This window comes from Nocardia amikacinitolerans NBRC 108937 (assembly GCF_001612615.1).
GTDB classification, from domain to species: Bacteria; Actinomycetota; Actinomycetes; order Mycobacteriales; family Mycobacteriaceae; genus Nocardia; species Nocardia amikacinitolerans.
On sequence record NZ_BDAU01000022.1, the window covers coordinates 57,672 to 115,342 of the forward strand.

49 protein-coding genes and 2 pseudogenes (2 of these 51 cut by a window edge) are annotated in these 57,671 nt (G+C 68.3%); 23 read left to right on the forward strand and 28 right to left on the reverse strand.

Annotated elements, in window-relative coordinates; all coding sequences use genetic code 11:
- Window positions 1-652, reverse strand: partial view of a DUF475 domain-containing protein gene (locus tag NAM01S_RS18190; RefSeq protein ID WP_067786813.1) — the 5' portion only. It extends 452 nt beyond the left edge of the window; only the first 652 of its 1,104 coding nucleotides appear in the window; the start codon lies at window positions 650-652; its stop codon lies off the left edge, out of view.
- 160 nt (window positions 653-812) lie between these two features.
- Window positions 813-1,388, reverse strand: a complete 576-nt coding sequence (locus tag NAM01S_RS18195) for a TerD family protein (protein WP_067786815.1) — start codon at window positions 1,386-1,388, stop codon at window positions 813-815.
- A 144-nt stretch (window positions 1,389-1,532) separates the two neighbouring features.
- On the opposite strand from NAM01S_RS18195, the gene NAM01S_RS18200 reads away from it, so the two are divergent.
- Genes NAM01S_RS18200 through NAM01S_RS18215 form a run of 4 tightly spaced genes read left to right on the forward strand, consistent with a single transcriptional unit; the run spans window position 1,533 to window position 7,670 of the window.
- Complete coding sequence (locus NAM01S_RS18200; RefSeq protein ID WP_253799347.1) at window positions 1,533-2,750, forward strand: hypothetical protein; 1,218 nt, start codon at window positions 1,533-1,535, stop codon at window positions 2,748-2,750.
- A gap of 13 nt (window positions 2,751-2,763) precedes the next feature.
- Window positions 2,764-3,975 (forward strand): HpcH/HpaI aldolase/citrate lyase family protein, encoded by a 1,212-nt coding sequence (locus NAM01S_RS18205; protein ID WP_157107783.1) that lies wholly within the window; start codon window positions 2,764-2,766, stop codon window positions 3,973-3,975.
- Window positions 3,972-6,806 carry a phosphoribosyltransferase domain-containing protein gene (locus NAM01S_RS34115; protein ID WP_084483043.1) on the forward strand — a complete coding sequence of 945 codons (2,835 nt, stop codon included), beginning with the start codon at window positions 3,972-3,974 and terminating at the stop codon, window positions 6,804-6,806. The genes NAM01S_RS18205 and NAM01S_RS34115 overlap by 4 nt, the downstream gene beginning before the upstream one ends.
- A gap of 57 nt (window positions 6,807-6,863) precedes the next feature.
- Window positions 6,864-7,670 carry an HAD family hydrolase gene (locus NAM01S_RS18215; protein WP_253799350.1) on the forward strand — a complete coding sequence of 269 codons (807 nt, stop codon included), beginning with the start codon at window positions 6,864-6,866 and terminating at the stop codon, window positions 7,668-7,670.
- Here NAM01S_RS18215 and NAM01S_RS18220 read toward each other — a convergent pair.
- The 4 genes from NAM01S_RS18220 to NAM01S_RS18235 form a co-directional block, all read right to left on the reverse strand.
- Window positions 7,612-8,922, reverse strand: coding sequence for an RNA-guided endonuclease InsQ/TnpB family protein (locus NAM01S_RS18220; protein WP_253799352.1), 1,311 nt, complete (start codon window positions 8,920-8,922; stop codon window positions 7,612-7,614). The genes NAM01S_RS18215 and NAM01S_RS18220 overlap by 59 nt on opposite strands.
- A gap of 357 nt (window positions 8,923-9,279) precedes the next feature.
- Window positions 9,280-10,044: an AIM24 family protein gene (locus NAM01S_RS18225; protein WP_067786822.1), complete on the reverse strand. Its 765-nt coding sequence runs from the start codon at window positions 10,042-10,044 to the stop codon at window positions 9,280-9,282.
- 2 nt (window positions 10,045-10,046) lie between these two features.
- Entirely contained in the window at window positions 10,047-10,739 is a 693-nt protein-coding gene (locus tag NAM01S_RS18230; protein ID WP_067786824.1) for an AIM24 family protein, read from the reverse strand.
- An 11-nt stretch (window positions 10,740-10,750) separates the two neighbouring features.
- Window positions 10,751-11,374 (reverse strand): AIM24 family protein, encoded by a 624-nt coding sequence (locus tag NAM01S_RS18235; protein ID WP_067786826.1) that lies wholly within the window; start codon window positions 11,372-11,374, stop codon window positions 10,751-10,753.
- A 180-nt stretch (window positions 11,375-11,554) separates the two neighbouring features.
- Here NAM01S_RS18235 and NAM01S_RS18240 point away from each other — a divergent pair, with 180 nt between their 5' ends.
- Entirely contained in the window at window positions 11,555-12,850 is a 1,296-nt protein-coding gene (locus NAM01S_RS18240) for a TerD family protein (protein WP_067786829.1), read from the forward strand.
- A gap of 43 nt (window positions 12,851-12,893) precedes the next feature.
- Entirely contained in the window at window positions 12,894-14,468 is a 1,575-nt protein-coding gene (locus tag NAM01S_RS18245) for a TerD family protein (protein WP_084483059.1), read from the forward strand.
- 187 nt (window positions 14,469-14,655) lie between these two features.
- Here the strand turns inward: NAM01S_RS18245 and NAM01S_RS18250 are convergent, their stop codons facing one another.
- The 3 genes from NAM01S_RS18250 to NAM01S_RS18260 form a co-directional block, all read right to left on the reverse strand.
- Complete coding sequence (locus NAM01S_RS18250) at window positions 14,656-16,365, reverse strand: glycosyltransferase family 87 protein (protein WP_253799357.1); 1,710 nt, start codon at window positions 16,363-16,365, stop codon at window positions 14,656-14,658.
- Window positions 16,366-16,471: 106 nt separating this feature from the next.
- Window positions 16,472-18,811: a transglycosylase domain-containing protein gene (locus NAM01S_RS18255; protein ID WP_372511729.1), complete on the reverse strand. Its 2,340-nt coding sequence runs from the start codon at window positions 18,809-18,811 to the stop codon at window positions 16,472-16,474.
- 637 nt (window positions 18,812-19,448) lie between these two features.
- A complete protein-coding gene (locus NAM01S_RS18260) occupies window positions 19,449-19,928 on the reverse strand; it encodes a DUF5318 domain-containing protein (RefSeq protein ID WP_253799354.1) in 480 nt (159 codons plus the stop codon).
- Window positions 19,929-20,028: 100 nt separating this feature from the next.
- On the opposite strand from NAM01S_RS18260, the gene NAM01S_RS35765 reads away from it, so the two are divergent.
- The 4 genes from NAM01S_RS35765 (at window position 20,029) to NAM01S_RS18280 (ending at window position 23,660) form a co-directional block, all read left to right on the forward strand.
- A complete protein-coding gene (locus NAM01S_RS35765; RefSeq protein ID WP_169810870.1) occupies window positions 20,029-21,105 on the forward strand; it encodes a DUF1707 SHOCT-like domain-containing protein in 1,077 nt (358 codons plus the stop codon).
- 16 nt (window positions 21,106-21,121) lie between these two features.
- Window positions 21,122-21,895: a DUF1707 SHOCT-like domain-containing protein gene (locus NAM01S_RS18270; RefSeq protein WP_067786835.1), complete on the forward strand. Its 774-nt coding sequence runs from the start codon at window positions 21,122-21,124 to the stop codon at window positions 21,893-21,895.
- Between the two features lie 114 nt (window positions 21,896-22,009).
- Window positions 22,010-22,567, forward strand: coding sequence for a PadR family transcriptional regulator (locus NAM01S_RS18275; protein WP_067786837.1), 558 nt, complete (start codon window positions 22,010-22,012; stop codon window positions 22,565-22,567).
- A complete protein-coding gene (locus tag NAM01S_RS18280; protein ID WP_067786839.1) occupies window positions 22,560-23,660 on the forward strand; it encodes an inositol-3-phosphate synthase in 1,101 nt (366 codons plus the stop codon). The genes NAM01S_RS18275 and NAM01S_RS18280 overlap by 8 nt, the downstream gene beginning before the upstream one ends.
- A 69-nt stretch (window positions 23,661-23,729) precedes the next feature.
- On the opposite strand, the gene NAM01S_RS18285 is transcribed toward NAM01S_RS18280, so the two are convergent.
- The 6 genes from NAM01S_RS18285 to NAM01S_RS18310 all read right to left on the reverse strand — a co-directional run bounded on the left by NAM01S_RS18285 (window position 23,730) and on the right by NAM01S_RS18310 (window position 30,900).
- Complete coding sequence (locus tag NAM01S_RS18285) at window positions 23,730-24,155, reverse strand: GyrI-like domain-containing protein (protein WP_067786841.1); 426 nt, start codon at window positions 24,153-24,155, stop codon at window positions 23,730-23,732.
- Between the two features lie 10 nt (window positions 24,156-24,165).
- Window positions 24,166-24,624, reverse strand: coding sequence for a GyrI-like domain-containing protein (locus NAM01S_RS18290; protein ID WP_067786843.1), 459 nt, complete (start codon window positions 24,622-24,624; stop codon window positions 24,166-24,168).
- Between the two features lie 299 nt (window positions 24,625-24,923).
- Window positions 24,924-27,203 (reverse strand): transglycosylase domain-containing protein, encoded by a 2,280-nt coding sequence (locus NAM01S_RS18295; RefSeq protein ID WP_084483045.1) that lies wholly within the window; start codon window positions 27,201-27,203, stop codon window positions 24,924-24,926.
- Window positions 27,204-27,604: 401 nt separating this feature from the next.
- A complete protein-coding gene (locus tag NAM01S_RS18300; protein WP_067786983.1) occupies window positions 27,605-28,474 on the reverse strand; it encodes a carbohydrate ABC transporter permease in 870 nt (289 codons plus the stop codon).
- A gap of 44 nt (window positions 28,475-28,518) precedes the next feature.
- Complete coding sequence (locus NAM01S_RS18305) at window positions 28,519-29,553, reverse strand: carbohydrate ABC transporter permease (RefSeq protein ID WP_084483046.1); 1,035 nt, start codon at window positions 29,551-29,553, stop codon at window positions 28,519-28,521.
- 45 nt (window positions 29,554-29,598) lie between these two features.
- Complete coding sequence (locus tag NAM01S_RS18310) at window positions 29,599-30,900, reverse strand: ABC transporter substrate-binding protein (protein WP_067786986.1); 1,302 nt, start codon at window positions 30,898-30,900, stop codon at window positions 29,599-29,601.
- A 315-nt stretch (window positions 30,901-31,215) separates the two neighbouring features.
- Here NAM01S_RS18310 and NAM01S_RS18315 point away from each other — a divergent pair, with 315 nt between their 5' ends.
- Together NAM01S_RS18315 and NAM01S_RS18320 are read left to right on the forward strand one after the other, a co-directional pair.
- On the forward strand, window positions 31,216-32,058 hold the full coding sequence (locus tag NAM01S_RS18315; protein ID WP_067786987.1) for a DUF2786 domain-containing protein: 843 nt from the start codon (window positions 31,216-31,218) through the stop codon (window positions 32,056-32,058).
- Between the two features lie 293 nt (window positions 32,059-32,351).
- A complete protein-coding gene (locus NAM01S_RS18320) occupies window positions 32,352-32,864 on the forward strand; it encodes a TIGR04338 family metallohydrolase (RefSeq protein WP_067786988.1) in 513 nt (170 codons plus the stop codon).
- A 581-nt stretch (window positions 32,865-33,445) separates the two neighbouring features.
- On the opposite strand, the gene NAM01S_RS18325 is transcribed toward NAM01S_RS18320, so the two are convergent.
- Window positions 33,446-34,417: an o-succinylbenzoate synthase gene (locus NAM01S_RS18325; RefSeq protein ID WP_067786847.1), complete on the reverse strand. Its 972-nt coding sequence runs from the start codon at window positions 34,415-34,417 to the stop codon at window positions 33,446-33,448.
- A gap of 591 nt (window positions 34,418-35,008) precedes the next feature.
- On the opposite strand from NAM01S_RS18325, the gene NAM01S_RS18330 reads away from it, so the two are divergent.
- A complete protein-coding gene (locus NAM01S_RS18330; protein ID WP_067786849.1) occupies window positions 35,009-35,326 on the forward strand; it encodes a hypothetical protein in 318 nt (105 codons plus the stop codon).
- Between the two features lie 65 nt (window positions 35,327-35,391).
- On the opposite strand, the gene NAM01S_RS18335 is transcribed toward NAM01S_RS18330, so the two are convergent.
- The gene (locus NAM01S_RS18335) at window positions 35,392-36,561 is read right to left on the reverse strand and encodes a thiolase family protein (protein ID WP_067786850.1); all 1,170 of its coding nucleotides are present in this window, start codon (window positions 36,559-36,561) and stop codon (window positions 35,392-35,394) included.
- 98 nt (window positions 36,562-36,659) lie between these two features.
- On the opposite strand from NAM01S_RS18335, the gene NAM01S_RS18340 reads away from it, so the two are divergent.
- Window positions 36,660-37,178: a winged helix-turn-helix transcriptional regulator gene (locus NAM01S_RS18340; RefSeq protein ID WP_174554825.1), complete on the forward strand. Its 519-nt coding sequence runs from the start codon at window positions 36,660-36,662 to the stop codon at window positions 37,176-37,178.
- A gap of 198 nt (window positions 37,179-37,376) precedes the next feature.
- Here the strand turns inward: NAM01S_RS18340 and NAM01S_RS18345 are convergent, their stop codons facing one another.
- The 3 genes from NAM01S_RS18345 to NAM01S_RS35085 form a co-directional block, all read right to left on the reverse strand.
- Complete coding sequence (locus NAM01S_RS18345; RefSeq protein ID WP_067786852.1) at window positions 37,377-38,471, reverse strand: ABC transporter ATP-binding protein; 1,095 nt, start codon at window positions 38,469-38,471, stop codon at window positions 37,377-37,379.
- A gap of 130 nt (window positions 38,472-38,601) precedes the next feature.
- A complete protein-coding gene (locus NAM01S_RS35080) occupies window positions 38,602-38,766 on the reverse strand; it encodes a hypothetical protein (protein WP_157107784.1) in 165 nt (54 codons plus the stop codon).
- A gap of 240 nt (window positions 38,767-39,006) precedes the next feature.
- The gene (locus NAM01S_RS35085) at window positions 39,007-39,144 is read right to left on the reverse strand and encodes a hypothetical protein (protein WP_157107785.1); all 138 of its coding nucleotides are present in this window, start codon (window positions 39,142-39,144) and stop codon (window positions 39,007-39,009) included.
- 458 nt (window positions 39,145-39,602) lie between these two features.
- On the opposite strand from NAM01S_RS35085, the gene NAM01S_RS35090 reads away from it, so the two are divergent.
- From NAM01S_RS35090 to NAM01S_RS18360, 3 genes are all read left to right on the forward strand, one after another.
- Window positions 39,603-40,247 carry a hypothetical protein gene (locus NAM01S_RS35090; RefSeq protein WP_157107786.1) on the forward strand — a complete coding sequence of 215 codons (645 nt, stop codon included), beginning with the start codon at window positions 39,603-39,605 and terminating at the stop codon, window positions 40,245-40,247.
- A 43-nt stretch (window positions 40,248-40,290) separates the two neighbouring features.
- The gene (locus NAM01S_RS18355; RefSeq protein ID WP_067786856.1) at window positions 40,291-40,785 is read left to right on the forward strand and encodes a hypothetical protein; all 495 of its coding nucleotides are present in this window, start codon (window positions 40,291-40,293) and stop codon (window positions 40,783-40,785) included.
- A 263-nt stretch (window positions 40,786-41,048) separates the two neighbouring features.
- Window positions 41,049-41,843, forward strand: a complete 795-nt coding sequence (locus NAM01S_RS18360) for an LLM class F420-dependent oxidoreductase (RefSeq protein WP_067786858.1) — start codon at window positions 41,049-41,051, stop codon at window positions 41,841-41,843.
- Between the two features lie 18 nt (window positions 41,844-41,861).
- Here NAM01S_RS18360 and NAM01S_RS18365 read toward each other — a convergent pair whose 3' ends face one another.
- Window positions 41,862-43,118: a cytochrome P450 family protein gene (locus NAM01S_RS18365; protein ID WP_067786860.1), complete on the reverse strand. Its 1,257-nt coding sequence runs from the start codon at window positions 43,116-43,118 to the stop codon at window positions 41,862-41,864.
- Between the two features lie 383 nt (window positions 43,119-43,501).
- On the opposite strand from NAM01S_RS18365, the gene NAM01S_RS18370 reads away from it, so the two are divergent.
- From NAM01S_RS18370 to NAM01S_RS34120, 3 genes are all read left to right on the forward strand, one after another.
- Entirely contained in the window at window positions 43,502-45,295 is a 1,794-nt protein-coding gene (locus NAM01S_RS18370; RefSeq protein ID WP_067786862.1) for an ABC transporter substrate-binding protein/permease, read from the forward strand.
- Window positions 45,296-45,298: 3 nt separating this feature from the next.
- The gene (locus NAM01S_RS18375; protein ID WP_067786864.1) at window positions 45,299-46,024 is read left to right on the forward strand and encodes an amino acid ABC transporter ATP-binding protein; all 726 of its coding nucleotides are present in this window, start codon (window positions 45,299-45,301) and stop codon (window positions 46,022-46,024) included.
- A gap of 300 nt (window positions 46,025-46,324) precedes the next feature.
- Window positions 46,325-46,624, forward strand: coding sequence for a hypothetical protein (locus tag NAM01S_RS34120; protein ID WP_084483060.1), 300 nt, complete (start codon window positions 46,325-46,327; stop codon window positions 46,622-46,624).
- Between the two features lie 72 nt (window positions 46,625-46,696).
- On the opposite strand, the gene NAM01S_RS18385 is transcribed toward NAM01S_RS34120, so the two are convergent.
- The 5 genes and pseudogenes from NAM01S_RS18385 to NAM01S_RS18400 form a co-directional block, all read right to left on the reverse strand.
- Window positions 46,697-47,959 (reverse strand): CHAT domain-containing protein, encoded by a 1,263-nt coding sequence (locus tag NAM01S_RS18385; RefSeq protein ID WP_067786868.1) that lies wholly within the window; start codon window positions 47,957-47,959, stop codon window positions 46,697-46,699.
- Between the two features lie 46 nt (window positions 47,960-48,005).
- Window positions 48,006-49,520, reverse strand: coding sequence for a tetratricopeptide repeat protein (locus tag NAM01S_RS18390; RefSeq protein ID WP_067786870.1), 1,515 nt, complete (start codon window positions 49,518-49,520; stop codon window positions 48,006-48,008).
- Complete coding sequence (locus NAM01S_RS18395; RefSeq protein WP_067786871.1) at window positions 49,520-50,512, reverse strand: hypothetical protein; 993 nt, start codon at window positions 50,510-50,512, stop codon at window positions 49,520-49,522. The genes NAM01S_RS18390 and NAM01S_RS18395 overlap by 1 nt, the downstream gene beginning before the upstream one ends.
- Window positions 50,512-50,880 (reverse strand): annotated as a pseudogene (locus tag NAM01S_RS37520) (hypothetical protein); the annotation flags it as partial. The pseudogene NAM01S_RS37520 and the gene NAM01S_RS18395, both read right to left, overlap by 1 nt.
- Window positions 50,881-51,507: 627 nt before the next feature.
- A pseudogene (locus NAM01S_RS18400) lies at window positions 51,508-52,446 on the reverse strand (hypothetical protein); the annotation flags it as partial.
- Between the two features lie 152 nt (window positions 52,447-52,598).
- Between NAM01S_RS18400 and NAM01S_RS18405 the strand changes: the two are divergent.
- From NAM01S_RS18405 to NAM01S_RS18415, 3 genes are all read left to right on the forward strand, one after another.
- Entirely contained in the window at window positions 52,599-53,135 is a 537-nt protein-coding gene (locus NAM01S_RS18405) for a lipoprotein LpqH (RefSeq protein ID WP_067786873.1), read from the forward strand.
- Between the two features lie 124 nt (window positions 53,136-53,259).
- Window positions 53,260-54,063 carry a hypothetical protein gene (locus tag NAM01S_RS18410; RefSeq protein WP_067786875.1) on the forward strand — a complete coding sequence of 268 codons (804 nt, stop codon included), beginning with the start codon at window positions 53,260-53,262 and terminating at the stop codon, window positions 54,061-54,063.
- Between the two features lie 86 nt (window positions 54,064-54,149).
- Window positions 54,150-56,216, forward strand: coding sequence for a PhoX family protein (locus tag NAM01S_RS18415; protein WP_067786996.1), 2,067 nt, complete (start codon window positions 54,150-54,152; stop codon window positions 56,214-56,216).
- Between the two features lie 135 nt (window positions 56,217-56,351).
- Here NAM01S_RS18415 and NAM01S_RS18420 read toward each other — a convergent pair whose 3' ends face one another.
- Together NAM01S_RS18420 and ggh are read right to left on the reverse strand one after the other, a co-directional pair.
- Window positions 56,352-57,074, reverse strand: coding sequence for a glycoside hydrolase family 25 protein (locus NAM01S_RS18420; RefSeq protein ID WP_067786877.1), 723 nt, complete (start codon window positions 57,072-57,074; stop codon window positions 56,352-56,354).
- 73 nt (window positions 57,075-57,147) lie between these two features.
- Window positions 57,148-57,671, reverse strand: partial view of a glucosylglycerate hydrolase gene (gene ggh / locus NAM01S_RS18425; RefSeq protein ID WP_067786879.1) — the 3' portion only. It continues 814 nt past the right edge of the window; the window shows 524 of its 1,338 coding nt (coding positions 815-1,338); its start codon lies beyond the right edge, outside the window; the stop codon is at window positions 57,148-57,150.

Consider the following 57,671-nt stretch of genomic DNA (forward strand, 5'->3'; position numbering starts at 1 on the left):
GGAACATCGAGCCGAGCCCGTCGACCGCGATGTAGACGATCATGCCGAGCATGCCCGCGATCATCACGGTGGCGCGCTTGTCGTCGGCGGCGAGGAACTCCGCGGTCAGGACCAGGCCCGCGCCCGCGACGACGACCGAGAGCATGTCCAGCTTGCCCGCCGCCGCCAGCGGCCGCTCCAGCCAGCCGAGCCAGGTGATCTCGCGCTCCTCGAAGATGAAGTTCAGGAACAGCAGCGCGAGGAACATGCCGCCGAACGCCGCGATCTGCGGGTGCGCGTCGGTGAGCAACGTCTCGTAGCTCGGGCTGCCGTCGGGGAAGTAAGGAGCGTCACCCGCCGGCGGGTTGAGTGCCAGGTCGAGGGCTTGCACCGGGTCCAGGCCCGCGGTGATCCACACGATCGCCAGCGGGAACACCAGGCGCATGCCGAAGACGGCGATGAGCACACCGATGGTGAGGAAGATGCGCTGCCAGAAATCGCTCATCCGCTGCAGGATGGTGGCGTTGATGACGGCGTTGTCGAACGAGAGGGAGACCTCGAGGATGCCCAGGATCGCGCACAGCGCCAGGGCGGTGGGGCCACCGTACAGGAACGCCACCACCAGGGACGCCACGGTGACGAGGCCGGACAGGCCGAAGATGCGCAGGACCACGCGTGGACCTTTCGTGAATGGGAACTGAAACGGCGAGATTGCTACCAGCGTGGCCGTTGAACCGCCGGATGTCCAACGAATGCGACCGGCGCGATACTCCCCCCGGTCGCGCGACGAGGGGGCTCGACGGCCGAGCCCCCTCGTGTTGCGCGTGTCTTGGTCAGACGTTCACGCCGTAGTCACGGGCGATGCCCGCGAGGCCGGAGGCGTAGCCCTGGCCGATGGCGCGGAACTTCCACTCGGCGCCGTTGCGGTACAGCTCGCCGAAGACCATGGCGGTCTCGGTCGAGGCGTCCTCGCTCAGGTCGTAGCGGGCCAGCTCGGTGCCGTTGCTGCGGTCCACGACGCGGATGTAGGCGTTGCGCACCTGACCGAACGACTGCTGACGGGTGTCGGCGTCGTAGATCGAGACGGGGAAGAAGATGCTCTCGATGGTCGGCGGGGTGTTGGCCAGGTCGACGTTGATGACCTCGTCGTCGCCCTCGCCCTCACCGGTGCGGTTGTCGCCCGCGTGCTCGATGGCGCCTTCCGGCGAGCGGAGGTTGTTGAAGAACACGAAGTGCTGATCGCTCAGCACCTTCTTGTCGCCACCGGTCGCGATCGCGCTGGCGTCCAGGTCGAAGTCGGTACCCGTAGTGGTCCGAATATCCCACCCCAGGCCGACGGAAACAGCAGTCAGGTTAGGCGCCTCCTTGGTCAGCGAGACGTTGCCGCCCTTGGACAAACTGACACCCATGCGGGAATCCCTTTCATTAGTCCGTCTGTGGTCCCAGCATGTCCGAATCGCCGGGTACGACTTACGACAGTAGTAGGTTTCGGCGAACTTGCGTAGGAACTGGGGGAACCCCCGGCGAACAGGAAGATCTCCTACCATCGGGGCGTGGTAGGGCGCAGGCGGAGCTGGTTCCGGTCGTCCGGGAACAGCGAATGGATCGAGCAGGCACGAGCCCGGCTCGCGGACGCGTTCCTCGACATGGATCGGCGGCAGAGCGCGGCGGAGGCCGCGGTGCACGCCTCGGAGGAAGTCTTCTCCGAGCGGGGGTTCTCGTCGGCGTGGGATCCGGTGCGCGGCCGCTGCTACGACGCGGCGGGGGCGTATCTGGCGCTGACCGAGGAACTCGAGGCGGCCCAGCGCGACGGCACGAGCGTCGCCGACGGCCGGCAGCGCGCCGACGTCGTCACGCGGCAGTTGGCCGACGCGGCACGCGCCGTGGACGAGTTCTATCGAGGTAACCAGGCCCGGCTCGAGGAAGCCGTCGCGATCGTGCGGTCGGTGCCGCAGCTTGCGCAGCAGGTGAAGGTCGCTGCCGCCGCGGTGCGCGGGCAGGCCGCGGAATCCGCGTACGCGGACTACCCTTCGGTGCGGCTGCGCGCGGCCGCCGTCGATGAGGCGCTGGTCACACTGGAATCGGTGGGTGTGAGCGGTGGTTCGGGCGCCGTCCGCGCTGCTGCCAACCGCTTGGACGCGGTCACCAAGGAACTGGCAGAAGCGTTGGCGCAGGCCCCATCTCGACGCGGCGCCGCGAATACCGCGCTCACCTCGGTGGATACCAGGCTGGCCGCCGTACGCAACCGGTCGGAGCGGGTCGGGCCCGCCTACTCGGCGTTGCTGCGCGAGTTCAACGCTGCGAGTTCGGCGGATCTGGCCAACAATGGGCGGGAATGCCAGCAAGCCATCGATGCCGCCGCCGACGCTCTCGCCAGGGCGCGCGCCGCATTGGACGCGAAGAATCCGGAGTCAGCCCTTGAATTGACCGCTACCGCGCGGGGGAGCCTCGGCGCCGCCGAGCAGCTGATCGACGCCGTCACCAAGCGGCTCGAGCTGTTGCGTTCGGTTCGCGAGGACCCGCAAGACAAGGCCAAGGCCGTACGATTCAGGTTGCGGGACGCACAGATGCTCGCGGTGAGTCGGGGGCTCGCGGGCGAATGGGGATCTGTGCTGGACGCGCAGGCCGAACGAATCGAACGAATCACCGAAACACTGTCGGGGCGGCACCCCGATTACTGGGCCTATGTGGCGGAACTGGATGCCGTCACCGAATTCATAGCCGGGGTAGTGGATCGAATGAGAAAACAAGCAGGACCACGACGAGAATGAGGACGGAGCACCGATGACCGCTCCCGTCGCCGTCCAGCAGGAAGTATCCCTGCGGAAGCGACTGCCGCTGCGCCACTTTCGGCAGCTGCAAGGCCCCGACGCCAGACATCTCTTCCACCGCCAGCCCGAACCGTTCGGTGAGCACACCGACCGGGATCTGCTCGCGTACGGACTCGGCGCGACCTTGTACGCGCCTGCCACCAGACCCGATCTCGCCGAGACCATCCGGCGCCGCGCCGACCGCGGCGTCTGCTCGATGGTGATCGACCTCGAGGACGCCGTCGCCGACGACGAGGTGGAGCTCGCGAAGAAGCAGGCCGTCGACGCGCTCGGGGAACTGGCGGCCAGCTCGGACCCCAACCCGCTGCTGTTCATTCGCGTGCGCGAGGCGAGCGCCATCGGCGAGATCGTCGACCAACTCGGGGCGGGCGCGCCCGCGCTGACCGGCTTCGTCTTCCCGAAGTTCGACAGCTCCACCGGCCGCGCCTATCTGGACGCGCTGGAAGCGGCGGCCGAAAGTTTGGCTCGGCCGCTCTACGGCATGCCGGTCCTCGAGTCGGCCGCCCTCGTGCACCGTCAGACCCGCGATCAGGAGCTGACGAACATCGCGGCCATGCTGGCCGAGCACCGGGAACGGGTCCTCGCGGTGCGGGTCGGCGCCACCGACATGTGCTCGACCTTCGGCATCCGCCGCGACCGCGACCTGACCATCTACGACGTGCGCGTCGTCGCCGACGTCATCGCCGACATCGTGAACTACCTCGGCCGCGCCGACGGCACCGGCTTCGTGATCACCGGACCGGTGTGGGAGTACTTCGCCGATCACGAGCGGATGTTCCGGCCGCTGCTGCGCACCGCGCCGTTCGAGGAGTCCGACGCGGTGCCGTTCCGGCAGTACCTGGTCAGCCGGGATCTGGACGGACTGCTGCGCGAGATCACCCTGGACCGCGCCAACGGCATCCAGGGCAAGACGGTCATCCACCCCTCGCACGTCGCGGCGGTGCACGCGCTGTCGGTGGTGTCGCACGAGGAGTACTCCGACGCGCTCGACATCCTTCAGGTCGACGTGGGTGGGGTGGCGGCCTCGGGTTACCGCAACAAGATGAACGAGATGCGGCCACACCGCAGTTGGGCTCGGCAGACGCTGCTGCGGGCGCGGGTGTTCGGTGTGGCGAACAAGGGAGTTTCTTTCGTGGATCTGCTCACGGCGATGGTGAAGGTATGAGTGGGCCCTGGGCGACGCGAACACTCGGTATCGAACTGCATCATCTGTCTTGTCACGGCACGAGTTCCGACGGCGTGCTGCCCGCCGAGCTGTCGATCGAGATGCTGATCGAACCCGGTCTGCGGCGCAATCCGCGCCGGGCGCACCTGCTTGTCTCGACGGTGCTCGGCAAGCATCTGCCCACCGATCCGCGGGTGGTGCTCGACGCGGGCAACCGGCTCGGTGATCTGGTGCGCGCCGTCCTCGACGAGCGTGCGGGCGAATCGGCGCAGGCTGTCGTGCTCGGATTCGCCGAGACCGCAACGGGTCTCGGCCACGCGGTCGCGGCACGGATCGGCGCGCGGTGCTACCTGCATTCGACGCGCCGCGACGTGCCGGAGGCCGAGACGCTGGCCGGTTTCGAGGAGGGGCACTCGCACGCCACCTCACACCTGCTGCAACCCGCGCCCGCCGAGATCTTCCGCAACGACCTGCCGCTCGTGCTGGTCGACGACGAGATCTCCACCGGCGCTACGGCGATCGACGCGGTGCGCGCGCTGCACGGGTTCTCGCCGCGTTCGCACTACGTGCTCGCTTCGCTGGTGGACATGCGTACCGAGGAGGACCGGGCTCGATTCGAGAGCGCCGCGGCCGAACTCGGTGCTCGCATCGACACCGTGTGCCTGGCTTCGGGATTGACGAAGCTGCCCGACGGCCTCACCGATGCCGTCACGTCGATGCCCGATCCCGAGCTGAATCCCGTTGCTGAGCAGCGGGGTTCGTTCGGTCGCATCGAACTGCCCTGGCCCGACTCGGTGCCCGAAGGCGGACGGCACGGGATACTCGATTCCGACACCGCGGCTTTCGAATCCGCCGTCGCCGCGGCGGCAACGGTGCTGTCCGCCCGCCTGGCCGTTGACGCGCCGGACCGCCCGGTCATCGTGCTGGGGCACGAGGAACTGATGTACCTGCCGCTCCGGTTGGCCGCGGCGCTGGCCGAGTCGGGCATCCCGACCAGGTATCAGACCACCACGCGCTCACCCGCCTACGTGCTGGACGAGCCGGGGTACCCGCTGCGGCGCGGATTCCGTTTCCTCGCACCGGAACCCGATGCGGAAGCGCCGCGCTATCTCTACAACGCCTGCTGGCCGCAGGATTTCGATGCGGAGCTGCGCGAGCTGACGGCGCGACACCCGTTCACCGCCGACGACGTGTCGGCCGCGGGCGACGATGCCCAGGCTGCGGGCGAGCGCGGGCGCGGGGCGTCGGACGGCGTGCGGATCGCGGCTGAGGGCGCGCAGGATTCCCGCGACCATGCGCGGGCCGCGGGCAAGCGCGCCGAGCGGGAAGGCGTGCGGATCGAGGGCGACGGCGTGCCGGAGCTGGACGACGCGGCACCTGCGGACGTGTGGACTGCGCGCGACGACCAGCTGTCGGGCGACGCAGTATCGGGCGACGGACCGAGCGAAACGAACCCGGTCCTCGTCGTGGTGCTCGACCCGCCCGCCGACACGCCGGAGCTGCTCGCGGACGGCGGTTTGGTCGACGTCCTCACCGCTTCCGGCGCGGACGTGCTGGTAGCGGTCGTGCCGGGCGCCGATCCGCGTAAGTTGGACAGCGAGCGGCGCGCGGTTCTCCATGCGTCGGCGGCTACGGACAGGGAGGTCGAGACGAACCGCGTGATGCGAACCGAGACGACGCCGGTGGCGACCGAGGAGTTGCCGCTACCCGCGCCGCTGTACGGGCCGGAGTTCGGTTCGTACGCGGCCGACGAGGTCTCCTGGCTGCTGAAGGATCTGTCCGACGCCGACCTCGAGGCCGACATCGCCGAGCGGGAGCGCCGCATCCAAGCGGGCGTCGCGCACTACGCGGAATCGCTGCCGATCGAGTACCAGCCGGATGCCGCCTACCGGAGTCTGTTCGACGAGGTGCTCGCCGAGAGCGCCGAGCGGCTTGCGCTGGCCGTGGGCACCGTCGCCGAACTCGTGGTCGCCGAGCGGGGCGAGGACATCGTGTTGGTGTCGCTCGCGCGCGCGGGGACGCCGGTGGGCATCCTGATGAAGCGCTGGTTGCGCTCGGGCCGCGGCGACGGGCTGCCCAGCCTGAACGTGCCGCACTACGCGGTCTCCATCGTGCGCGATCGCGGCATCGATGCCGTCGCGCTGGATTACCTTGCCGAGCACCATGATCCGGCGTCGGTGGTGTTCGTCGACGGCTGGACCGGCAAGGGCGCGATCACCAAGGAGCTCACCGAGGCGCTCGACGCCTATCACGCGGCGGGTGGCGCGCGATTCGACGACGAACTCGCCGTGCTCGCCGATCCCGGGCACTGCGTGCGCACCTACGGCACCCGCGACGATTTCCTGATCGCCTCGGCCTGCCTGAATTCCACGGTGTCGGGCTTGATTTCGCGCACGGTCCTGAACGACACGCTCATCGGGCCCGGAGACTTCCACGGCGCGAAGTTCTATCGCGAACTGGCGGCCGACGACGTCTCCGGTCGCTTGCTCGACGCCGTCACCGGCGCCTTCGAGGCGGTGCGCCCACGCGTGCCCGCCGAGCTGGCCGCGGTGCTCGGCTCGGACCGGACTCCCACCTGGACCGGCTGGTCCTCGGTGGAGAAGGTGCGCGCCGAGTACGGCATCGCCAGTGTGAATTTCGTGAAGCCGGGGGTCGGTGAGACCACCCGGGTGCTGCTGCGCCGCGTGCCGTGGCGGGTGCTGGTCCGCGAGGCCGACGCCCCCGAGCACGCGCACATTCGGATGCTCGCCGCCGCGCGCGGTGTGCCCGTCGAGGTCGTCCCCGACCTGGCGTACTCGTGCATGGGATTGATCAAGGAAGTACCGAAGTAGATGCTATTGGTAAGACCACGAAGACAAGCGCTAGTCGCCACCGATCTCGACCGCACGATGATCTACTCGCGCAACGCTTTCAGCACCGCCTCGGAGGTGCCGATGGTGTGCGTCGAACATCTGGAGGGCGCGCCGCTGTCGTTCATGACGACGGCCGCGGCGCTGCGCATGCAGACGCTCACCCAACCGGCGGCCGTCATCCCGACGACGACCCGGACCATCAAGCAGTTCAACCGGATTCGACTACCCGGGGCGCCCTGGCGCTACGCGATCACGAGCAACGGCGGCAACATCCTGGTCGACGGCGTCCCGGATATGCGCTGGCGCATCGACATCGACGTGAAAGTGCGCCAGAGCGGCGCCACCCTTTCGGAGGTGAGTGCGGAGCTACGCGCCAGGATCGATGACTCCTGGGTGACCAAGTTCCGCGTCGCCGACCATCTCTTCTGCTACCTGGTGGTCAAGCCCAAGGCGGTGCCCGATGGCTTCCTCGCCGAATGGGACGCCTGGTGCCGTGAGCGCGGCTGGTCGGCATCCCAGCAGGGCCGCAAGATCTACACGATGCCGCAGTCGGTGTGCAAGAGCGTCGCGGTCGCCGAGGTGCGCCGCCGCCTGCTGGAATCCGGCGAACTCACCGACGTAGCCAAGACTTTCGCCGCAGGCGACGGCGCACTCGACGCCGAAATGCTGCGCGCCGCCGACTCCGCCATCCGCCCGCGGCACGGCGAACTCGAACAACTCAACTGGACCAGCCCCAACCTCACCATCACCCGCGCCACCGGCATCCTCGCGGGCGAAGAAATCATCAACTGGTTCTTGACGTCCTTTCCCACGGCTGAAGCTGTGGGATTCCAACCTGCCTAGGCCGAGGTTGGGTGGTAGTACCTCGCGGGTTCCCACCTGGTTCCTGCTTCATCGACCGCCCAACGGCGAGGTCTCCACAGGCTGACACGGACAGCCCGTCCGCCAGAATGTTCTTCGCTGCGTTCACGTCCGCATGTTCGCTGTGCCCGCAGGTGGTGCACCGGAACACCGCTTGGCTCTCACGGCTTCCCGGGTCCACGCTGCCGCACGCCGAGCAGCGTTGCGACGTGTACGCGGCAGGGACTTTTACAACGCGGGTGCCCGTGTAGCGGGACACACTCATCAGGGCCCGCTCGAAGGCATGCCAGCCCTTGTCCAGAATGCTGCGGTTCAGACCGGCCTTCTGTCTGACCCGGATGCCAGGGTGCTCGATGGTGCCCTTGGCCGAGGCGGTCATGTTCCTGGTGCGCAGGTCCTCGATGGCGACCAGGCTGTGCCGGGTGGCAAGCTGGTTCGCGGTCCACGCACAGAAATCTGCCCGGCGGTTGCGCTCACGCCGCCGGATTGTCCGCATAGCGATGATGGTCTTGCACCGGTTCGCACTACTCTTCTGCTGCCTGGCGAGTTTCTGTTGCAACCGTCTATATCGGGCAACCTCGCCCGGCGTGCAGAATTCGCGGTCCCACATCGTTGCGTCCGATACCGCAACAGCCACCCTCACGCCACGATCCACGCCCACAGCTGTGGTGCTGGCATGCCTGTCCCGTGTGGTGCGGCCGTCCTCGACGAGAAACGAGATGTACCAGCCGACACCGTCCCAAGACATCGTCGCTGAACGCACCGCTCCGCCCACTCCGCGTGACCAGCGCAACCGAATCCAACCGAACTTGGGCAACTTCACCCGGCCCCATCTTTTGCCGAGCCGTTCCACGGTGATCTGTTTTGGGTCAGGAAACCGGAACGACGGCAACCAACGACGCGCAGAACGCCACCTCACCCGGAACGTGCCATGCTCCCGGCAGGCCCGGTCCAGGTCCATAATGGTTTGCTGCAACACATGCGACGGGGCGCCCTTCAGCCATTCGTGCTCGGTTTTCGCGTCCGCGAGCTGCCCAGCTTGCTCGTTGTAGTTGATCCACGCGCCTCGTCGGCGGTACTCGCGGCGCTGTTGCAGCGCGGTGTTCCACACCGACCGGCAGATCGCGCCGACCGTCTCGGCGAACTCGGCCTGCTCCGGAGTGAGCTGCAGCATGTACTTACGGCCCGTCAGCATCGGATCACCATTGCTTCGGTTGCTCGACAGATCGCTCAATAGTCGACAATGACGGGCGGCCCTTGGTGGCCATCACCAGCCGATGGACCAAGCACCACAGATCCACCTCGGCGAGAAGGTGAACGCGGCCCGGGCATGGTCTCCATCTCTACCTACCCCACCCCTTCTCTTCGACGACTCCCCGGCTGATCGCTCGCAGCCGATGCTTCATCCGGACGCCGAGACTCCGCGTCCGATACCACTTGAAACACGCACTTAATCAATACGTCTGAGCTGGAGTGCAGCGTAACAGCCATGCCGGGCGTGGCGCGGGTCTCAGGTGTCGACTGCACCGAACCGACGTCTGACGGATACGCTGCATCCGACGGGCCTCAACGGTCACTTCGGTCCGTGAGATCAGTAGTGCTGCTGCTGACCCGCGAGCTGCTGGGCGATCACACCCTGGAGGCGTTGCAGGCCGCCGACGGTGACGCCGCTCTGCAACTGGCCCTCGATGGTGCGCACGAGCACCGAGTCGCTCATGACTTTCTCGCTGGACTGGATGAGTACCGTTCCGGCGCCGGTGAAATCGAATTGCCGCTCCTCGCCGGAGTTCACGCCGAAGCGCGCCGCGCCCGCCGCCAGGAAGCTGGAGACCCACTGGTGGTCGTAGTGGTGGCTGGGGGAGGGGCAGTCGGCCCAGCCGACCAGCGATTCCGGGTCCACCCGCAGCGGCGGTTCGGCGAAGATCACCGGGCCGTTGGAGGAGGCGAGGAACTTGCCGGTGCCGATCAGGGTGAGGAACCCGGGCACGATCGACTGCTTCAGCGCGAGACCGGGCTCGAAGGCGAGCAGGTTGGCCGCGCGGATGGTGAGGTTGCCGTCGTCGAGATCGAAGGAATTGATGTCGTAGCCGCGGTCGCCGATGATCAGCTTGCCGTGGCCCTCGGCGACGACGTAGTCGTTGGTGAACAGCGGCGCCGAGAACTGCTGCGACACCATGTGCATCAGCCCGCCGTGCAGGCCGTGGGTGAGCAGCTGGAAGTTCATCTGGCCGTAGTAGGCGATCATCGCGCCCTTGCGCATGAACCACGGCTTGTTGAGGTCGATGCAGTAGGCGTAGCTGTTGCCCGGGATGTTGTCGCTTTCGCCGAGCGTCATCGGGTTCAGGATCTGGGCCATGGTCACAACTTCTCTTCGGAGGCTTGCACGTAGACGACACCCTGTCCGACGCAATGCAATTGCATCGCCTCGCCGGAGCCGCGCCCGACCGCGTCACGCCAGCTCAGCGCGGTCTTCAGTTCGGTCTGCACATTGCCGTACGCGGCGACGAACGCCTGCGGGTCGACCACGATCGGATTCGGCCCGCCCACTTGCAGTTCCAGGAATCCGCCGTGCGCGAGCAGCACCGCCGCGCCGTGCCCGGACAGCTGGGTGGTGAACATGCCCTGCCCGGTCAGCGCACCGGAGGCGGCGCCGCGCAGCGCGCCCATCAGACCGCCGCCACCACCGCCGCCGGAACTCGCCACGGAGACGATCGAACTCTGCAATCCGGCCGTATTGGCAAGCAGCCGTGAGGCTTCCACCCGCAGCGACGCGCCGGGCTGCATCTGCACGACGTGCACCTCGAGCCCCGCGAAGCCGTAGTGCACCTGGCCGTTGCCCTGCGCGAGCATGGTCCGCTCGTGCTCGCCCGCCATCATGCGGCCCGCCATGCCCATCAGCCCGCCGCCGCCCATGCCCTGCGCGCCCGGAATCTGGTGCGGCGCAAAGGAAACATCTCCGCTGTAATACAGCATCGCGCCGCTGCGCGCGACGACGCCGCCCGCCATGCCGACGTCGACCTTGACGACCTTGCTGTTGACTTTCTCGAACATCGCAGGGCCCCTTACCGTTCCGCAGGCTGGATCAACACGACGCCTTGGCCTTCCCAGCGCAGCGAGAACGCCTCGCCCGCATCCTGACCCACCACGGTCCGCCACGAGACATCGGTGACGAAGGACTGGTTCAGATTGCCCTGCGCGGCGACGAACGCGTCCGGATCGACCACCAGGGGATACTGCGGCGACACCTCCAGATGGATCAGCGGGCCGCCCGCGGAGAGCAGCGCGACCTGTCCCTGGCCGGTGACCGTGGTGGTGAACAGCCCCGCCCCGGTGGACGCGCCGCGCAAGCCCGCGAAACGCACGTCGGTGCGCAGATTCCCGGCGAAGGCGAGCAGCTGCTGCGATTCCACCTGCAGCGTCTCGCCGTTCAGGTTCACCACCGACACGTGCTGGCCGTTCACCGCGAAGAAGACCCTGCCGTTCCCGCCGCATTCCATCAGCGACAGCTTCTCGCCGGTGGCGCGCCGCTTGAGGCCTGCGAGCACGCCGTCGCCTCCGCCGAATCCGGCGGCCTTGAACTGCACGTTTCCTTCGTAGGCGATCATCGACCCGGCGATCGCACGGACGCTCGTTCCGGCGAGGTGGGCCTCGACCACCTTCTTCGACTGTTCGAAAAGTTGTGCCATCTGGGAGTTTGCCCTGCTGTCGCGTTATCGGAACATGGGTCGTCGTCACGTTCCGCTGCCAGCGGTCACTGTAATGGACACGCGCGATTCGCAACGCCCCGCGCGGCGTTTACTTCGGCGGTGGCCGGGCCGTTTCTCGTAGAGTGGCAACCGTACGCACCGACAAGCGAAGGGTCGACCTTGTCCGCAACACTCGCCAAGGGCCAGAACGGCCCGCTGGCCACCAACGATGTGGTGATCTCCGTCCAGCTGTCGGCACCGGCGGACCTGTCCGCACTGCTGGTGACCGAGCGGGGCAAGGTCCGCTCGGACGCGGACTTCGTCTTCTTCAACCAGCCCAACGGCCCCGGCGTCAACCTGCAGCCCGCACCTTCCGGGCAACCGGCCTCGCTCGCCGTGTCGCTGAATTCGGTGCCCGCCGATATCGACCAGATTCGCGCGGTGATCACCCTCGACGACGCCTCCAGCAATTTCGGCAGGACCGCGCCGCCGGTCGCCATCGTCTCCGACGCGGGCGGTAATCCGTTGTACGAGTACCGGATCGACGGGCTCGACACCGAGTCCATCGTGATCGCGCTCGAGCTGTACCGCCGCCAGGGCTCCTGGAAGGTGCGCGCCGTCGGCCAGGGCTACGCCGGTGGTTTCGCGGCGCTGGTCACCGATCACGGCGTGACCGTCGACGAGGCGCCCTCGACCCAGCAGGCGCCGCCGACGCATTACCCGCAGCAGACTGCCCCGGCCCAGCAGTCGCCGCAGTACGCGTCCACCGGCTCGTCGTACCCGCCGCCGTCCGGCCCCGGGTACACGCCGCCGACCGGCGGTGGCTACCCGCCGCCGCCCGGACCGGCTACCGCGCCACAGCCCGCGGCGCAGTCGACCGGCGAGGTGAGCCTGAGCAAGGACCGCCCGGTCAGCCTGCAGAAGGGCCAGCGCGTCACGCTGCGCAAGGAGGGCGGCCAGGCGCTGACCTTCGTGAAGATGGGGCTCGGCTGGGATCCGGTGCAGACCCGCGGCATGTTCGGCAACCGCACGGTCGACATCGACCTGGACGCCTCGGTGATCATGTTCGCCGACGGCAACCCGGCCGACTACGCCTACTACGGTCAGCTGTCCTCCAAGGACGGCTCGGTGCGCCACCAGGGCGACAACCTGACCGGTGAGGGCGAGGGTGACGACGAGGTCATCCTGGTCGACCTGACCAGGATTCCGGCGCACATCACCTCGCTGGTGTTCATCGTGACCTCCTACAAGGGCCACACCTTCGAGCAGGTGCGCAACGCGTTCTGCCGCCTCGTCGACGGCTCCAACAACGCCGAGCTGGCTCGCTACACCATGGCGGGCGGCATGGCGTTCACCGCGATGGCGATGGCGAAGGTGTTCCGGGTCGGCGCCGACTGGAAGATGCAGGCGCTCGGCGAGGGCTTCCAGGCCAAACATCCCGGCGAGGCGATTCCCCAGCTGGGCCGCTTCCTCTGAGGCGGGCTCACCGGGGGTACGCGCGAAGAGCATGGCGGACAACGTGATTCAACTGAAGGCGGGCCAGAACATCCCGCTGACCGGCGATGTGCTTCGGTTCGGGGCGAAAGCCGATGCGGCGCTGGATGTTTCCGCGCTGGTGGTGGCGGAGAACCTGCGCGTGTTCGACGCGTCGGACTTCGTCTTCTACAACCAGCCGAGCACCGGCGGCGTCGCGCTGGACGGCGACGAGGTGCGCATCACCCTCGAAGGGGTGCGCGCCGACGCCAAGGCGGTGCTGCTGGTGGTGAGCGCCGATCCCGCCGCGCCCGGCGGCGGCGAGCTCGGGCCCGTGACCGCATCGCTCGCCGAGAACGGCACGGTCACAGCGGAATTCGCGATCGCGCCCGCGGCGGGGGAGGCGGCGTTGATCTGCCTCGAGGTCTATCGGCGCGGGGACGCGTGGAAGGTGCGCGCCGTCGGCCAGGGTTACGCGGGCGGGCTGCCGGTGCTGCTGCCGGCGCACGGCGTCGAGGTGTCCGGCGGACCGGATGCCGCGGCACACGCACCGCACCCGGCGGGCGACCGCGACGCCATCGCCGGACCGCAGCAGGCCCAGCATCCGACCGGCGCTCCCGCGCAGGAGGTGTCGCACGGCCTGGAACGGTTGTGGATGATCTTCGAGGACGCGGCCCGCTCGGCCGCCGCGCTCATCTCGGCACGGGACTACGCGGCGAAACGGCTGGACGAGGAACTCTCCGCCGCGGTCTCCGACCCCGCGACCAGGAACACCCCGGTCGCCGAGGTCAAACGCCAAGAGGCGCAACGCCGCAGCGACGAGCTCGTCGGGGTCGCCGAGGCCAATCATCGGCGCGACAGCGAACATCTGATGCGCGAACTCGCCGAGGCCGACCGGTTGCTGCCGCCCGCGCTGGCCTCTTGGTCGTCACCGGCCTGGGAGGGCAGCGCCAAGCCGAGCGACGGCATCCGACTCGGTGAGCTGTACGCGATCGAACGCGGACCGCTGCGCATCCCGTACTGCGTACCGGTGCCGCTGACCAGGCCGCTGTGGATCGACACCGAGCATTCGGCGGCGGTCGTCCCGGTGGTCGGCGCGCTGCTTGCCCGGCTCCTCGCGTCCGATCCCGGCAAGCGCACCCGCATCGATGCCATCGACCTGACCGGCGCGTTCACCGGACTGCTCGCGCCGCTCGGACCGGTGCTGAACGGGCCGCCGATCACCGACCACGACGAGATCTCGGCGCGGCTGCAAGCCCTCGTCGACGCAGCCGAACTGGCCGAAATGGCTTACAACAGTGGAGCTTTCACGCCACCCGTCGAGCATCGGGTACTGCTCGCCGCCGACTTCCCGCACGGGTACCAGGCCTCCGACGCCCAGCGCATCACGGCGCTGACCCTGCGCGGCGATCTGATCGGACTGTCCATCGTGATCGTCGGCAGCGACGAATCCGAATCGCCGGACGGCACCGTCGCGGCGCTGTCGCAGGCCTGCCGCCACCTGCCGACCGTGGAGGACACCCCGCTGTTCGATCCGTGGACCGGCAGCGCCTGGCAGTTGGAGTTGGATCTGCTGCCGCGCGACCCGGACCGCGCGGCCAAGCTGCTGCGTTCGGAGTAGGTCGCGAGCGGTTTCGCCCGCGGCGGCGGACGGCTGTGCGGGCGAACCGGTGCGATGGTTGCCGCGGCGCGAGTCGACCACAGCGGTGCATGGTCGTCGATTGCGGGGCGGCCGTTGCGGTGTGGGTCGTGGCGGTGGCGCGTCGACCACTACGGTGGCGCGTCGGCTTGTAGCGGTGCGGTGGCGGTCAGCCGGTGCGGGCGGGAACTCTTCTGGGGCGCAATGGTTCCGGCAGCCAGGGGAGTAGCGGGTCGGCGCTGCGGTCGATGACGCCGCCCGCCGGGTCGTCGACGAAATCGCGGCGCACCAGGTCCTCGCCCGGCCGGTAGATCTGCCAGACGATCAGCGCGCAGAGCCCGAGCACCGCGAGGTCGCGCAGGACGACGGTCCCGGTGAACCACTGCTCGGGCAGACCCTTGCGGTCGAGGCCGAGGTAGTAGAACATGCGCGGCACCCAGACGAGCGCGTCGATCGTCATCCAGGCCAACAGGATTCGGCGGTGCGGCAGTGCGAGCACGGCGAGCGGCACCAGCCACAGCGAATACTGCGGGCTCCACACCTTGTTGGTGAGCAGGAACGCCGCGACCACCAGGAAGCAGAGCTGCGCAAGGCGCGGGCGGCGCGGCGCGGTCAGCGCGATGTAGGCGATCGCGGCGCAGGCGAGCACGAACAGCAGCAGCGAGACCGCGTTCAGCACGGTCGGCGCCTCGCCGTGGTCGAGTTCGCCGTCGAATCCGGTCCAGCCGGTGAACGAGGTGATCACGTTGTAGATGGAGTCCGGGTCGGCGTGCCTGGTGGTGTTGAGCCGGAAGAACTCGCGCCAGCCGTTCGGATACAGCACCGCGATCGGCAGATTCACCGCCAGCCAGGTGCCCGCCGCGGCCGCCACCGCCACGATGGCCGCGCCGAGCGGACGGAAGCCGAAGAACTGGATGCGGTACGGGGTTTCGCGCACCCAGGTCAGCGCGGCGCGCCACCCGTCGATATCGCGCATCCGCAGCCCGAGCCGGGCGCTCGGCACCCGGTGCATCGGATCGACCCGCAGACACAGCACCACGATCGGGCCGAGCAGCAGCAGCGGATAGAGCTTCGCCGCGCCGCCGAGCCCGAGCAGCACACCGGCGAGCACCGGCCTGCGCCGCGCCCAGGCCAGCAGGCCGGTGGCGGCGAAGGCGGTCGCGAGTGCGTCGAAGTTGGTGAACGCGTGCACGATCACCAGCGGCGAGCACGCGATGAGCGCCGCGTCCCAGATCCGGCGTCCGGCGAGCAGCGCAGAGGCCCACACGGTGACCAGCCAGCCGAGGGCGAGGCCGAACGCGACGACGTTGAAGTAGATGACCACTTGCAGCGCACCGGGCAGCGGCAGCGCGTCCCAGGTCTTGGCGATCTGCATGGACACGTACTGGTACAGGCCCGAGAGCACCGGGTATTCCATGTATCGGGTCTCGCGGCCGCCGTCAGGTGTCTGCTCGACCCAGGCCTTCTTGTACGGGAACGCGCCCTCGTCCAGGCGTTCGGCGCCGTACAGCGGCACGGTGTCCGAATAGCACATCGCCACGTACTGGCGGCCGTTGTTCCAGTCCAGCGTCAGCGTGCCGTCGCCCGCGTCGGTCTGCTGGATGCAGCCCGCCTTGGTCGCCCAGCCCAGCGCCAGGAAGATCACCGTGCAGGCGAAGATCACCCGCAGCGGTGTCCAGAACCGGACCCGGCCGATCAGCGCGTGATCGCCCACCGGCCCGCCGACGACAGTGCTCAACTGCGCGGCGAGGGAATCGTTGCGGCTCGGGCGATCCCGCGCGTCGGCCGAGCGCAGGTCCGGTGCCAGCGGCGCGGGCGCCGCGTAGTGTGTCCCGCCACCAGAGCCCCCGCCGGAGCGCGCGGCCTCTCCCGTCCGCACGTCCACCACTTGCTGATCGGTCACGAAACCCGAGCCTAATAGGTCCGATAAAAAGCGAGGCCGCCCGGAGGATGTCCGGGCGGCCTCTTCGGTTTCGAGCTCTCGACTAGCGGCTGCGGGTGGGCTGGGGGCTCGAGCCCTCTTCCTCGCCGCTGTCGCCTGCTCCGCCCCCGCCGTTTCCGGTACCGCCCGGACGCGGCGTGCCCGTTTGTGTCGGTGAGCCGCCGCCGGTCGGGGCGACCGGCTGGCCGGGCAGCGGGCCCGGATCCTGCTCACGCTGCTGCGGGCGTTGCTGTGTCTGCGGGTTTGGCTGAACGCCGGGGACCGGGATGGTGATGCCGGGCAGGATCTCCACCTGGGTCGGCGCGATCACCACCGGCGGCACCGGCGCGTCGACGGTCGACGGCGGGGTGTACGGCGCGGTCCACTCCGGGACACCCGCCTGGCCCTTGATCGGCGCGGGCTTCGGGAAGGTCTCGGTCGGCGTGCCCTGCAGCGCGCCGTCCATGGTCGCCTTCCAGATGTCCGAAGGCAGGCTGGAACCGTAGATCATGGCGCCCGCGTAGTTGCGCAGCGGCGAGTTGTCGACGCTGCCGACCCAGACCGCGGTGGACAGCGACGGGGTGTAGCCGACCATCCAGGCGTCCTTGTTCTCGCCGGTGTCACCGAGCTGGGCGGTACCGGTCTTGGACGCCGACTCGCGACCACCGGCCAAGCCGTGGTTGCGCGAGTACGCCGCGATCGGCTTCATCGCCGCGGTCACGTTGTCGGCGACGGCGGCAGAGACGCGCTGTTCCCCAGCGACGTCACCGCGATCGAGCAGCACCTGGCCGTCGGCGGTCACCACCCGCTGCACGAAGTGCGGCTGGTGGTACACGCCGGACGCGGCGAGCGTGGCGTAGGCGGAGGCCATGTCCAGCGGACGGGCCTGGTACTGGCCGAGCACGATGCCGTTGTTCGGGCCGGAGCCGTCCGGTTCCGACAGCGTCTTGCCGACGCCGGGCAGCTCCTCGGGGATGCCGAGCTTGTGGCCCATGTCCGCGATCTTCCTCGGACCGTTGCCCATGTCCAGCTGCATGCGATAGAAGCTGGTGTTCAGCGAACGCTTCAGCGACTCGGCGATGGTGCACATGCCGCAGGACTCGCCCTCCACGTTGGTGATCTTGATGCCGTTCACCGTCAGCGGCGAGCTGTCGTACATCTGCGAGAGCGGGATGCCCTGTTCCAGGTTCGCGGCCAAGCCGACCACCTTGAACGAGGAACCGGTCTGCAGCGGCGCGTTGGCGAAGTCGTAGCCCTGGCCGTCGGTGCCGCCGTAGTAGGCGCGCACCGCGCCGGTGCGCGGATCGATCGACACCACCGCGGTCCGCAGCTGCTCGGGCTCGCCTTGCATCTTGCTCGTCGCGGCGTCGACCGCGGCCTGCTGGGCCTTCGGATCGATGGTCGTGGTGATCTGCAGACCGGCGGTGTTGAGCTGCTGCTCGCTGATGCCCGCCGCCGAAAGCTCCTCGAGCACCCGGGTCTTGATCAGGCCTTCGGGTCCGGAATCCAGCGTCTTGTCCTGGGTCTGCGCGACGGGGGTCACCTGCGGGTACTGCATGCCCTGCCGGTCGGCGGGCTTCAGGTTGCCACCGTCGACCATGCCGTCGAGCACGTAGTTCCAGCGGGTCTTGGCGCCCTCCGGGTTCTTCTCCGGATCCAGCAGCGACGGCAGCTGGATGGTGGCGGCGAGCACCGCGCCCTCGGCGACGGTCAGATCCTGCACCGGCTTGCTGAAGTAGGCCTTGGACGCCGCGTCGATGCCGTACGCGCCGCGACCGAAGTAGATGGTGTTCAGATAGGCGGCGAGGATCTCGTCCTTGCTCCACTGCCGCGCCATCTTCGCCGAGATGACCAGCTCGTGCATCTTTCGGGTCAGCGAGCGTTCGTCACCGACCAGCGCGTTCTTCACGTACTGCTGGGTGATCGTCGAACCACCGCCCGCGCTCTCCTTGCCCATGATGTTGTCGCGGGCTGCGCGCACGAAACCGGAGATCGAGAAGCCGGGGTTGGTGTAGAAGTCCCGGTCCTCGGCCGCGATGACGGCGTTGCGCACGTGCGGCGGGATCTGCTCGATGGTCACGTCGGTGCGGTTGCCCTGCGGCGGAACCACCTTGCTCAGCACCGTGCTGCCGTCGCTGGCGTAGATCATCGCGACCTGGTTGGTCTTCAGGTCGCCGGGCTGCGGCACCGACACCGTGGTGTAGGCGACGAGGAAGACGGCGCTCGGCACCACGATCGCGAGGGCCATGCACACGTAGAGGGTCCGGCGGATCAGCTTCCACGGAATCCGCTTCGCGCCGGGCCGCTTGCCCGCGCCGCCGGAACCACCGTCACCGCCGCCGTTGCGGCGCGGCGGCGGACCCGAGGGCGGCTGACCCGACTGGGCGCGGCGCTCACCGGTGATCGGACCGTTCGGCCGACGGTCGCGGTCGATCGCGGGCCGCTGGCCGGTGTTCGGCCGCGCGCCCGCGGGACGGACGGCGGCGCTCGGACCGGACCGCCGGTCGCGCTCGGCGACCGCCTCGCTCAGCGAGCTCGGCCGGGGCGCGCCCTGCGGATTCTGGCCGGGCCGCTGAATGCGCTGGGTAGCGCCCGCCGCGCCGCCGGGCGGCTGCGGACGACCCTCAGGCGGACGACCCTCAGGCGGGCGGCCCTGCGGGGGACGACCTTGCGGGGGACGACCCTGCGGCGGCGGTCCGGGACGATGCGGCGGCTGCGGGCCGCGCGCGCCACCCATGGGGCCACCCTGCGGACCGCCGGGACGCGGGCCACCCTGCCGCGGAGCGCCCGGTGGCGGTAGCGGACGGAAACCTGGCGGCGGCGCCTGGCGCTGGCCTGGTGACGGGTTCGGAGCCGGTTGTGAACTTCGCTGAGTGCGGCCGCCGTGCGGTTCATCGCCGTAGGGGGAAGTCTCGTAAGGCGAATTCACTGACAAGATCTCCATAACTCGTATCGGTCAGGCTGGTTCGGTGCGGTCACGGGCACCGCAGCGGACACGTGTTGGCTCCGCGTGTCACCCAACTGGCAGATGACCAGGCACATCACTCGGCGGCGGTACGTCGGTTCGCTCGGGTACCCGTACGGCGACGCGTGGGCGCCGGGGCGTTGCCGAGCACGTAGGACTGCACCAGATGATTCCAGCTGCAGCTCCGGCATACCTCGACGACATGAACCGAGAACTCCTCGCGAGTCTCGGCGAGGCGCGTGAGCTCCTCGGGTGTGCGAGCCGAACCAGCTACCGGTCCCAGGCCGTCGCCGTAGACCCAGGATACGAGGGTGAGCTGTTCTTTCCGGCAGATAGGGCACGTGACCTCGCTCCCCCGACCGTGGAACTTCGCCGCACGCAGGAGATAGGGATTTGCATCACACACCTCGGCGACATCGACCCGGCCCGCATAGACGTCAGCCAGCAGCGACCGGCGCCGGAGCGCGTAGTCGACCACCTGCCGCTGAATTCGCACGCCAACCAGAGTAGCGGGGTGCGGGCGCGGGCGTCTCGGTCCGTGCGGCTTCGCGCGCATTCACATGCCGTCGGTCGATGCGGTGCACCGCCCTCCGCCGGTTCGAATTCCGCCGGTGGAACGGGGCGCGGCGGGGGTCGGGGCCGTCTACGATTCGGTGGTGTCCACCGGGAATGACGGGCGCATGCGAGCGCGAGATATCGATCGGGTCCATGCGTGCGGGGTATTGGACGCCGCCTACGCGGAGGGGCAACTCGGGGGCGAGGAGTATCGCGAGCGGACCGCTAAGGCCGCCAAGGCGAAAACCCTCGGTGAGCTGGCCCGGTTGACGGTCGATCTCCAGGTTCCAGCGGCTGCCCGCGATCTGACACCGCGCGGTGCGACGCGGAAACCCTTGCGGCGTGGCCGATCCCGTGCGGGTTACGCCGGTCACATCCGGGCGCGAAATGTCGATCGCGCCAACACCATTCACGTCCTGGACGACGCGCTCGGCGACGGCCAGCTCACCGCCGAGGAACACGAGGCGGCGACCGAACTCGCCTCGGCGGCGAAAACACTCGGCGAGCTGGCGGAATTGGTCTCGGACTTGCAGCGCGCCGCCGAGCCGTCGCCGACTCCGCCGCGCTCCCGCCGTCGGCTCTTGTTCCGCGCCGCCGTCGGCGTCACGGCGGTGCTCGGCGTATGGGCGGGCTACTTCCTGGCGGGCAGCGACGACGCGCGGGTGGCGGCGACGTCTCGGCAGACGATCGATCCGAACCCGGTGCAGCCCTTGGTGCTGCCGACGCCCGAGCTCAACACGGTGGCGGGCATGACGCTGTTCCGCGACCGGTATCGCGAGAAGTTCGGTGACACCGTCGTCGACGAGCTCGCGCTGCACCGGAATTTCGCCACGGTGCGGCGAATCGCGCCGGAGGGCCCGCAGTGGTCCGCCGACTGGAATTACTGGGGCGGATTCCAGCGGCCGAACGACATCATCACGACGCGAAGGGCCGACACCCGCACGGTGGACCTGGCAATCCTCGACGTCGAGGCGATCGGCAAGGCGCTCGCAAACGCGCCCGCGCTGACGAAAGTGCCCGACGGCGTCGTCGACTCGATCGACTTCTCCGTCGACGATTCCGGCACCGCGCCGGGCAGGCCGCTGGTCGAGATTCGCGTGCACAACGAGCGCGGCCAGTACGGCCGCGTCCAGCTCACGCCCGCGGGCGAGGTGCTGAAGGTCTGGGAGGTCCGATGAACCGGGGCGCGCGGTGATGGCGTCGAACACGGCCCGGCTGCGGGCGCGCGACACCGATCGCGCCGACGTCTGCGGACTGCTCGACGCCGCACTCGCCGACGGACAGCTCACCGAAAGCGAGCACACCACCCGCACACAGGCGGCCATGCGAGCGAAGTCGTTCGGGGAACTGGACAAGCTGATCGCCGATCTGCAAATTCCCGGCGATCTGGTCGACGCGCCCGTCGTGCGCGGCGGTCGCGGCCGCGGGTGGTGGCTGCCCGCGGCGATCCTGCTCGCGGCCGCGCTGTTCGGCGCGCTCGTCGGATGCGTCGGGCGCGGGGGTGTCGATCGCGTCGCCGCCGACCCGCTGCCGGACCTGACCACCGGACCCGGCCTGGCCTACTTCATCGATCGGTACCGTGCCGAGTTCGGCGACACGGTCGTCGACGATCTCACCGTGTATCCGCGGTACGCGATCTTCTACCGCAACGTGAACAACCGATCGCAGTACTTCCACTTCGACGGTGATTTCGACCCGTCCAGCAGTTCGCAGGCGCGCAAGCTCGACACCCCGACCGTCGACCTGGCCACCATCGACCTGCCGGTCGTCTCCCGGCTGCTCGCGGGCGCACCGCAGTCGTTGCTGCTGCCGGGCAGTCCGATCTCGCACGTGAGCATCGAGCGCGAAGCCGCGAAGAACGCGCAACCGCGCCTGCAGATCTTCGTCCGCAACGAGGTCGACGAGAGCGGGTTCATGACCGTGCTGTTCGACGGCGAGCCGCTGGAAGTCCGCCCGCCCGGTCGCTGACCTGCGCACTCACTCCATATATCGCCCATCGCTGTGCCCGGTTATATCGGCGCGATATACTCGGAAGTCGCATCCATCGGTTAGGTCTGCACAACAGTCAGGGGGTGACGCCCGATGCTCGAGCTGGCAATTCTCGGGCTGCTCCTCGAAGCGCCCATGCACGGTTACGAGCTGCGCAAGCGGCTGACGGGTCTGCTCGGGCCGTTTCGCGCCTTCTCCTACGGGTCGCTCTATCCGACGCTGCGGCGCATGCAGGCGGACGGGCTGATCGCGGAGGAGAACGTCGCAGGCGTCACCATGCGCCGGGCGCGGCGGGTCTATCAGCTGACGCCGGCGGGGCGGGAGCGCTTCACCGAGCTCCTCGCCGACACCGGACCGCAGAACTACACCGACGACGGCTTCGGCGTCCACCTGGCGTTCTTCAGCCGCACCCCCGCGGAAGCGCGGATGCGGATCCTGGAGGGCAGGCGCCGGCAGGTCGAGGAGCGCCGAGAGGGATTGCGGGAGGCGATCAAACGGGCCAGCGGGTCGCTGGATCGCTACACCCGCCAGCTCCACCAACTCGGTCTGGAATCAAGCGAGCGCGAAGTGCGCTGGCTCAACGAGTTGATTGCGGCGGAGCAATCAACGAAGGCGGCACCACAGAAAGAGGGAACCATCGGCCATGAGTGACATCAAGACGGCTGAGAACGCCACCGAAGTTCGCGTGGCCATCGTGGGCGTGGGCAACTGCGCTTCCTCCTTGGTCCAGGGCGTGCAGTACTACAAGGACGCGGACGAGACCTCGACCGTGCCCGGTCTGATGCACGTCAAGTTCGGCCCGTACCACGTCCGCGACGTCAAGTTCGTCGCCGCGTTCGACGTGGACGCCAAGAAGGTCGGTTTCGACCTCGCCGAGGCGATCTTCGCCAGCGAGAACAACACCATCAAGATCTCCGACGTACCCCCGTCCGACGTTGTCGTGCAGCGCGGGCCGACGCTCGACGGCATCGGCAAGTACTACGCGCAGACCATCGAGCTCTCCGAGGCCGAGCCGGTCGACGTGGTGCAGGCCCTGAAGGACGCGAAGGTCGACGTCCTGGTGTCCTACCTGCCGGTGGGCTCGGAAGAGGCGGACAAGTTCTACGCTCAGTGCGCCCTCGACGCGGGCGTCGCCTTCGTCAACGCGCTTCCGGTGTTCATCGCCTCCGACCCGGTGTGGGCGCAGAAGTTCGTGGACGCGGGCGTCCCGATCGTCGGTGACGACATCAAGAGCCAGGTCGGCGCGACCATCACCCACCGCGTGATGGCCAAGCTGTTCGAGGATCGCGGCGTGCAGCTCGACCGCACCATGCAGCTCAACGTCGGCGGCAACATGGACTTCAAGAACATGCTCGAGCGCGAGCGCCTGGAGTCGAAGAAGATCTCCAAGACCCAGGCCGTCACCAGCAACCTGAAGAAGGAGCTCGGCGCCAACGACGTGCACATCGGCCCGTCCGACCACGTCGGCTGGCTCGACGACCGCAAGTGGGCCTACGTGCGCCTCGAGGGTCGCGCCTTCGGCGACGTGCCGCTGAACCTGGAGTACAAGCTCGAGGTGTGGGACTCGCCCAACTCCGCGGGCATCATCATCGACGCGGTGCGCGCGGCCAAGATCGCCAAGGACCGCGGCATCGGCGGCCCCGTCATCCCGGCCTCGGCCTACCTGATGAAGTCCCCGCCGCAGCAGCTCGCGGACGACGTCGCCCGCGCCCAGCTCGAAGCGTTCATCATCGGCGCGGAGTAGTTCTTCCGCTCATCGATGAGGGAAGCCGGTCGGAGAATCGCTCTCCGACCGGCTTTTCGCGTTTCGTTCTCAGTCCAGGGAGACGTAGACCTCGACGGAGGTCGGGCCGGTGTAGCGCTCGATCTCGGCGGTGTGGGAGCGGGTGATGATGCCGGCGCTCTCGGCCTTGGCGACCTGCGCCCACGCGGTGCGCAGCAGGTCGTAGGGCTTGTCGGAGACGACGAACTTCGCGTAGCGGCCGTGCGGGATGCGGGTCACGACGTCGCCCTGATCCAGGTCGTCCAGCGAAGCGACCTCGTAGCCGAGGACGGCGACGGCGTGGTCGTTCTGGCCGATGTAGGCCGCGACGCGCGGCACGTTCTTCTCCCTGGCGAGGTAGCGGTCCCAGGTGAAATTCACCAGGTCCAGGTCGCGGGCGGCCACCTCACGGCCTGCCAGCGGGATGGTCAGTCCGGCGACCAGACCTTCGTCCAGGGTGACGATCTCGAAATCCACTGCTCTGTCCCTACCCGTCGCTCGGTTCGTCGGCCAGCGCCACGAAGACCTCGGCGGTGCGGTCGTCGGGATAGTGCTCCCAATCGCCGGAATAGGAACGCACCAGACGGCCCGCCGCCTCGGCATCCCACACCGCCCGCCAAATGCTGACGATCGTATCGCCGAGATCGTCGCCGCTGGCGATGAAACGGGCGAAGCGACCGGCGGGCACCCTGGCCAGCACATCGCCGGGCAGCAGGTCGTCGAGGCTGCGGCAGCGGTAGCCGACGATGTGGGTCAGATACGAGTTGATCTCCGGCGCGTGGTCGACATAGGCGGTGGTCGGGGGTCCCGGTAGGCGGCGCGAGAGGATGCGTTTCCACGCTTCCTCCACCTTCGCGCGGCGTGGCCCCTCGACCGCGAGCGCCGGGCTGCGAAGTACTGTGCCCGCCACCAGCGTCTCGGGACGGTCAACGACATTGAAATCCACCGGCGTAGCCCCTATGTCTAGTCTGTTTTCAATTGGCGGCGCTTCCGGGCCCCTGTAGTTGGTCCGCAGGCTACCGCCTTTCGGCCGGTCGCTCGCGCCGCTGCCGTCGTTGCTCGAGCGCCTATCCTTCCGCATCGTCGCCGTGGGACGGGCGTCGCCCCATGCTCACCTCGGCGCCGCTCGGTCGCGCTCTCACTCTGGCAAAACGATGCTGCCATGTCATGCGTTCCCCGGAGGCACGGTAGGTCACAAGATCGACTCGAGATGGGTTCGGTCACAGTTACCTCGCCGGAGGCAGGTCAGCCGGGCACCGGAACGCTCAGTCCGGGGAAGATCTCGACCTGCCGCGGTTCCGGTGGCGCGGGCGGAACGACGATCGACGGCTCCTGCGGTTGTTGTTGCGGCTGAGGAGGATTCGGGTTCAGGATGTCGTAGGGATTGCCCGAGCGCTGCTGCTGATTCCCGCCCGACGGTCCGCCCGCCGGTGCGGTCGGGAACTGCTCGATCGGGGTGCCCGCGAGCGCCTCGTCCATCATCTGCTTCCAGATGTCGGCGGGCAGGCCCGAACCGTAGATGTCCGCGCCGCGCGCGGTGTGAATCGGCTGCGACTGCTCACTGCCGATCCAGACCGCGGTGGACAGCGAGGGCGTGAATCCGATCATCCAGGCGTCCTTGTTCTGATCGGACTGGCCCAACTGGGTCGTGCCGGTCTTCGCGGCCGACGGCCTGTTGCCCGCCAGCGCGTGCCCGTTCGAATAGGCGGCGATCGGCATCATCGCGGCGATGGTGTTCTCCGCGATGGTCGGCTTGATTCGCTGCTCCCCGGGCGGCAGCTGCTCGCCGACCTGCTGCTCTGGCGCGCCGCGATCGAGCAGCACCCGCCCGTCGCCGGTCTCCACGCGCTGCACAAAGTAGGGCTGGTGGTACATGCCCGAGGCAGCGATGGTCGCGTAGGCAGAGGCCATGTCGATCGGGCGAACCAGATATTGCCCGAGGACGATGCCGTTGAGCGGAGGGCCGCCGTCCTCGGTGAGCGTCTTGCCCGCCACGCCGGGGATCTCCTCCGGGATGCCCGCCTGGTGTGCCGCGTCGGCGATCGCCTGCGGCCCGCCCATCATCGACATGGTCAGCCGGTAGAAGCTGGTGTTCAGCGAGCGCTTCAACGATTCGGCCATGCTGCACTTGCCGCAGGATTCGCCGTCCACGTTGGTGATCCTGGTGCCGCGGTCGGTCACCGGTGAGCTGTCCAGCACGCGGGTCAGCGGGATGCTCTGCTGCTGCGCGGCGATGACGGCGAACACCTTGAACGCCGAGCCCGTCTGCAGCGGCGCCTGCGCGAAGTCGTAGCCGATGCCGTCCTCGCCGCCGTAGTAGGCGCGCACCGCGCCGGACCGCGGATCGATCGAGACCACCGCGGCGCGCAGGTGCGGCGGCTGCGGGCCGAGCCGGTCGTGCACGGCGGTGAGCGCGGCCTGCTGGGCCTTGGCGTCGATGGTGGTGGTGATCCGCAGCGCGCCGGTCTTCAGCTCGCGCTCGCTGATGCCGGACGCGCGCAGTTCGCGAAGCACCTGGGTACGGATCAGGCCCTCCGGACCGCGGGCGGCGTTGGCGTCGGGGATGTCGGTGATCGGCAGGATCGTCGGGAAGACGGTGGCGTCTCGGTGGCCCGGCGCGAGCACACCCATCTCGACCATGCCGTCGAGCACGTACTGCCAACGCGCCTTCAGTTCCGGCAGATGCGTCTCCGGATCGAGGATCGACGGCGTCCGGATGACGGCGGCCAGCACCGCGCCCTCGGCGAGCGTCAACTGAGCGGGCTGCTTGCCGAAGTACGCCCTGGACGCCGCGGCGATGCCGTAGGAACCGCGCCCGTAGTAGATGGTGTTGAGGTAGGCGGCGAGGATGTCGTCCTTGCTCCACTGCCGCGCCATCTTGGCCGCGATGATCAGCTCGCGCATCTTGCGGGTCAGGGTGCGTTCCGAGCCGAGGAAGGCGTTCTTCACGTACTGCTGGGTGATGGTCGAGCCGCCGCCCGCGTCCTCCTTGCCCAGCAGGTTGTCCCGGACCGCGCGCAGGAAGCCGGACGTCGAATAGCCGGGATTGGTGTAGAAATCGCGATCCTCCGCGGCGAGCACCGCGTCGCGTACCGGTTCGGGTACTTCGGAGAGCGGCACCGGACTCCGATTACCGTCCGGCGGAACAACTTTGGCGATCACCGTGCTGCCGTCCGCAGCCAGGATGGTGGCGATCTGATTGGTCTGTACCGCGGCCGGATCGGGAATCTCGGCGCTCCAGTACACAAGCACGAACAGCAGCGAAGGCACCGCGACGAACAGGATGAACAGGGCGAGCGCGAGCCGACGGAGACGTTCGGCGCGGCTGCGCGGCGGCCGTTCGGGATTCGTGGGCGGAGTTTCGGCGGTCGGCCGGGATCGTTTGGGCGCCAGCGCTTTCCGCTCGCGTGGCTGCGGTGGTCTACGCCGCTCCCGGAAACCCGCGATGGAGGCGTGTGCCGCCCGCGATGGTTTGCCCCCGGCACCGCGCTTGCCGCGTCGCTTGCCGAACGAGCTCACGATCATCTCCTCCCGGAGCGTCGGTCGAACCCACCTGCCCTGACAACGATCGCCGAACGAACTATGACCGGACTTTACCCCGCGGAGATCGGTTGATGCCCGGGACTATCCACAGCAGTCCGCTTCTTAGACAAAGTAACCCGAATTCCACAGGCCAACCGCCGGGCCGCGAACCCCCGGCGCCGAAGACTCAGCTCTTGACGCCGCCCGCAACAAGTGGCTAAACCTGCCACCTCGACGAAACATCCAGCACTACCAGCCCCGTCGGGAGCGAGCCCGACGAGCGACCCGTTCGCGGCCGTCTCGCTTCCCAGCGCTCGAAGCGCATGCGACGAAGTCGCGAGTCTCGAGCGCTGGGAAGCGAGACATAAAGGCCGCGAACACGCGCGCGCCAGCGCGCCAATATCTCAGCTCTTGACGCCGCCCGCGGTCAGGCCGGAGATGATGCGGCGCTGGAACAGCAGCACCATGATCACCAGCGGAATCGTGACGATCGTGCCCGCCGCCATGATCGCGGCGTAGGGCTGCACGAGCGGGTTGTTGCCGGAGAAGCGGGCGATCGCGACGGTCACCGGCTCGGTCTGGTCGCTGGAGAGCAGCCTGGCGAGCAGGTACTCGTTCACCGCGGCGATGAAAGCCAGGATGGCGGTGGTGAACACGGCGGGCGCGGCCAGCGGCAGCATGACGAGGCGGAACGCCTGCATCTTGCTCGCGCCGTCGATGCGGGCCGCCTCCTCCAACTCCCACGGCAGTTCGGTGAAGAACGAGGCGAGGATGTAGACGGTCATCGGCAGCACGAACGAGATGTTCGGGATGATCATCGCCTGGTATTCGCCGATCCAGCCCAGGTTGGTGAACAGCTGGAACAGCGGCGTCACCAGCACGACCACCGGGAACATCGAGGCGCTCAGGATCAGTCCGGCCACCACGTACTTGCCGCGGAAGGTCAGCCTGGCCAGCGCGTACGCGGCGAAGATGCCGATCACCAGCGCGATCGCCGTTGTGCACGCGCCGATGATCACGCTGTTGATCAGCGCCTTGCCGAAGTCGTTGCCGCGGCTGGTGTCGAACGCGTTGCGGAAGTTCTCCAGCGTGACGTGCGTCGGCCACGGCGTGTTGTCGAACTGGTAGACCGGATCGCGGAACGCGGTGACGGCCATCCAGTAGAACGGGCCGAGCCCCCACACCAGCACGACGAGCACGCCGAGGTAGATGCGCGCGGACCCGAGCCGCTTGGTCCACGGCGCGCGCTGAACGGTGGTCGGTTCGGTCGCCATCGGCGCGCCTCCTGTCTCGCGGGTGCGCACCTGGTCACTCGTCGTCATGCGCGCACCTTCCCCTCGCGCTGGGCCTCCTGGGTGCGGACGGCGTTGGCGCCGAGGATCTTCACCAGCACGAAGGCCACCGCGAAGATCAGCAGGAAGGTGATGGTGGACAGGGCGGCCGCGCTGTTCGGTCCCTGCCGCACCTGGTCGACGACCAGGATCGAGACCGTGCGGGTCGACGGGTTGCCCAGCGTCATGATGGCGGGCAGGTCGAACATGCGCAGCGCGTCCATGGTGCGGAACAGAATCGCAACCAGCAGTGCGGGTTTCAGCAGCGGCAGGGTGATCTGGGTGAACCGCTGCCAGGCCGAGGCGCCGTCGACCTTGGCCGCCTCGTACACGTCGTTCGGGATCACCTGCAGACCGGCGAGCAGCAGCAGCGCCATGAACGGCGTCGTCTTCCACACGTCTGCGGCGATCACCGCGAACCGCGCGGCCCACGGGTCCGATGTCCACAGGATGTGCGTGCCGAGTACCCGGTTCACCACGCCGTCGTACTGGAACATGAACTCCCACAACCGCGCCGTGACCGCGGTCGGGATGGCCCACGGGATCAGCACCGCCGCGCGCAACAGCGCCCTGCCCTTGAAGCTCTTGCCCATGACGATCGCCATGGCGAGGCCGATGGCGGCCTCCAGCGCCACCGTGATCACGGTGAAGAACAGCGTGACGCCAATGGCCATCCAGAACTGCGAACCCAGATTGCCGGTGGGGCAGGCAATGGTCTCGCCGGTCGGCAGGCTGCACTGCTGGAGCAGCCAGTGCGTGTAGTTCGAGAATCCGGCGTTGCCGCCTTCCACGAACATGCCCGTGCTCGGGTCGAGCCCGGAGTCCTTCTGGAAGGACATGTACAGCGCTCGGAACACCGGATACCCGATGACCACGGCCAGCGCGATCAGCACCGGTGCGACGAACACCCAGGCTTTGCCGGAACGGCGCAGCTCCCAGGCCAGGCTCGCGCCGAAACCGCGTTTGCGCGGAAGGAATTCGTCGCTCGGCACGCGTGTGGCCGCTCCCGAAGGATCCGACACCGTTATCTCTCTCCTACGGGTTGGTCGGGTCCGCTGCGCAATCTATTACGATCCCGCGGTCTCGATGCCCTTCTGCATCCCCACGATCGCGTCGTCGACGGACTTGTTTCCGGTCAGGGCAGCATAGGCGTTGTCCTGGATCGCCTTGGACACCGCCGGGTAGAACGGGGTTACCGGACGCGGCACCGCGCTGGCGATCGATTCCTTGAGCGCGGGCAGGTACGGCATCTTGGCGATCAGCGCCGGGTCGTCGTACATCGAGGCGCGCACCGAGGGCAGGGCGCCCGAGGCGATGATGTGCTGGGCGTCCTCGCTGATCAGGAAGCGCAGGAAGTCGAGCGCGGTGGCCTTGTTCTTGGAGAACGCGCTGATGGCCGCGTTGTAGCCGCCGAGCGTGGAGGCGCCGACACCGTTCTCGCCGGGCAGCGGCGCGACCGCGAACTTGTCCTTCACCAGCGAGGATTCGGCGCCCGCGTCACCGAAGGTGGACGGCCACGCGCGCAGGAACATCAGCTTGCCCTGGGTGAAGGCGTTGGCCGACTCCGGCTCCTTGAAGGTGATGGCCTCTTTCGGGATGTCTCCGTTGTTGTAGGCGGTGACCAGGGTGTTCAGACCGGCGCGGGCCTGCGGGCTGTCCACCGTCGGCGTCTTGCCGTCGGCGCCGACGAAGGTGCCGCCGAAACCGTTGATCACCTCGGAGGTGTTCACCGTCAGGCCCTCGTAGGGCGCGAACTGGCCCGCGTAGCAGCCGATGTTGTTGTCGCGCGCGATCTGGCACTGGCCGAGCATCTCGCCCCACGTCTTCGGCGGGTTCGGGACCAAGTCCTTGCGGTAGAACAGCAGCCCGCCGTTGGTGTTGCGCGGCGCGGCGTAGAGCGTGTTGTTGTAGGTGGCGCTGGCGACCGGCGGGGAAAGCAGCGTCGAGGTGTCGATGGCGAAGGAATCCTTCAGGGGCTGGATCCAGCCCTTGGCGGCGAACTCGGCGGTCCACGGCACGTCGAGGGCGACCACGTCGTAGTTGGACTGCTTGGAGCGCATGTGCTCGACCAGGTCGTCGTACTGCTGCGAGGCGTCGTTCGACTGCTCCTTGAACGTCACCTGCTCGTCGGGGTGCGAGGCGTTCCAGCGCTCGATGAGCTGCTTGACCACACCGGTCTCGGTGGTGTCCTTGCCCTCGACATAGGTGATCGGGCCGCGCCCGGTCAGGTTCTGGCTGGTCGGGCTGCCGCCGTTGTCGCTGGTGCAGGCGCTGGTGAAGGTAGCCGTCAGCAGCGCGGCCGAGGCGACCGCCAGCGCGGCCCGTGGCACGAGCGACGAACGTAGGGACGACACCTTCTTCAAAGCCATCGCGAACACTCCATGGGTACGACGTGAGCAGCAGCACACCCTGCCGGTTGCACAACGGAAGATACATGGTGTTCACCCGCCACGCCCGAAGAGCGGTCCAGAAGGCCAGGTCGCGGAGGATGTCGGGGCAGCGCTGCGAGGCGGTGCGTGGCCGTCGTGTTCGGTTGCGCGGTTCGGACAAGCTGGCCGGCCCGCGCTCGCGGTGCGGAGACGGCCCCGCGGCTCGAGCGCGGCCGCGTCCGCTCGGTGGCCGACCCGCACGACGGATGGACGGCCAGCGGACGGTGTCGGGACCCGCGGCTACTCTGGCTGCCGATGACTTCGCCGAACGCGGTTCCCGATCGGATGCTCACACGCATCGGCGGTCTGCTGCGCAAGGCCGAGGCCACCGACAACGAGCACGAGGCCGAGGCGTTCCTCGCCGCGGCGCAGCGGCTGGCCACCCGCTCCTCGATCGATCTCGCGGTGGCGCGGGCGCACATCGCCGGGCGCGAGCGCAGGCCGACGCCGGTGCAGCGGGTGATCCCGATCGGCGAGCCGGGTAAGAAAGGGCTGCGCACCTACGTGCAGCTGTTCGTCGCGATCGCGCACGCCAACGACGTGCGCTGCGATGTTGCCCGCACCTCGACCCAGGTCTACGCCTACGGCTTCGACACCGATATCGACACCTGCGAGGCGCTCTACGCCAGCCTGCTCGTCCAAATGGTGCGCGCTTCCGACCACTACATAAAGACGGGGCAGTACCGTTCGGCGACCGTCGAGAAGATCGTCAGCGAAAAGCGCTGGGGGCGCACGGTACAGCGTCGCGTGCAAGCCCCCGCGGCGCCGGTGACAGCCCGGCTGAACTTCCAGATGGCCTTTGCCGCGCGCATCGGCCGCCGCCTGGCCGAAGTGAAGTCGGAAGTGGAAGCCGAAGCGGTGGCGCCCGAGACGGCCGCCGTCGGAACCGCGCTCGCACTGCGCAACAAGGAACTGGAACTGACCGACTTCTACAGCCGTACCTCGGAAGCTCGCGGAACTTGGCGCGGCCCGCAAGCCTCGGCCGGACATTCGGCGGCCGCCCGGCGCGCGGGTGATCGGGCTGGGCAAGCGGCGCGGTTGGGTACTTCGCCCGAATTGGGCGGTGCGCGTGGGCAGTTGACCTCCGGTGCCGGGTGAGCTGTGGGCGGTCGGGTCGATCGGCGCGGCTGGGCACGTCATCCAATTGGGTAGATCCTCGACCTCCGACGCGGGTGGGGAAGCCGTGGGCCTGGCGAGTGGCAGATCTGGGCACTTTCGCCCATTTGGGCGGCGCGCGTGGGCAGTCGACTTCGAGTGCGCTGGGTGATTCGTCGGATGGCGGTGGGCGAGCACTGGAATGCCGATGGCGGCAATGATTTCGGTCCCGCGCGGGATGCATGGTGCGGGTGGAGAGGTTGTCAGACGACTGGGAGTCGAAGGATGTTGCGGCGGTGAGTGTGCGAGATGCGCAGCGCGCCAAGGTGTACGACGCCGAGCAGTTGGTGCGCGGGATGTTCGATCGGGCCGACGAGCACGGCAACCGCACCGTCGAACTCTACGGCTCGCAGATCACGTTGCCCATCGAACGCCGTTTCGCTTCGGTCGAGTCGGTCCAGACCTATGCTGAGAAGGTGCTCGCCCTCAATTGGGTTCGGGCCCAATGGGATCGAGCCGAGGTGCCGGTTCGGGTGCGGTCGCGTGCCGGAGCGACCGCCGCTCACTACGAAGCGGCCGACGCGGTCCTCGCGGTGCCGCTGCACACCGGCGGCACCGCGTGGGCTCTGCGCGAACTGGTCGTACTGCACGAACTGGCCCACCATCTGGAACCCGCTGCCGAGAAGGTCGCACCCCACGGCCCCGAGTTCTGCACTCGCTACCTCGAATTGGTGGATGGCATCATCGGCCCGGAAGCGGCTCTCGTGCTGCGCGGCGCGTTGCTCGGCTGCGGGGTCCGCCTCGGCTGAACGGGCGGTCCCGCAATCGACGGGAGAGAAATGGTTGCTTTCGGTGGCGGCGGAACCACCCTTTGACTACCGCCAGATCCATTTGACTACGGTCGATAGAGAAATGGCTGTTCAACGGAAGTGCAGCGTGATGTGCGTGCAAGGGCTCGGACGAGACTTCGCCCGGCAGCGCACTGTGGGCGTACCTCCGACGGCCATGCGCAGGCTTCGAGCAGGCCGCAGTGCGGGCTTCGGGAAGTGCGCCGGCAGGGGAGCAGTTCGAGCGGGGCGCGGTGGGGCTTCCAGCAAGGTGCGGACCGCGCGTCGAGCACGATGCGGTGCGGGCTCGGGCAGGCCCGGTGCTGGCAGAGAGGTCGGTTTCGACTAGGGAGCAAAGCGCGGACGCGCTCGTAGCGGGGTGCCACGAGGCGGGCGAGGTAGAGCACGCGGTTGCGGGGATGCGCTCTGCGCGCGCTCCGGAACGTCCGGTAGCGCCGGTTCCCCTTCAGGCGAGCAGGGCGCGAACACGTTCGCGGCGGCCGCGGCGATGTGGGCGGGGTGACGGTGCGGATACTTTGCTGTGTAAGGCCGGTAGCCGACCTCTAGGCGAGCAAGGCGCAGACGCGCTCGTAGCGGGCGTGCCACCAGGCGACGCGGTCGGGGTCGGGGTGGCGGTAGCGGTCGAGGAGGTCGGGGTCCGGCGACAGTGGCGCGCGGGGGACCGGGAGGAAACCGTCCACCGGACGCAAGGATTCGGTGACCACATCGCCCTCGAAGAGGGAAATCGTGCCGAGTCCGCAGGCGAAGTCGAGTTCGGGGAGCGCACCGGCCAGCGCCAGCTGTGCGCCAAGGCCGACGCTGGTCTCCAGCGCGGAGGAGACCACGCAGGGCAGCCCGGCCGCCGCCGCAACCTCGAGTGCGCGCCGAACGCCGCCCAGCGGTGTGCATTTCAGCACCGCGACGTCGGCCGCGCCCGCCACGGCGACGCGCAGCGGATCCTCTGCGCGCCGGATGGATTCGTCGGCGGCGATGCGCACGTCGACCTTCCTGCGCACCGCGGCGAGTTCCTCGATCGTGCGGCACGGTTGCTCGACGTATTCCAAACCGCCTGCGGCGCGGTCGATTTGCGTGATGTGTGCGATCGCGGTGTCCACATCCCACACCGCGTTGGCGTCCACCCGAATTCCGCCGTCCGGACCGAGCGCGTCGCGGACCGCCTCGACCCGCGCCAGGTCCTCGGCGAGCGAATCCGGATGGTCGGCGACCTTCACCTTGGCAGTGCGGCACCCCGACGTGCTGACGATCCGATGCGCCCGCTCCGGATCGACCGCGGGCACCGTGCAATTGATCGGAATCCGCTCCCGCACCGGTCCCGGCCATCCGGTCGTCACCTGCTCCAATGCCGTGGCCAGCCAGCCCGCCGCCTCCCGATCGTCGTACTCGGGAAACGGGCAGAACTCACCCCAGCCCAGCGGCCCGGGAATCAACATCCCCTCCCGCACGGTGATCCCGCGAAACCGTGTGCGCAGCGGAATCGCGTAGACGACGGGCTCGGGAGAGATGTCGGCAGTCATCGCTCGTCAGCCTACGGGCGTCGGCGTCGCGGGCATCGACCGGCAATCGGATCGGCGCGGCAGGGTTATGCGGCTTACGGGCTGGCGCGGCGCACCCATCGGTACGGCGGGCGGGTCGGTACGGCAGGGGGCTGGTGCGCCACACCCATCGGTACGGCGGGTGGGTTGGTACGGCAGGGGCTGGTGCGGCGAGCGGGGCATGGCAGGCACATCGGTGCCAACAGCCCCGTCCACAAAGGTTGGACAAGCAACGCCGACTAAAAAGGTCACCCTCAGTCGGCCATCGCACCGAAGGTCGCCCCTGGTCGGCCATCGCACCGAAGGTCGCCCTCGGTCGGCCCACCGCACCAAAGGTCGCCCTCAGTCGGCCCACCAGGACACACAGGTCGGGTGAATGAAGGTGACGTCCAGTCGGTCTGGCGGGATGGAGGTGACCTTGGTCGGGTACCGCGCCGACCATTCTGGACGCGGCACCAGTGCGGCCAGTGAATCGGCGTGATAAGCGGATCGGCGTGGTAGGCCGATCGGCATGGCAATCAATGGCCCTCGGTCGCGCGGTTGTTCGGGCACCTAGGCGGGCACCCTGGACCTATGAGCGCGGTGGTGGTTCGGCAACTGGGAGACTTGGTGCGCGCCACGGTCGCAACCTTGATCGCCCTCGGAGTCGGCTGGACAGCAGCACTTCTCGTCCCGCTGTACGACTTCCTCGTAGACGATGAACAGCGGTATCTACCGATCCCCTATGCGATCGCCTGGGTAGGCATCGCCGCGGCGGGTGTGGCGGCCGCGGTGATGTCCTTCTCGAAGTTGCGCAGGCGCAGGCCAATTGGCTGGACGCCACTGGTGGCCGTCCCGTTGGTAATCGAGTCTTGGCTACTCGGGTGCCTCGTCGCACTCGTGCTCGGCTAGGTCGTTACCCAGGCCGACCGGAAGGTGTCGCCGCGGGCGCCCGGCGGAACCGGGCGCCCACTCGCTCACAACCGCTCGAGAATGGTGGCGTTCGCGAGCCCACCCGCCTCACACATCGTCTGCAACCCGTACCGCGCCCCGCGGTCCTGCATGGCGTGCACCAGGGTCGTCATCAGCCGGGCACCGGAGGCCCCCAACGGATGACCGATCGCGATCGCCCCACCGTTGACGTTCACCTTCGACATATCCGCCCCGGTGTCCTGCGCCCACGCGAGCACCACCGGAGAGAACGCCTCGTTGATCTCGACCAGATCGATATCGGAGAGCTGAAGGCCAGCTCGCTGCAACACCTTTCGGGTCGCCGGGATGACCGCGGTGAGCATCATGAGCGGGTCGTCGCCCGCGACGGCGAAGCTGTGCAGGCGGGCCAGCGGGCGCAGCCCGAGCTGCTCGGCGCGTTCGCTGGTCATGATCAGCACCGCGGCGCTGCCGTCGCTGACCTGGCTAGCGCTCGCGGCGGTGATCTGCCAGCCGATCTGCGGGAAGCGCTCGGCCATGGCGGGGTCGTAGTAGGCGGGTCGCAGCCCGGCGAGGGTGTCGAGGGTGCTGCCGACGCGGATGCCCTCGTCGGATTCCAGTCCGTTGATCGGCGCGAGCTCGGCGGCGAACAGGCCGTTCTTCGTTGCGCGCGCGGCCTTTTCGTGGCTGGTCAGCGCGACCTCGTCGAGCTGTGTGCGGGTGAGTCCCCACTTCGCGGCGATGAGTTCCGCGCTGATGCCTTGCGGTACAAGGCCTTCCGGATAGCGTTCGGCGAACGCGACACCCGAGACGTCCTCGGAGCCGACGAGGTTGGCGCCCATCGGTATTCGGCCCATCGATTCGACGCCCGCGGCGACCGCGATGTCGTACGCGCCCGCGATGACGCCTTGCGCTGCGAAGTGGATGGCCTGCTGGCTGCTGCCGCACTGCCGGTCCACCGTTGTCGCGGGCACCGATTCGGGGTAGCCCGCGGCCAGCGCCGCCCGTCGCGTCACATTCGCGCCCTGCTCGCCGACCTGCGTGACCACACCGCCGATCACGTCATCGATCAGCGCGGGATCGATGCCGCTGCGTTCGACCACCGCGCGCAGGCTGTGCGCGAGCAGGTCCACCGCGTGCACGTCGTGCAGCGCTCCGTTCGGTTTCCCCTTGCCGATCGGCGTGCGCACCGCTTCGACGATCACCGCGTCTCTCATGGTGAATCCTTCCTGTGACCGGGGCGGCTCAGCCCTGGCTCCATCGTCTTATAGTCAGGCTAGCGCCTGGATATACTCGACTCAAGCCAGTAGTCGCTATGATGTGCGTCATGGCAGCCGTGATGGAAGGACCCTTGGCCGATCTCAGCTCGTGGCGGGCCGACGACTGCTCGATCGCGAAGGCGATGGACCTCATCGGCACGCGCTCGGCCGTGCTCATCCTGCGCGAGGCCTACTACGGCACCCGCCGCTTCGACGGTTTCGCCGCCCGGGTCGGCATCACCGATGCGGCCGCCGCCGCCCAGCTGCGCAAACTCACCGCGGCGGGCGTGCTCGCGAAGCAGCCGTACCAGGAAGAAGGCAAACGCACCCGCCACGAATACGTGCTCACACCCATGGGCCGCGACCTGCTGCCCGCCATCTTGGCGCTGATGCAATGGGGTGACGCCCACTTACAACCGGGTCCGGCCCCATTGCTGCTGGTGGAGGTGGCGACGGGCGCGCCGGTCCGCGTCGAGGTGCGCAGCGCGACAGGCAAGGAAGTCGAACTGGAGGAACTCGGAATCCGAGTAAACGAGGACTACCTCCGCGAACGGCGGGAGCGCGCCGCGGAGTGAGATGTTCCGCCGAGGTCGCGGCGACGCCGACTGAGCCGCACGAAGTCGAGGACTCGACTGCGTGCGGTCAGGATGCCAAGGCCCGGGAACAGTCGAAAGGCGTCGAATAGCGGCTGTTGGAGCCACCGTTCGACGCCCTCGACCGGCGCAACCGTCAATTCCCCACCGAGGGAAGAGAACCGGCGGTTGCTCCGACACTCAGTTCAGACGACGCCCGTCCGCTGCGGAGAAGAAGTACGTGTGCTCCGACGACGTCGACAGCTTCAGGCGGGTGCCCTTCGCGGGCGGGTTGCGCCAATCCGCCCGCGCCACAATGGTTTCCCCCGCACCGTTGATCTGACCCTCGGAGATGGTGCGGCCGTAGATGTAGGCGTCGGAGCCGAGCTCTTCCACCACGTCCACTTCCATCTCGATGCCTTCTTTGCCGAGTCCGTTGCCGAGCTCGAAGTGTTCGGGACGGATGCCGACCACGACCTTGCCCTCGGCGGCGTCGGACACCGAACGCGGCACCGGCAGCGCGTGCCCGCCAAGCGCCACCGCGCCGTCGGACACCGGCAGCGTGAACATGTTCATGGCGGGCGAGCCCATGAAACCGGCGACGAACGCGTTGGCCGGATCGCGGTACAGGTCGCGCGGGGTCGCGCACTGCTGGAGCAGGCCGTCCTTGAGCACCGCGACGCGATCACCCATGGTCATCGCCTCGACTTGGTCGTGGGTGACGTACACCGTCGTGGTGCCGAGCCGCCGCTGCAACTGCGCGATCTGGGTGCGGGTCTGCACGCGCAGCTTGGCGTCCAGGTTCGACAGCGGCTCGTCCATCAGGAACACCTGTGGCTGGCGCACGATCGCCCGGCCCATCGCCACGCGCTGCCGCTGACCACCGGACAGCGCCTTCGGCTTGCGATCCAGGTACGGCTCGAGGTCGAGCAGCTTGGCCGCCTCCAGCACGCGCTGGTCCTTCTCCGCCTTGGCGACCTTCGCGAGCTTGAGCGCGAAGCCCATGTTCTCGGCGACGGTCATGTGCGGGTAGAGCGCGTAGTTCTGGAACACCATCGCGATGTCCCGCTCCTTCGGCTCCGCGTGGGTGACGTCGTTCGCGCCGATCAGAATGCGCCCGCCGTTCACCTCCTCGAGCCCGGCGAGCATCCGCAGCGAGGTCGACTTCCCGCAGCCGGACGGACCGACCAGCACAAGGAACTCGCCATCGGCGATCTCCAGATTCAGCTCGTCGACGGCGGGTTTGGTCGCGCCGGGGTAGAGGCGGGTAGCCCGCTCGAAGGTCACCGTAGCCACGGGAGATCACATCCCTTCACCGGCAGGAACGTGCCGGACGATCCGAGTAGAGGGGTCACCGTCGCACGCGGCGCGCGGACGGTCCGGACGATGGTATCGGGGGACGCCCGGCGCGGGCGAGTCTGTCTGTTCAGTCGGAATCGCGCGCCGGTTTCAGTGCGAGTCCGAGCATCCGGCCCGGTGCGTCGAGACCCGGGCCGAGTTCGATGGATGCGTCTAGCCGGTGCATCACGTTGTTGCCGATGGCGCTGTCGAACAGAATGTTCGCCAGAAGTCGCCGCGTCCGCATGTTCATCGCGACGCGGGTCAGGACGTGACCCAGGGCCCGCGCACCATTCGCGGGCAGGTGGCGCTGCGGGAGACCGCATGGCGGGCGTTTCCATTGTCAACGTCGAAAATGCCTGTGCGAGTGGGTCGACCGAACTACCGCGATTCCATCAAGGGTTGCGGTACGGCTGACACCTACGGCATCTTTATGGGCGGTGCGCCGGGAAGTCTGGTCGGCAGCACAGTCCGAGCCTCGGGCTGTGCTCGATCATCGATGGGTGGGGATCATGGCGCTGGTGTTGACCTTCGGTGTAACTCTGCCGGTCAGCGTGTCGCTCTCGGGGTGTCGATGCGGAGTCCGTCCCGCGATGACGGCCTCGCGCCGCACGCGGAGAACATCACGCATTCGGTCAGTGAACCCAACCGCCCCAAGCTGAGTCGGATGACTGAGTCGCACCTCCCATCTCACCGCGCGGGCGACGATCACGGACGGAAGTAGAACATGACCGATTTCAAGGTGAACCCAGACGATATCCGAAGGACCCGAGGCGCCGATCACCAGCGACCAGCCCCGCGAACCAGAGAGACGAGAGTCCCCGACCGCTGCTTCTTCGGATCCCATTCCAGAGCAGTCGTCCCACACCTCCAGCCAGTCGGCACAGCATGTAGTCCCAGGAACCCGCAAGCCCAATCGCGATCGAATCGTCACACCCGAGGACCCGGATGACGACGACCTCTACTACCAGGACAGACGCCAACGGGGATGGCTGGAGTGACCGGGACACCGCAGATCGACAAGGATCGGTACGACAGACCGCATGGCCGCGTGTGTCGCATCTCCGTCGCAGCGTTCAGCAGGCTCGAGTGAGCGACCCCCGACCACGGACCGACGGCGGAAACGCGGTCGTGCGTTTACGCCGATGCAGCGAATCCCTGCCGTTGACCCAGATGCTTTACCAGAACACCGTGCCGCGGACCGTGGCGCCGCTCGAATTGGAGATCGCTCAGAGTCTTCCGGATCTCTGTAGCCGGCATGGGCGCCCAGCCGTGTCACGCCAATCGATCAGAGTCTGCTTCTACGACACACGCTTGCACCCCCGTTCTCCTCGCGCGGGGATCGCGAATCCGGCGACAAAACAGCTGGCGCCGGTCTCGACGATCGTTGTCGGACGTTGGCCGGTCTGTGAAAGGTGCGAGCGCTCCACACATCGGTACCGCCGTATCGCCGCGGTGCTCATGTCGCTGATGGCCGTGAATCTGGCCGCGCTGCTGATCGTGGTGACCGCGGGCTGGGTCGGGTTCGACGTCGATGCGTTGATCCCGCCGCTCGTATGGGCGTTCTTTCCCGGCTCGGTACCGCTCGGGCTTGCGGCGGCGGTGTGGCTTGTCAACAAAGGCATCGAGCCCGTGACGTTTCGTCCAATCGACGACGAACGGTTCGCTTCTGTGCAAGCCCACCCGAACTTTCGAGCAGCGATTCAAGCGGCAGCGGGAGGAGTGGGCGGATGAAACAAGCAGTAGCCGGAGGCTTGCGGAGCGGAAGCCGACGGCCATGACCGAAACCTCGAAATCCAGGGGTAAGCGTGCGCTGTTCGGTCTGCTGTTCGGCCTGTTGTGCCTCTGTTTCGGTTCCGCGTCGCTGTTTTCGCTGGCCCAGCCGGTCAACGTGCTCGCCTACTGGCTCGGCTACGGGGACGCCATGCAGGTCGTGGTGACCAAAGGATCGACCGGCTCTAGTTTCGGGCGCGACGGCGAACCGGGCGAGGGACGAATTGTCTCCGACGGCGGCACAGTTCGGCTCTACGGCGTGCGGGCGGGTGAGACGGTCACCGCCCGACCGCGCCTGATCGACCTGGGTGCGCAGCCGTACGCATACCACAGCGGGCTCCGCGCGGCCGAGGACCTGGTGTGGCTGATCCCCTCCGCGTTGTTCGGCTTTCCATTCGCACTGCTGATTCTCGGTGTGCTCGCCCCCCAGCGTCTGTCGCGAATTACGCGGTGGCTGAACAGGCATTCCGACAAGTCAGGAGGGACCGCGTCGTTCTAGAGTGCCCGTCGTGCATTCTCCGTGGGCCCGCAAGTACAGGCCGTCGAAGCACCCGAGCGCACTTCAGCGAGCTCAGCTGAAGGCCAACTGGTGAGACTGGCGACTTGTAGCCGACGTCGACCAGCCCGTCGCAGGTCGCTTCGCGCAGGGCCCGACGGGTCCGTGCCGAGCGCTGCGGCCGGAGGTCGTCGATCTGATGATGATGCGGCCGGACGCCGGTAGCCTCGATCGCGGAGATCAGCGAGCGACGAGGAGGGCCTGAGATGAGTCGAGCGGTTCGGATCGGAGTTCAGCTGCAGCCGCAGCACGCGCCCAAGTACGGGTTGATTCGCGACGCCGTGCTGCGGGCCGAGGACGCCGGTGTGGACGTCGTGTTCAACTGGGATCATTTCTATCCGCTCACCGGCGATCCGGTCGGCGCGCACTTCGAGTGCTGGACGATGCTGGCGGCGTTCGCGGAGCAGACCGAGCGGGTGGAGATCGGCGCGCTGGTCACCGGCGGCGGGTACCGGAATCCGGACCTGCTGGCGGATATGGCGCGGACCGTCGATCACATCAGCGACGGCAGGCTGATTCTCGGCATCGGCGCAGGCTGGTTCCAGCACGACTACGACGAGTACGGCTACGAATTCGGCACGGCGGGAAGCCGTTTGGATTTGCTGAAGGAGAGCATGGCCCGGCTCACCGCGCGGCTGAAGAAGCTGAATCCGCAGCCCGTCCGGGAGATCCCGATTCTGATCGGCGGCGGTGGCGAGCGGAAGACGTTGCGCTTGGTCGCCGAGTACGCCGACATCTGGCACAGCTTCGCCGACCTGGAGGGGCTCCGGCACAAGAACGAGGTGCTCGCGCAGCACGCCGCCGCCGTCGGCGCCGACGCGTCCCGCATCGAGCGCTCGGTGCCGTGGCCCGGCGCGGATCTCGCGCCGAAGTTCGTCGAGGCCGGGGTCGGGCTGTTCACCGTCGGTGTGAGCGGCCCCGGCTACGACCTCGGCGAGCTCGAGCAGGCCATCCGCTGGCGCGACGAGGTGAACCCGGAACAGGTCAGCGGACTGGCCTGAGTCCGGGTTCCACCGCGATCAGTTCGCCGAGTACTGAAGCTCGCCTGCCGCTGCCCCCTCGACGGGCGGCGACAGGCGGACCGGCAGTGCGGCGAGGCCGCGGATCAGCAGGCTCTTGCGCCAGCTGAGCTCGTCTATATCGCCGTCGAGCGACATCGCGGGGATCCGGTCGAGCAGCCGGGTGAGCGCGATGGTCGCCTCCATCCTGGCCAGCGCGGCGCCGACGCAGTAGTGGATGCCGTGGCCGAAGGCGATGTGCCGGTTGTCGGTGCGGGCGGGCTGGACGCCGTCCGGATCCGGGTACCGCTGCGGGTCGCGGTTGGCCGCCGCGAGGGAGATCATGACGAACTCGCCCGCGTCGATGTACTGACCGCCCAACGTGATCGGCGCGGTGGTGAACCTGGCCGTCGCCAGGTGCACCGGACCCTGGCAGCGCAGGATCTCCTCGATGTAGGCGGGGACGCCGGTGGGGTCCGCGCGCAGCCGCTCGGCGCTGGCCGGATCGCGCAGCAGCTCGAGCACCGCGTTGCCGATCAGGTTGACGGTGGTCTCGTGTCCGGCGGCAAGTAGCAGGAACAGCATCGAGATGAGCTCTTGTTGATCGAGCCGATCGCCGTCGTCCTTGGCGACGATCAGCGCCGAGAGCAGGTCTTCGCGCGGGTCGGCGGTGCGCACGGCGATCAGTTCGGTGAGGTAGGTGAAGAAGCTGATACCGGCGCTGGTGCGTTCCTCGACGCTGGCCGACTCGTTCACCACGATCTCCGTCCACGCGCGGAAGTCGTCCTTGTCGTCGTCCGCGACGCCGAGCAGCTCGCAGATCACCATGATCGGCAACGGGAACGCGTAGTCGTCGAGGAGGTCGGCGGACTCCTTGGCGCTCAACTCGTCGAGCAGCGAGTCGGCGATCGCGGTGATGCGGGGGCCGAGGTCACGCACCGCGCGGCTGGCGAACGCCTTGGCCACCAGGCTGCGCAGCCGGGTGTGCTGCGGCGGATCGGCGAAGAGCATGTTCTCGTTGACGGCGCCCGCGAACTTCTCGGCTCCGCCGTTCTTGGCGATGGCCGCCTGGCCTTCGGGCGAGGTCACCCGCTTGCTGATATTCGGCTCGACGAAGGCCTGTTTGGCCACGTCCTGATCGACGACCAGCCAGCTCAGCACTCCGTCCAAGCGGACGCGATGGATGGGACCGCGTTCGCGCAACCTCCGGTAGACGGCGTGCGGATCCTGGTAGAAGTCGTCGTCGGTCAGCTCGATGATCTCGTTGGCGGCCGTCACGAGGCGCCCCCTGTCCTCGACGCGGAGGCCGAACGTGAATCCAGGTAGGTCACTAGCCCTGTGTCCTTTCGAGGTCGAACGGTTCTGATTCAGTCCCGACGCAGTCTCGAGAAGCGGTGACAGCAGTGATCGCTCGCTGTCCGATCGTGGTGGTGCCGAGGCGAAGTCGGCCGCCTGCTGCATCGGTGGAACGTCGAGCAGTTTCGATCGGTGTGAACCTTGAACAAGCCACGGGGCCAAGTGCATCGACGAAATGTCCGCGTACCCGGGGCAAATTCCCGAGGGATTCTCGCACAACCGTGCCGCTCGGCTCGGAGTGACCCTCGTCGCGTCGGCCGCGCGTAGCTGTGGGTTCGCGGCAGTCCCCCGCTAGGGTCGGGAACATGGCTGGTCTGTCCGCCGCGCGGCGTCGTGCCCTGATCCTCTTGCTCCTGCTCGCCGTCGGCTTCACCGCGGCGGGCTGTGGTTCGGGCGACGATTCCGCAGGCACCAGAGACCTGTGCGCGCCGCCGGGACTGAGCGCGGCGTCCGCGGCGCCGACGAACCTCGCTTCACCCGCCACCGCGGGACCGGACCGCTACACCACCGCGAACACGGTCCCGCTGGAATCCATCGATGTGACCAAGCTCGGGCTGATCACGCCGGGCACGCTCAGCGTCGGCACCCTCTCGGACGCGCCGCCGAGCATCTGCGTGAACTCGGCGGGGACCTTCACCGGATTCGACAACGAGCTGCTGCGCGCGGTGGCCGCGAAACTCGGTCTGCAAGTGCAGTTCTCGGGCACCGAGTTCTCCGGGCTGCTCGCGCAGGTGGCGGGTGGGCGTTTCGACGTCGGCTCGTCCAACATCACCACCACCGACGCGCGCCGCGAGCTGGTCGGCTTCACCAACGGGTACGACTTCGGCTACTTCGCCCTCGTGGTGGCCAACGGCAGTCCGATCAAAGGCTTCGCGGATCTGGGGCCGGGCACCAGGATCGCCGTCGTGCAGGGCACTGTGCAGGACGACTACGTGGTCAACACCCTGCGCCTTGACCCGGTGAAGTTCCCGGACTACAACACCGCGTACGCCAATCTGAAGACCGGTCAGGTCGACGCCTGGGTCGCGCCCTCCGCGCAGGCCGAAGGCGCGATCAAGCCGGGCGACGGCACCTCGGTGGTCCAGAACGCTTTCAGCCTGGACAATTTCGCGGCTTGGGCGGTGAACAAGAACAACAAACCGCTGACCGACGCGCTCAACAGCGGCCTCGACGCAGTGATCGCCGACGGCACCTACGCCCGCCTCTACAGCGACTGGGTGCCGAGGCAGCTGCCGCCGGGTTGGAAGCCGGGTTCCAAGGCCGCGCCGACGCCGCAGCTGCCCGACTTCGCCGCGCTCGCCGCCGAGAACCGGACGGAAGAGAGCCAGGAGCAGAACGCGCCGAAGTCGACACTGCAACAGTTGCGGGAAACGTTCTTCGATTGGTCGCTGTACCGCAAGGCTTTTCCGGATCTGATCAAGACCGGTCTGCCGAATACCCTGATCCTGGCGCTAGTTTCGGGCGCGCTCGGCACTGTGATCGGCATGCTGCTCGCTGTCGCCGGGATCTCCCGCACGCGCTGGTTGCGTTGGCCCGCACGGGTTTACACCGATATCTTCCGCGGCCTGCCCGCCGTGGTGATCATCCTGCTCATCGGCCTCGGCGTCGGGCCGGTGGCGCGCAACATCACCGGCAACAATCCGTACTGGCTCGGCGCGGTCGCGCTGGCGCTGCTCGCCTCGGCCTATATCGGCGAAATCTTCCGTTCCGGAATTCAATCCGTGGAAGCAGGGCAGCTGGAGGCGGCGCGCGCGATCGGTTTCGGTTACCGGCAGGCCATGACGCTGGTGGTGATCCCGCAGGGCGTGCGCCGGGTGCTGCCCGCGCTGATGAACCAATTCATCGCGCTCATCAAGGATTCCTCGCTGATCTACTTCCTCGGCCTGCTGGCCAGCCAGCGCGAACTGTTCGCGGTGGGCCGAGATCTCAACGCGCAGACCGGAAATCTCTCGCCGCTCGTCGCCGCGGGCCTGATGTACCTGGTGCTGACCATCCCCCTCACGCACCTGGTCAACTACATCGACCACCGGATGCGCACCGGACGGCCGGACCAGCCGATCGACGAGCTCGAGCAGGCCACCATCACCGAAGGGCGCTGAACCATGAGTGCATCTCTGACCGGAACCGGCCTGCACCTGACCCTCGGCCGCAACCACGTGCTGCGCGGTATCGACATCCACGTCGACGCTGGCACGACCACCACCGTCATCGGACCGTCGGGCTCCGGCAAATCGACCCTGCTCCGGGTGCTCAACCGATTGCACGAGCCCGACCGCGGTGACGTGCTGTTGGACGGAAAATCCGTGTTGCGCGAGGACCCGGACCGGCTGCGTCAGCGCATCGGCATGGTGTTCCAGCACTTCAACCTGTTCCCGCACAAGACCGTCGCGGACAACATCGCGCTCGGGCCGCGCAAGCTGCGCGGTCTGTCGAAGGACGCGGCGCGGGCGCTGGCGATCGAGCAACTGGAGATCGTCGGGCTGGCGGACAAGGCCGACGCGCGTCCCGGCAATCTCTCCGGCGGCCAGCAGCAGCGGGTCGCGATCGCCCGCGCGCTGGCCATGCGGCCGGAGATCATGTTCTTCGACGAAGCCACCTCGGCGCTGGATCCCGAGTTGGTCAAGGGCGTGCTCGGGCTGATGAGCGAGCTGGCGTCGGGCGGTATGTCGATGATCGTGGTCACGCACGAGATGGGGTTCGCGCGCAGCGTCTCGGACAACGTGGTGTTCATGGACCAAGGGCAGGTGGTGGAGACCGGCGCGCCGGAGGCGCTGTTCGACGCGGCTGAGACCCCGCGGTTGCGGAAGTTTTTGTCGCAGGTGCTCTGAAACCGGTTTCACCGCCGCGGCTACCACCGCGCTCGCCGCGACCGAAGCTGCCAGTCCTCCGCTACCGCCGTTCTCAACGCTCTTCGGGCCGCCGCGCTCCGTGACTACGGGTCATTCGGGCGCTCGCGCTCCCGACGACGCTCGCCTGGTGGTGGACGCGGACCCCGACGCGGTGGTGGTCAGCAACCACAGCAGGCGCCCGAGCGACAAGCGAATCTTTGGCAATCTATTCATGCGTGAGTGTTAATGTGTTGTTGTTCACAGATACACCTGTCCATCCTCATGGAAGAAGGCATTCTGATGACCACAGCACACGTCGAGCACACCGACCACGGGCAGCACGTCCACGGCGAGGGCTGCGGCCATGTCGCCGTCCCGCACGGCGACCACATCGACTACGTCCACGACGGCCACCTGCACCGCGCCCACGAAGGCCACTTCGACGAATGCGAGCCCTCCGGCCACACCCAGTGCACCGCACACGACCACAAGCACGGTGAGGGCTGCGGCCACGTCGCCGTCCCCCATGGCGACCACGTCGACTACATCCACGACGGCCACCGCCACGCGGCCCACGACGGCCACTACGACGAACACTGAGCCCCCCGCACCTCCGGCCGCAACGCCAACGCCTCCGCATACCCGCTCGAGGATCGCTTCGGGCGGGCGAGGTCAGGTGTGGAAGGTGGCTATGGCGGACCAGAGGAGGGGGGAGTGTTCGATGGCGCCGGTTTCGCGCCAAGTGGTGAGGCGGGTGCGGTGCCAGGTGGTGAGGGGGAGGAGGGGGGCGGGGTGGTCGTGGGCGGTGTCGATGGAGTGGATGAGGTCTTGCAGCGGCGTGGCGGTGGTGGCGCCGGCGAGGCGTTGGAAGGCCAGGTCGGTGGGGAGTGGCCAGCGGGTGGCGGTGACGAGTTCGGCGCCGCCGTTGATCATGGCGGCGATGAGGCCGAGTGCTTCGGTGAAGCGGAGGTCGCCGCCGCTTTCGCAGGCGATGAGGGCGACGCGGCTCGGAATCGGCCAAAGGTCAGGTCCTGCAATGGGTTCGGGAGCAAGCGTGTGCGTGCCGAGCAGGAGGTCTTTGGCCGAGAGCGGGCGGTGTGCGCGCAGCGGTTCGGCGAAGCCGGTGGTGTCGGCGGTGCAGGTCAGGTGTAGTTCGGCGTTCTCGCTTTGACCGGATTCCGGTGCCGCGGCCGTGACGTGACCGACGTAGATCAGCCGCGACGCTCCCGCGCGGAGCGTTTCGGAGAGCCACGTGCGATCCAGGTCGGTGCGGCGGAAGACTTCGACGGGCTCCGCCACGACAGGCCGGAGGCGTTGCCCCGCAATGAGTTCGGCGACTCGTTCGGCGAGCGGTCGGGTGCCGTCCATCCGCCCGAGGACCGAACCGAGGACGGAGTCGGCGCGAAAACCCGGCACCCGCGGATCGAGGACCGCCACGACGGGCAGCTCACGGTCGGCGGCCCAGGAACGCGCGCGACGATCGGGTGCCTGCACGACACCCGCGGGCGCGAGCAGGCTGACATCGGCGAAATCGACGAGCCGCAAGGCGGGGTCGGGCGCGATGATCTCCCACGGCACCTGCGCCACCCGCGGCGAGGGTTGCAGCCGTATATGCGGACGGATTCCGCGCGTGTACAGATCGTGCAACTGCACCGCAAGGCCGTGAGGCAGCAGAGCGCGCGAGAGGGACTGAGCCAGAGCATATTCCGCATCGCGCGAGGCAAAGGCTCCGGTGGTGAGCGCGCGCTCGAGCCCGCCGGGCACGTTGGGGTTGGGTAGCGCGTCGGTAAGCGCTCGCACGGCCTCCGTGATCGGACCACCCGGCAGCATCGTGGCACCGCGCGGCGCGGAATCGTCCACCCACCGCCAGGACATGTAGACGTCACCGGCATCGGCCATCCGTACTACGACCGTCGGCTGGTCGGAGATAGTCATGCTCGAGCCCCATAGCTCGTACGCCGTACCGCGTCTCTCGGTTCACTCATACCGTCAGCACCCGTTCCTCGCGCACCGCGCGCCCATAACGCCGTTCGGCGGCGGCGATGTACTCGGCCAGCGCGATGTGCCCGTCGGGCGCGACCGCCAAGCGCGGCGGCGGCGCTACTCGCAATCCCGCGGCGGCGGCGACTTTGGCCAGCGCCGACCCGAGTTGTAGGGCGGATTCTCCGGCGGAGGCGGGCGTCTCGATCGGTGACAGAGGTTCGAGCGGCAGCTGCGGGTGCGGTTGATGATCGGTCGCGTCGACGTCCAACGTAGTTCCAGCGCATTGCGTTTCGATGAGGTCCGCGACGAGCGGTCCGTCGCCGCAGAGGTAGGCGAATCGGAACGCCAAACGCATGGCAGGGTCGGCGATCTCGCGGTTCCACTGGGCGCGCTGGTTGCCGTTCGGCAGCGTGTACCGCACGGCGTCGATGGCGATGGCCGCGGGCACCGCGACATCGCGGGCCAGCGCCAACAGCTCGGGCGTCGGCGAGTCGATGGTGTCGATCAGCGCTTCCAGCAGCACGGCGTGCCGGAAATCGACCTGCGCGCAGTGCAATCCGAGACCGCGTGAGGCGTACGCGTCGAAAGCGGCGGCGAGCAGTTGCTGCCCCTCCTCGATACGAAACCCTTTGAAGGCCACCGTCGCGAGGCGAGTCTGCACGGCGGCGACGTCCAGCGCCGCGCCGGATGCTTCGAAGTAGAAGAGGCTGCGCCGGTACAGCACCTCGGCCTGTTCGACGTCGTCGCGGTGCTCGGCGACGAATCCCATGATCCTGAGCCCGACTCCGGCGCGATACTCGAGTCCCGCCTGTTCGAAGTACTCCTGACTCGCCCGCAGCGGTTCCTCCGCCGCCTCGAACCGGTCGACCCTGGTGTACAGCGTCGCGAGATTCTGCTGGGTCTCGGCCAGCGCGTTGCGGTCGCCCGCCGCCTCGAACGCGGCCAGTGCTTGTTCGGCGAAGTCGATGCCGAGTTCCCTGCGGCCGGTCTCGAAGTAGGCGCCCGCCAGGTTCATCAGCGGATGACCTGCCAGGTGTGGCGCGAAACGCTGTGCGACGTCCAGTGTTTCGGTAGCGAGTTCGATGACGCGCACCCATTGGGCGCGGTGGAACGCGACCGCCGTCAGGGAGAGCAGGCACGGCACGCGCAGCGCACCGAACTCGGGATTGTCCGCGAGCAGTGCCCTGGCCTGCTCGAGCGCCGCTTGCGCGTCGTCGAGCTCGCCGAGGTGCTGGAGCGCCTGCGAGTAGTTGACGAGCGTGGACGCGCGCTTCTCGACGGCGTCCTCGGGGATCTCCGCCAGCGCCGACCGGAACCGGACGACAGCGCCCGCGTGGTCACCGAGTTCGTCGCACATGCTCGCCGCGTTCACCAGCGCACTGACCCGCACGCCGCCGGAGGTGGTGTCGACCGCGTGCTCGAAGATGTGCAGCGCCTCCGCGACCTCGCCGCGCTGATAGGCGGCGGCCCCCTCGTAGAGCAGTTCCAGGCCGGGCGGCGCTTCGTCGACCATCAGAAGTCCGAATCCATTGCTGCGGCCGCGATCTCGGCGAGCAGCAAGTCGTCGTCGCCCGCAGCGGCACGGCCGAGCCGAGCGGCCGCGAAATCGCGAATACGTTGCCGCTCTTCCCGTTCAGCCGCGTTCAGCTCGGCCGGACCCACGCCGGGAACGTAAACCCGCACTGCGGCGACTTCGTCCGACGACACCGACGCCGCACCCTGCCAGGTATCGCCGAACAGCTCGAGTTCGGTGTCGACAGCGCCACCTGAGGTGTCGAGTAGCGCACGTGGTCGCAAATGCGCGGGTGCGGCGACCAATTGGGGCGCGGCCACCGCTCGCACCCGCACGAGCGTTGCCCCCTCGGCCCTGGTCAACTCCCAGGACACCGCGCGTTCGGAGGCGTCGACCAGCCCGGGCGGGCAACGCCGCCAATCCCATCCGCCGCTGCCGCGGCCCAAGACCAGCTCGCCGTGCCTTGCGCCGGGACCAGCGGCCAGCGCGTAATCCTCCGCCCGGCCGAGTGCGGTGGAAGGCGCTGTCACCGGCGCGAGGTGCGCGTCGACGCCGTCCACCAGCGACTCGCATTCCTCGGTGAGCGTGGCGATCTCGGTGTCGAGCAGGCTCTGATCCAGCGCCGGGATGCCGTCGATGGTGGACGCGGGCCACCAGCGGGCCGCCCAGTGCGCGTAGGCCAGCCGCCTGGCCCGCGTCACCAGAGTGGGCAGCGCGGGGTCGGCCGGGAGTTCGCCGGTTCGCTTGTCGGCGACGGCCAGTGCGACGCGTTCGCCGTACACGGCCCACAACCACTCCTGCGCGCCGTCGAGGTCGTGCAGCACGGCGGCCGGAACGTGTTCGTCGGCAAGCAGACTCCAGCTGAGATGACCGCCGACCACCTCCAACACCAGGGTGTCCAGTGCGGGCACGTCATCCAAAACCGTTGGCGCGCCGCTTGGGACGACGGTCCAGAGTCCGTCCGCGTGTTCGCGCACGAGCACCGCGTTCATCAGCTCGCCCTCGATTCCGTCGAACCGAACTCACCCGCGACCGCACTCGCGCTGAGCGCGTTCTTCACCTTGGTGCGGTGATCGAGGATGACCGAGCGGGCCACACCGTCCAGCAGATCCCACAACTCCTCTGGTTCGTCGACCGGAACCGCGCGAACATCGCGCCCGTGCAACCGAACCCAGAGCCGCCGCAGGTAGGGCCGCCACGGTGTGCGGAGTTCCGTCGCGATCTGCGCGAGCGGTCCGCTCGCCTGCTCGGCCTCGTGCACCGCGAGCCGCCGCGCTTGCAGCACATAGGCTTCGCGCCGCCATCGGTTGTTGATCGCCTGGTGCGCCGCGGTTTCGCGCGCGACGCCGTACGGCGCGGCTGCTCGCCGAGCCGCCCACGTGGTATCCGCCGCGTCATCGCGACGCGGTCGGGGGCCGTCCGCCGCGCTGAGACGATCCGCGTGCGAGGCGCCCGCTGCGCCGCCGCGATCCGGCCGCGTGAGGTTCGCCGCGCTGCCGCGTTCTGCCGGTGCGGCCTCTGCCGCGCTGAGACGGTCCGCCTGTGCGGCGCCCGCTGCGCCGCCGCGATCCGGCCGCGTGAGGTTCGCCGCGCTGCCGCGTTCTGCCGGTGCGGCCTCTGCCGCGCTGAGACGGTCCGCCTGTGCGGCGCCCGCCGCGCCGCCGCGATCTGTCTGCCGGACCTCGCCTGCACCTCCGTGATCCGGCCGCAGGACGTCCGCCGCACCAGGGCGATTCGACCGTCCAACCTCCGCCGGGTCGCCGCGATCCCCCAGTACGCTGCCGGCGCCATCGCTGCGGTCCGCGTGCGGGATGTGGACGGCGCTGCCACGATTCCCCGGTGCGACGCTGTCGAGTGCCGCCCGCCCGGCGTCCGTCGCACCACCGGTCCCCGACTGTGCGTTGCCCGCGGTACCACCGCGATCCGCCCGCCCCGCATCCGCCAAGTGACGCACCCGCCCCACCCCAACGCTCTCGCCCTGCACCACACCGAACGGCGAAAGACCCACGGCCAGCGCGGCTCCGGTAGCGGCCGCAACGCGCAGCGTCTCGTCCAGCAGCGCCCACGGCGCGCAACAGCGGGCGATCTCGTCGGTGACCAGCTCCGGAATCGGCGGTAGCTCAGCGCGTTCGCTCGACGCCTGCAACACCGTGAAGACCCGTTCGTAGATCGTGCGGTCGAACGGTAGTCCCAGGTCCGCCTTGGACGCCGACGTACCGAGCGCGGGCGGGTGCGGCAGCGGATGCGCGGTGAGCCCGAGTTCGTTCGCGCTGCCGCCGGATGCCCGGTGCCAGAGGTCGATACCGGAATGCGTGCCCGCGTGCGCCGCGACCAGCCGGTCCAGTTCGGGCTGCCCGTCGCCGGTCACCCGACTGTTCGCGCACGCGTCGAGGAGCTTTTCGAACCCCGCGGTGTGATCGCCGCGCACCGCCGAAGGACGTCGTCGCCAGGCGATCTCGATCAATCCGCCCAGCTCCCGCGCCACCTCCGCGTCGGTCAGGTGTTCCTTGAGCGCCTGCGTGGTTCGGCCCGCGGCGAATTCGTGGATATCGCGCAACGCCGCCTCCGCGGTCTGCTTGTCCCGCACCGGATCCGGGTGTCCCGCTGTCGTCGCGAGCTCGAAGCAGCGCTGGAAATAGAGATCCTGCGGATTGCCCTCGGTGATGCGCAACGCCCGACGAACCTGTTTGAGCAGCGTGAACCAGGCCGCGGTGGCGCGCAGTACGTCTGCGGCGGCGTAGATCCGGGTGGCGAGCAGCGTCGCGCCGTCCGCGGTGAGGATCGCGCCCGCACAACTCGGGTGCTGCACGGGCCGGATGACCAGCGGGTCGAGCACGAGTTTGACGGTCCGGCGCAGCGGTCCGCCCTGTGGGCCGCTGAGTGCTTCGACACCGTCGAGCTTGCGCCACACCTCGTCGAGCACCATGGCGCGCGGTCGTCGCATTCGACCAGGTTAACGGACCTTTGGCCGGTTCGGGCCGCCGAAACCTGGGATCGGTAGGCGGCGTGCGATTCCTACCTTTCTCACAACGGCCCACCCGGGGCCGGACCAACCGAGACAGACAGGAACAGATCACCATGAACGCCAAGCACTTCCGCATCGGCACCGCCGCCCTCGCCGCCGTCGCGCTCACCGGCTTCCTCACCGCCTGCGGCGACGACTCCGCGAAGAGCTCGCCCGCGACCTCGCAGCAGACCACCGCCGCCGCGCCCGCGGGCCCGGCCGCCGGCAAGTCCGCGGCGCTGGTCGACGGCAAGGCGCTGAACGGCACGTTCGATACCACCTGCGCCAAGCAGGGCGACACCCTGGCCCTCGCGCTGACCGACAACAACAACGCCACCTACGGCCAGCTGTCGGTCAGCGCCACCATCACCGGCGACACCGTGCAGGCCGTCGGCATCGCGGGCAGCCAGGGTGGCTCCTCGGGCCTGCCCTACGCGGTCGGCTACGGCAACGGCCAGCCGGGCGGCTCGGCGAAGCTCGTGAAGGACGGCAACACCTACAAGGTCACCGGCGAGGGCGTCGGCGCGCCCGACCTGAGCAACCCGCTCGCGGGCCCCTCGACCTCGACCTTCGACATCACCTTCGCCTGCACGACCATCGTCGGCGCCTGACGGTCCGACTGCTCGGCTCCCCGTCGTCCCGCGAGCCCGGCGCCACCGAGGGGTGCGCCAGGACGGGACGACGGGGTGGCCCGGAACTCGGAACGTCCGACCGACAAAACCCAAGGAGCACACCATGGCAACCAAACTGCGCGCCGCCGCGATCGTCTTCGGCCTCGCCGCGATCGGCCTCTATCTCTGGAACGGCCTCACCTACGAACCGAGCAGCCCGTGGGAGCCCGGCTTCACCGCCTGGCTCAACGGCTTCATGGCCCTGCCGATCGTCGCCTTCACCATGGTGGTGCTGGTCTTCGCCTTCACCGGCGAGGGCATCATGTCCGCCTTCACCGGACTGAACACCACGGAATTCCGCGGCGGCCTGCTCGGCATCGGCACCGTGAAGTCGTTCCGGCAGACCGGGCTCACCGTCAACGACCAGCCGCAGATCCGCATCGAATTCAGCGTCGAGGGCGTGGACGGCAAGGTCTTCGACTCCGCCGCGAAGATGATCGTGCCGCTCACCGAACTGGCGTTGCTGCGTCCCGGCGTTGTGCTTCCCGTGCGCTACCTGCCGGACCGCACCGACAAGGTGGAGGTCGACCTCTCCGGCGACAGCGTCGAGGCGCAGCGGGTGATGAACGAATCCATGATCCGCAAGGGCTTCACCACAAAGGCCAAGTTGGACATCGCTGCGCGGGGCATCGCGGCGCAGGCGGTGGTGCAGTCGCTGTCGGTGCCCGGGGAGATCCGCGACGGCTACTCCAAGGTGGTCATCGGGCTCGCCGTCACGCGGCCCGACGGCAGCACCTTCCGCACCGGCGCCGAGAAGTTCCTGCCGCCGGCGAGCGTCGGTAACGTGCAGGTGGGCAGGATCGTGCAGGTGCATTACCTGCCGGAGAACGAGCAGGAGGTGGTCATCGCGATTCCGGTGAACGCCTGAGACTTGGTCGGCTGTTCACCTGGGTGTTTCCTGGGAATAGCCTGCGGCGTTTAGCGTGCGGCCGACAGCCCAAAGCAGGAGTGATCGTGACCTTGAAACCACTCGCCCTCTTCGTGCAGCACGACGGCCGCTCCGCGCGCGCCGCCGTGACCTGCGAGTACAAATGCGCCAACGCGTGCTTCCACGAGACGCCCAACACCTCGGGCGGCGAGTACTTCGGCGACATCGTCAGCTCCCTGAACCGGCGTGGACTGATCAAGGGCGGCGCGGCCGCGGTTCTCGCGGTCGGCGCCGCCTCCGCGCTCGCGGCCTGCGGTGACGACGAGGCCACCGGCTCCACCGGAAGCACCCCGGCGGGTCCGCCCGGAACCGGAACCAACTTCACCGCGGTCGCGCCCAACAAAGAAGACGCCGTTGTCGTCTCGGAGGGCTACGAGCAGTCGGTCGTGATCCGGTGGGGCGACCCGCTTTTCGTCGACGCTCCGGCCTTCGACTTCGACCGGCAGTCGGCCGCCGCGCAGGCCAAGCAGTTCGGCTACAACAACGACTTCGCCGCCCTGCTGCCCATCGAGGGCCAGGCCAACAGCTACCTGCTCGTGGTCAACCACGAGTACACCACCGCGCCGCAGATGTTCCGCGGCTACGACAAAGCGAACCCGACGCCCGAGCAGCTCGCCATCACCATGGCGGCGCACGGCCTGACCGTCGTCGAGGTCAAGGGCGAGCCAGGCACCGGCAAGCTGACGACCGTCTTCGGCAAGTACAACCGCCGCATCACCGCCACCACCGAGTTCACCCTCACCGGTCCCGCGGCGGGCAGCGAGTTCGTGAAGACCTCCGCCGATCCGACGGGCACCAAGGTGCTCGGCACCTTCGCCAACTGCGCGGGCGGCGTAACCCCGTGGGGCACCGTGCTTTCCGGCGAGGAGAATTTCCACGGCTACTTCGCCAACGGCGACAAGCCCGCCGGCGGTGACGCGGCCGGGGCGCGGGCCAAGCGCTACGGCTTCACCGCGGGCGCGACGGCCAACCTCTGGGAGCGCGCGGACAAGCGCTTCGATCTGGCGCAGGAACCCAACGAGGCCAACCGATTCGGCTATGTCATCGAGGTCGACCCGTGGGACCCGAACTCCACGCCGGTCAAGCACTCGGCCATGGGCAGGCTCAAGCACGAGGGCGCGAACATCTACGTCACCAAGGGCGGCGACGTCGTCTCCTACACCGGCGACGACGAGAAGTTCGACTACATGTACAAATTCGTGTCGTCCCGCAAGGTGCAGTCCGGTACCGGCGCGGCGAGCAGGCGGCACAACATGACCATCCTCGACGCGGGCACGCTGTACGTCGCCAAGCTCACCGGCGACCACGCGGACAAGATCGACGGCACCGGAGCCAAGCCGTCGGACAAGGGCTTCACCGGTAAGGGACAGTGGATTCCGCTGCTGGAGACGAACGCCGAGGGCAAGGGCAGGTCGCTGGTCGACGGCATGACCGCCGAAGAGGTCGCGGTGTTCACCCGGCTCGCGGCCGACAAGGTCGGCGCGACGAAGATGGACCGCCCGGAGGACTTCGAGGCCAACCCCTACACCGGCAAGGTGTACGTCGCGCTGACCAACAACGACAACCGCGGCAAGGAGGGCAAGGCGGGCGCCGACGAGGCGAACCCGCGCAACCTCAACAAGAACGGCCAGGTCCTGGAGATCGACGACGACCACACCGGCACCGAGTTCACCTGGTCGCTGCTGCTGGTCTGCGGTGATCCGAACGCGGCGGACACCTACTACGCCGGGTTCGACAAGACCAAGGTGAGCCCGATCTCCTGCCCGGACAACCTGGCCTTCGACCCGTACGGCAACCTGTGGATCTCCACCGACGGCAACGCGCTGAAGTCCAACGACGGCCTCTTCTCGGTGGTGCTCGACGGCGCGAATCGCGGTGAGACCAAACAGTTCTTGACCGTGCCGCGCGGTGCGGAGACCTGCGGTCCGATCGTCACCGAGTCGCGGGTGATCGTGTGCGTGCAGCACCCGGGTGAGACCGACGACGCCACTCCCGACAACCCGTTCTCGCACTGGCCCGACGGTGGTTCCGCGCAGCCGAGGCCGTCCGTGGCGGTGGTGTGGAAGAAGGACGGCGGGCGGATCGGCGTGTAGTCGACTGTGCCCCGGTTGTTTTCGCCGGCTGGGCATTCGGGTCAGCCGTATCCCGTTTCCCGGCCAGCTCTGCGCTGCCATAGCTGAAGATCGTTCGCCCCCAGCCGGTTCGCCCGGCCGGGGGCGCTCGCTCAACTAACCCATATTGGCGAACGTGGCGAAATCGCCTTGGGCGCCGCTGTATACGTTGAGATCGGTGCGGCCCGCGATGCCGGGGATGCTGCCGCTGTCGGTGGTCTGCCAGAACGTCCAGGTCGGCCAGCCGCCGGGCACCTCCGGTTGGGCGTTGCCGCGGTAGTCGGCGATCCACAGCGGATAGCGGGTGAACTCGCTGGTGTTCGCCATCGCCGTCTTCCAGAAGTTCGGATAGGTGTAGATGATCGGCACCCGGCCGGTCAGCGCTTGCACCGTGTTCAGGTAGCGGTGCGTCCAGTTGATCAGCGCGGCGGGACCGAGACCGCCGGAGTGCTCCAGATCGAGCACGGGCGGCAGGTCCAGCGGACCGTTCTGACCGAGCACCGTCGCGGCGTAGAGCGCCGCCTGTGGTTCGGGCGGCAGCTGCGGGCGCGCGTAGTGGTACGTGCCGCGCGCGATGCCCGCCGCGCGCATCAACAGGCTGTCCGGCACGAAGTAGGGATTGATGTAGCTCAGGCCCTCGGTGGCCTTGACCATGGCGAAGTCGTGGCCGGACCGTTTGACCGCGAACCAGTCGATCAACCGGCCGTCGATGTGCTGCCAGGACGAGACGTCCGGCCCGACCGGCGCCGCCGCGCTCTGACCGGTCGCCGAAAGGATGCTGCCCACCACGATCGCGGACAACGCGACACTGCGAGTCGCTCTCCAACGAGTGCTATCCATGCCCTTCGACCTTAGGCCCCAGCCTCGCCTTCGCTCCCCCGCCGCGCCGAGTCCAAGCGCGCCGCGGGTGTCGTCAGCCGAGCCAGTCGAGGACCGAGGCGGCGGTCCAGGACTGCTGCATGCTGCCGAGGGGTTCGCCGGTGAAGGGTTCGTAGTACTCGGCGAAGCTGCCGTCGCTGGCCTGTCGCAAGCCCTCGGCGCGCAGCATGAAGGCGCGTTCGGCCCAGCCGCGGCGGGCGAAGACCCAGGAGAACAGCCAGCTCATCACCGGCCACACCGGTCCGCGCCAGTATTCGCGCGGGCGAAAGTCCCTGGAGACGGGGGAGGTCGAGGGCGGTAGCGCGAAGCGCAGGTCCGGGTGGCCGCAGTAGCGCGGGCCCTCGAACAGGCGAAGCAGGCTGCGTTCGGTGTCGCGTGGCAGGCCGCCGCACAGCAGCGGGGCGAAGACGGCGAGGGTCTCCGTATCGATCCAGCGCTGGAGGCGCACGTCGTAGTCGCGGGCCGCGCCGGTCCGCGCGTCGGTGGTGGCGACGACGCCCGCACGGAAGCGCTCGGCCCACGCGTAGAGGTCGCGCACGTCGGCGTGCGGCTGCTTGT

Bases quoted from the DNA above. Each gene is read 5' to 3' on its own strand.
- NAM01S_RS34115 (WP_084483043.1), top strand. From the start codon at position 3,972: ATGAGTGGGCCCTGGGCGACGCGAACACTCGGTATCGAACTGCATCAT.
- NAM01S_RS18310 (WP_067786986.1), bottom strand. From the start codon at position 30,900: ATGGCTTTGAAGAAGGTGTCGTCCCTACGTTCGTCGCTCGTGCCACGG.
- NAM01S_RS18315 (WP_067786987.1), top strand. From the start codon at position 31,216: ATGACTTCGCCGAACGCGGTTCCCGATCGGATGCTCACACGCATCGGC.
- NAM01S_RS18370 (WP_067786862.1), top strand. From the start codon at position 43,502: ATGGCTGGTCTGTCCGCCGCGCGGCGTCGTGCCCTGATCCTCTTGCTC.
- NAM01S_RS18390 (WP_067786870.1), bottom strand. From the start codon at position 49,520: ATGGTCGACGAAGCGCCGCCCGGCCTGGAACTGCTCTACGAGGGGGCC.
- NAM01S_RS18395 (WP_067786871.1), bottom strand. From the start codon at position 50,512: ATGAACGCGGTGCTCGTGCGCGAACACGCGGACGGACTCTGGACCGTC.
- NAM01S_RS18300 (WP_067786983.1), bottom strand. From the start codon at position 28,474: ATGGCGACCGAACCGACCACCGTTCAGCGCGCGCCGTGGACCAAGCGG.
- NAM01S_RS18405 (WP_067786873.1), top strand. From the start codon at position 52,599: ATGAACGCCAAGCACTTCCGCATCGGCACCGCCGCCCTCGCCGCCGTC.
- NAM01S_RS18205 (WP_157107783.1), top strand. From the start codon at position 2,764: ATGACCGCTCCCGTCGCCGTCCAGCAGGAAGTATCCCTGCGGAAGCGA.
- NAM01S_RS18215 (WP_253799350.1), top strand. From the start codon at position 6,864: ATGATCTACTCGCGCAACGCTTTCAGCACCGCCTCGGAGGTGCCGATG.
- NAM01S_RS18360 (WP_067786858.1), top strand. From the start codon at position 41,049: ATGAGTCGAGCGGTTCGGATCGGAGTTCAGCTGCAGCCGCAGCACGCG.
- NAM01S_RS18330 (WP_067786849.1), top strand. From the start codon at position 35,009: ATGAGCGCGGTGGTGGTTCGGCAACTGGGAGACTTGGTGCGCGCCACG.
- NAM01S_RS18325 (WP_067786847.1), bottom strand. From the start codon at position 34,417: ATGACTGCCGACATCTCTCCCGAGCCCGTCGTCTACGCGATTCCGCTG.
- NAM01S_RS18410 (WP_067786875.1), top strand. From the start codon at position 53,260: ATGGCAACCAAACTGCGCGCCGCCGCGATCGTCTTCGGCCTCGCCGCG.
- NAM01S_RS18260 (WP_253799354.1), bottom strand. From the start codon at position 19,928: ATGCGCGCGAAGCCGCACGGACCGAGACGCCCGCGCCCGCACCCCGCT.
- NAM01S_RS18385 (WP_067786868.1), bottom strand. From the start codon at position 47,959: ATGACTATCTCCGACCAGCCGACGGTCGTAGTACGGATGGCCGATGCC.
- NAM01S_RS18335 (WP_067786850.1), bottom strand. From the start codon at position 36,561: ATGAGAGACGCGGTGATCGTCGAAGCGGTGCGCACGCCGATCGGCAAG.
- NAM01S_RS18355 (WP_067786856.1), top strand. From the start codon at position 40,291: ATGACCGAAACCTCGAAATCCAGGGGTAAGCGTGCGCTGTTCGGTCTG.
- NAM01S_RS18420 (WP_067786877.1), bottom strand. From the start codon at position 57,074: ATGGATAGCACTCGTTGGAGAGCGACTCGCAGTGTCGCGTTGTCCGCG.
- NAM01S_RS18295 (WP_084483045.1), bottom strand. From the start codon at position 27,203: ATGATCGTGAGCTCGTTCGGCAAGCGACGCGGCAAGCGCGGTGCCGGG.
- NAM01S_RS34120 (WP_084483060.1), top strand. From the start codon at position 46,325: ATGACCACAGCACACGTCGAGCACACCGACCACGGGCAGCACGTCCAC.
- NAM01S_RS18225 (WP_067786822.1), bottom strand. From the start codon at position 10,044: ATGGCCCAGATCCTGAACCCGATGACGCTCGGCGAAAGCGACAACATC.
- NAM01S_RS35080 (WP_157107784.1), bottom strand. From the start codon at position 38,766: ATGAACATGCGGACGCGGCGACTTCTGGCGAACATTCTGTTCGACAGC.
- NAM01S_RS18375 (WP_067786864.1), top strand. From the start codon at position 45,299: ATGAGTGCATCTCTGACCGGAACCGGCCTGCACCTGACCCTCGGCCGC.
- NAM01S_RS18235 (WP_067786826.1), bottom strand. From the start codon at position 11,374: ATGGCACAACTTTTCGAACAGTCGAAGAAGGTGGTCGAGGCCCACCTC.
- NAM01S_RS18230 (WP_067786824.1), bottom strand. From the start codon at position 10,739: ATGTTCGAGAAAGTCAACAGCAAGGTCGTCAAGGTCGACGTCGGCATG.
- NAM01S_RS18270 (WP_067786835.1), top strand. From the start codon at position 21,122: ATGGCGTCGAACACGGCCCGGCTGCGGGCGCGCGACACCGATCGCGCC.
- NAM01S_RS18275 (WP_067786837.1), top strand. From the start codon at position 22,010: ATGCTCGAGCTGGCAATTCTCGGGCTGCTCCTCGAAGCGCCCATGCAC.
- NAM01S_RS18195 (WP_067786815.1), bottom strand. From the start codon at position 1,388: ATGGGTGTCAGTTTGTCCAAGGGCGGCAACGTCTCGCTGACCAAGGAG.
- NAM01S_RS18280 (WP_067786839.1), top strand. From the start codon at position 22,560: ATGAGTGACATCAAGACGGCTGAGAACGCCACCGAAGTTCGCGTGGCC.
- NAM01S_RS35085 (WP_157107785.1), bottom strand. From the start codon at position 39,144: ATGCGTGATGTTCTCCGCGTGCGGCGCGAGGCCGTCATCGCGGGACGG.
- NAM01S_RS18340 (WP_174554825.1), top strand. From the start codon at position 36,660: ATGATGTGCGTCATGGCAGCCGTGATGGAAGGACCCTTGGCCGATCTC.